This window comes from Streptomyces sp. NPDC008139 (genome assembly GCF_042957025.1).
GTDB lineage: Bacteria > Actinomycetota > Actinomycetes > Streptomycetales > Streptomycetaceae > Actinacidiphila.
In genome coordinates this window covers 180855-237302 of sequence record NZ_JBIBHM010000002.1, presented here as the reverse complement: position 1 = coordinate 237302, position 56448 = coordinate 180855, and the positions used below count along the sequence as shown (strand labels likewise).

The 56448-nt window shown below is 71.4% G+C and carries 50 protein-coding genes and 1 pseudogene (2 of these 51 running past the window's edge); 19 read left to right on the top strand and 32 right to left on the bottom strand.

From position 1 onward, the window contains the following. Nucleotides 1–458, bottom strand: partial view of a DapH/DapD/GlmU-related protein gene (locus ACFZBB_RS04920; RefSeq protein ID WP_391117886.1) — the 5' portion only. It extends 295 nt beyond the left edge of the window; the window shows 458 of its 753 coding nt (coding positions 1–458); its start codon is at nt 456–458; its stop codon lies off the left edge, out of view. 143 nt (nt 459–601) lie between these two features. On the opposite strand from ACFZBB_RS04920, the gene ACFZBB_RS04915 reads away from it, so the two are divergent. Beyond that, complete coding sequence (locus ACFZBB_RS04915) at nt 602–1114, top strand: gamma carbonic anhydrase family protein (RefSeq protein WP_391118473.1); 513 nt, start codon at nt 602–604, stop codon at nt 1112–1114. A gap of 129 nt (nt 1115–1243) precedes the next feature. Here the strand turns inward: ACFZBB_RS04915 and ACFZBB_RS04910 are convergent, their stop codons facing one another. Both ACFZBB_RS04910 and ACFZBB_RS04905 read right to left on the bottom strand, forming a co-directional pair. Next, a complete protein-coding gene (locus ACFZBB_RS04910) occupies nt 1244–1906 on the bottom strand; it encodes a VTT domain-containing protein (RefSeq protein ID WP_391117884.1) in 663 nt (220 codons plus the stop codon). A gap of 163 nt (nt 1907–2069) precedes the next feature. Next, the gene (locus ACFZBB_RS04905; RefSeq protein WP_391117882.1) at nt 2070–2522 is read right to left on the bottom strand and encodes a DUF4442 domain-containing protein; all 453 of its coding nucleotides are present in this window, start codon (nt 2520–2522) and stop codon (nt 2070–2072) included. A gap of 72 nt (nt 2523–2594) precedes the next feature. Here ACFZBB_RS04905 and ACFZBB_RS04900 point away from each other — a divergent pair, with 72 nt between their 5' ends. Together ACFZBB_RS04900 and ACFZBB_RS04895 are read left to right on the top strand one after the other, a co-directional pair. Beyond that, nucleotides 2595–3860 carry a hypothetical protein gene (locus tag ACFZBB_RS04900; RefSeq protein ID WP_391117880.1) on the top strand — a complete coding sequence of 422 codons (1266 nt, stop codon included), beginning with the start codon at nt 2595–2597 and terminating at the stop codon, nt 3858–3860. Nucleotides 3861–3971: 111 nt separating this feature from the next. Next, entirely contained in the window at nt 3972–5372 is a 1401-nt protein-coding gene (locus ACFZBB_RS04895) for an MFS transporter (RefSeq protein WP_391117878.1), read from the top strand. On the opposite strand, the gene ACFZBB_RS04890 is transcribed toward ACFZBB_RS04895, so the two are convergent. Both ACFZBB_RS04890 and tuf read right to left on the bottom strand, forming a co-directional pair. Next, a complete protein-coding gene (locus ACFZBB_RS04890; protein WP_391118471.1) occupies nt 5312–6112 on the bottom strand; it encodes a fused MFS/spermidine synthase in 801 nt (266 codons plus the stop codon). The two genes, ACFZBB_RS04895 and ACFZBB_RS04890, sit on opposite strands and share 61 nt — an antisense overlap. A 372-nt stretch (nt 6113–6484) precedes the next feature. Continuing rightward, complete coding sequence (gene tuf / locus ACFZBB_RS04885; protein WP_391117876.1) at nt 6485–7672, bottom strand: elongation factor Tu; 1188 nt, start codon at nt 7670–7672, stop codon at nt 6485–6487. A gap of 528 nt (nt 7673–8200) precedes the next feature. On the opposite strand from tuf, the gene ACFZBB_RS04880 reads away from it, so the two are divergent. Together ACFZBB_RS04880 and ACFZBB_RS04875 are read left to right on the top strand one after the other, a co-directional pair. Further along, the gene (locus ACFZBB_RS04880) at nt 8201–9436 is read left to right on the top strand and encodes an MFS transporter (protein ID WP_391117874.1); all 1236 of its coding nucleotides are present in this window, start codon (nt 8201–8203) and stop codon (nt 9434–9436) included. A gap of 167 nt (nt 9437–9603) precedes the next feature. Further along, nucleotides 9604–10407, top strand: a complete 804-nt coding sequence (locus ACFZBB_RS04875) for a VTT domain-containing protein (protein WP_391117872.1) — start codon at nt 9604–9606, stop codon at nt 10405–10407. On the opposite strand, the gene ACFZBB_RS04870 is transcribed toward ACFZBB_RS04875, so the two are convergent. The 3 genes from ACFZBB_RS04870 to ACFZBB_RS04860 all read right to left on the bottom strand — a co-directional run bounded on the left by ACFZBB_RS04870 (nt 10364) and on the right by ACFZBB_RS04860 (nt 12486). Beyond that, a complete protein-coding gene (locus ACFZBB_RS04870; RefSeq protein ID WP_391117870.1) occupies nt 10364–10975 on the bottom strand; it encodes a flavin reductase in 612 nt (203 codons plus the stop codon). The two genes, ACFZBB_RS04875 and ACFZBB_RS04870, sit on opposite strands and share 44 nt — an antisense overlap. A gap of 129 nt (nt 10976–11104) precedes the next feature. Next, nucleotides 11105–11494: a PPOX class F420-dependent oxidoreductase gene (locus ACFZBB_RS04865; protein WP_391117868.1), complete on the bottom strand. Its 390-nt coding sequence runs from the start codon at nt 11492–11494 to the stop codon at nt 11105–11107. Between the two features lie 266 nt (nt 11495–11760). Then, nucleotides 11761–12486, bottom strand: a complete 726-nt coding sequence (locus tag ACFZBB_RS04860) for a dienelactone hydrolase family protein (protein WP_391117866.1) — start codon at nt 12484–12486, stop codon at nt 11761–11763. Nucleotides 12487–13174: 688 nt separating this feature from the next. Between ACFZBB_RS04860 and ACFZBB_RS04855 the strand changes: the two genes are divergently transcribed. Both ACFZBB_RS04855 and ACFZBB_RS04850 read left to right on the top strand, forming a co-directional pair. Further along, nucleotides 13175–13477, top strand: coding sequence for a metalloregulator ArsR/SmtB family transcription factor (locus tag ACFZBB_RS04855; RefSeq protein WP_355345514.1), 303 nt, complete (start codon nt 13175–13177; stop codon nt 13475–13477). Further along, the gene (locus tag ACFZBB_RS04850; RefSeq protein WP_391117864.1) at nt 13474–13866 is read left to right on the top strand and encodes a VOC family protein; all 393 of its coding nucleotides are present in this window, start codon (nt 13474–13476) and stop codon (nt 13864–13866) included. Before ACFZBB_RS04855 ends, ACFZBB_RS04850 begins: the two co-directional genes overlap by 4 nt. A 17-nt stretch (nt 13867–13883) precedes the next feature. Here ACFZBB_RS04850 and ACFZBB_RS04845 read toward each other — a convergent pair whose 3' ends face one another. From ACFZBB_RS04845 to ACFZBB_RS04825, 5 genes are all read right to left on the bottom strand, one after another. Continuing rightward, complete coding sequence (locus ACFZBB_RS04845) at nt 13884–15812, bottom strand: hypothetical protein (protein ID WP_391117862.1); 1929 nt, start codon at nt 15810–15812, stop codon at nt 13884–13886. Continuing rightward, complete coding sequence (locus ACFZBB_RS04840; protein ID WP_391117860.1) at nt 15809–16756, bottom strand: protein phosphatase 2C domain-containing protein; 948 nt, start codon at nt 16754–16756, stop codon at nt 15809–15811. Before ACFZBB_RS04840 ends, ACFZBB_RS04845 begins: the two co-directional genes overlap by 4 nt. 2 nt (nt 16757–16758) lie before the next feature. After that, nucleotides 16759–17436, bottom strand: a complete 678-nt coding sequence (locus ACFZBB_RS04835) for a VWA domain-containing protein (protein WP_391117858.1) — start codon at nt 17434–17436, stop codon at nt 16759–16761. 102 nt (nt 17437–17538) lie between these two features. Further along, nucleotides 17539–19161 carry a DNA/RNA non-specific endonuclease gene (locus ACFZBB_RS04830; RefSeq protein ID WP_391117856.1) on the bottom strand — a complete coding sequence of 541 codons (1623 nt, stop codon included), beginning with the start codon at nt 19159–19161 and terminating at the stop codon, nt 17539–17541. Between the two features lie 65 nt (nt 19162–19226). Further along, nucleotides 19227–19862 carry a sensor domain-containing protein gene (locus ACFZBB_RS04825; protein ID WP_391117854.1) on the bottom strand — a complete coding sequence of 212 codons (636 nt, stop codon included), beginning with the start codon at nt 19860–19862 and terminating at the stop codon, nt 19227–19229. A 567-nt stretch (nt 19863–20429) separates the two neighbouring features. Between ACFZBB_RS04825 and ACFZBB_RS04820 the strand changes: the two genes are divergently transcribed. Then, complete coding sequence (locus ACFZBB_RS04820) at nt 20430–21200, top strand: serine/threonine protein kinase (protein WP_391117852.1); 771 nt, start codon at nt 20430–20432, stop codon at nt 21198–21200. A 184-nt stretch (nt 21201–21384) separates the two neighbouring features. Continuing rightward, nucleotides 21385–23037 (top strand): protein kinase, encoded by a 1653-nt coding sequence (locus ACFZBB_RS04815; protein WP_391117849.1) that lies wholly within the window; start codon nt 21385–21387, stop codon nt 23035–23037. A 34-nt stretch (nt 23038–23071) separates the two neighbouring features. Here ACFZBB_RS04815 and ACFZBB_RS04810 read toward each other — a convergent pair whose 3' ends face one another. From ACFZBB_RS04810 to ACFZBB_RS04785, 6 genes are all read right to left on the bottom strand, one after another. After that, on the bottom strand, nt 23072–23515 hold the full coding sequence (locus ACFZBB_RS04810; RefSeq protein WP_391117847.1) for a carboxypeptidase-like regulatory domain-containing protein: 444 nt from the start codon (nt 23513–23515) through the stop codon (nt 23072–23074). A 60-nt stretch (nt 23516–23575) separates the two neighbouring features. Beyond that, a complete protein-coding gene (locus ACFZBB_RS04805) occupies nt 23576–23875 on the bottom strand; it encodes a hypothetical protein (protein ID WP_391117845.1) in 300 nt (99 codons plus the stop codon). A gap of 144 nt (nt 23876–24019) precedes the next feature. Next, complete coding sequence (locus tag ACFZBB_RS04800) at nt 24020–25093, bottom strand: HTTM domain-containing protein (protein ID WP_391117843.1); 1074 nt, start codon at nt 25091–25093, stop codon at nt 24020–24022. Next, nucleotides 25083–25769, bottom strand: coding sequence for a DUF5819 family protein (locus ACFZBB_RS04795; RefSeq protein ID WP_391117841.1), 687 nt, complete (start codon nt 25767–25769; stop codon nt 25083–25085). The genes ACFZBB_RS04800 and ACFZBB_RS04795 overlap by 11 nt, the downstream gene beginning before the upstream one ends. 149 nt (nt 25770–25918) lie before the next feature. Further along, a complete protein-coding gene (locus tag ACFZBB_RS04790; RefSeq protein WP_391117839.1) occupies nt 25919–27199 on the bottom strand; it encodes an ice-binding family protein in 1281 nt (426 codons plus the stop codon). Between the two features lie 341 nt (nt 27200–27540). After that, nucleotides 27541–28896, bottom strand: a complete 1356-nt coding sequence (locus tag ACFZBB_RS04785) for a peptide ligase PGM1-related protein (protein ID WP_391117837.1) — start codon at nt 28894–28896, stop codon at nt 27541–27543. 173 nt (nt 28897–29069) lie between these two features. On the opposite strand from ACFZBB_RS04785, the gene ACFZBB_RS04780 reads away from it, so the two are divergent. The 3 genes from ACFZBB_RS04780 to ACFZBB_RS04770 are packed head-to-tail and all read left to right on the top strand — an operon-like array spanning nt 29070 to nt 31040. Next, nucleotides 29070–29711, top strand: a complete 642-nt coding sequence (locus tag ACFZBB_RS04780; protein ID WP_391117835.1) for a HemK2/MTQ2 family protein methyltransferase — start codon at nt 29070–29072, stop codon at nt 29709–29711. Next, nucleotides 29695–29964, top strand: a complete 270-nt coding sequence (locus ACFZBB_RS04775) for a CDGSH iron-sulfur domain-containing protein (RefSeq protein ID WP_391117833.1) — start codon at nt 29695–29697, stop codon at nt 29962–29964. Before ACFZBB_RS04780 ends, ACFZBB_RS04775 begins: the two co-directional genes overlap by 17 nt. Further along, the gene (locus ACFZBB_RS04770; protein ID WP_391117831.1) at nt 29964–31040 is read left to right on the top strand and encodes an iron-containing redox enzyme family protein; all 1077 of its coding nucleotides are present in this window, start codon (nt 29964–29966) and stop codon (nt 31038–31040) included. Before ACFZBB_RS04775 ends, ACFZBB_RS04770 begins: the two co-directional genes overlap by 1 nt. A gap of 118 nt (nt 31041–31158) precedes the next feature. On the opposite strand, the gene ACFZBB_RS04765 is transcribed toward ACFZBB_RS04770, so the two are convergent. Then, nucleotides 31159–31614 (bottom strand): hypothetical protein, encoded by a 456-nt coding sequence (locus tag ACFZBB_RS04765; RefSeq protein ID WP_391117829.1) that lies wholly within the window; start codon nt 31612–31614, stop codon nt 31159–31161. A 284-nt stretch (nt 31615–31898) separates the two neighbouring features. Between ACFZBB_RS04765 and ACFZBB_RS04760 the strand changes: the two genes are divergently transcribed. Both ACFZBB_RS04760 and ACFZBB_RS04755 read left to right on the top strand, forming a co-directional pair. Continuing rightward, nucleotides 31899–32639, top strand: coding sequence for an alpha/beta hydrolase (locus ACFZBB_RS04760; RefSeq protein WP_391117827.1), 741 nt, complete (start codon nt 31899–31901; stop codon nt 32637–32639). A gap of 288 nt (nt 32640–32927) precedes the next feature. Then, nucleotides 32928–33827, top strand: a complete 900-nt coding sequence (locus ACFZBB_RS04755; RefSeq protein WP_391117825.1) for a GNAT family N-acetyltransferase — start codon at nt 32928–32930, stop codon at nt 33825–33827. Between the two features lie 36 nt (nt 33828–33863). On the opposite strand, the gene ACFZBB_RS04750 is transcribed toward ACFZBB_RS04755, so the two are convergent. Continuing rightward, nucleotides 33864–34250, bottom strand: a complete 387-nt coding sequence (locus ACFZBB_RS04750) for a DoxX family protein (RefSeq protein ID WP_355345577.1) — start codon at nt 34248–34250, stop codon at nt 33864–33866. Between the two features lie 519 nt (nt 34251–34769). On the opposite strand from ACFZBB_RS04750, the gene ACFZBB_RS04745 reads away from it, so the two are divergent. Next, nucleotides 34770–35192: a hypothetical protein gene (locus tag ACFZBB_RS04745; RefSeq protein ID WP_391117823.1), complete on the top strand. Its 423-nt coding sequence runs from the start codon at nt 34770–34772 to the stop codon at nt 35190–35192. 242 nt (nt 35193–35434) lie between these two features. Here the strand turns inward: ACFZBB_RS04745 and ACFZBB_RS04740 are convergent. Next, a pseudogene (locus tag ACFZBB_RS04740) lies at nt 35435–35612 on the bottom strand (LysR family transcriptional regulator); the annotation flags it as partial. Between ACFZBB_RS04740 and ACFZBB_RS04735 the strand changes: the two are divergent. Beyond that, nucleotides 35530–35757, top strand: coding sequence for a hypothetical protein (locus ACFZBB_RS04735; protein ID WP_391118511.1), 228 nt, complete (start codon nt 35530–35532; stop codon nt 35755–35757). The pseudogene ACFZBB_RS04740 and the gene ACFZBB_RS04735 overlap by 83 nt on opposite strands. A gap of 24 nt (nt 35758–35781) precedes the next feature. Here the strand turns inward: ACFZBB_RS04735 and ACFZBB_RS04730 are convergent, their stop codons facing one another. The 6 genes from ACFZBB_RS04730 to ACFZBB_RS04705 form a co-directional block, all read right to left on the bottom strand. Further along, the gene (locus ACFZBB_RS04730; RefSeq protein WP_391117821.1) at nt 35782–36174 is read right to left on the bottom strand and encodes a hypothetical protein; all 393 of its coding nucleotides are present in this window, start codon (nt 36172–36174) and stop codon (nt 35782–35784) included. Nucleotides 36175–36177: 3 nt separating this feature from the next. Further along, nucleotides 36178–42621 carry an RHS repeat-associated core domain-containing protein gene (locus tag ACFZBB_RS04725; protein ID WP_391117819.1) on the bottom strand — a complete coding sequence of 2148 codons (6444 nt, stop codon included), beginning with the start codon at nt 42619–42621 and terminating at the stop codon, nt 36178–36180. Between the two features lie 172 nt (nt 42622–42793). Continuing rightward, nucleotides 42794–47206 carry a LamG-like jellyroll fold domain-containing protein gene (locus ACFZBB_RS04720; RefSeq protein WP_391117817.1) on the bottom strand — a complete coding sequence of 1471 codons (4413 nt, stop codon included), beginning with the start codon at nt 47204–47206 and terminating at the stop codon, nt 42794–42796. 421 nt (nt 47207–47627) lie between these two features. Next, nucleotides 47628–48671, bottom strand: coding sequence for a substrate-binding domain-containing protein (locus ACFZBB_RS04715; RefSeq protein WP_391117815.1), 1044 nt, complete (start codon nt 48669–48671; stop codon nt 47628–47630). Continuing rightward, a complete protein-coding gene (locus ACFZBB_RS04710) occupies nt 48668–48937 on the bottom strand; it encodes a hypothetical protein (RefSeq protein ID WP_391117813.1) in 270 nt (89 codons plus the stop codon). Before ACFZBB_RS04710 ends, ACFZBB_RS04715 begins: the two co-directional genes overlap by 4 nt. 396 nt (nt 48938–49333) lie before the next feature. Next, nucleotides 49334–50311 (bottom strand): acetylxylan esterase, encoded by a 978-nt coding sequence (locus ACFZBB_RS04705; RefSeq protein ID WP_391117811.1) that lies wholly within the window; start codon nt 50309–50311, stop codon nt 49334–49336. Nucleotides 50312–50666: 355 nt separating this feature from the next. Between ACFZBB_RS04705 and ACFZBB_RS04700 the strand changes: the two genes are divergently transcribed. Next, nucleotides 50667–50945: a YciI family protein gene (locus ACFZBB_RS04700; RefSeq protein WP_391117809.1), complete on the top strand. Its 279-nt coding sequence runs from the start codon at nt 50667–50669 to the stop codon at nt 50943–50945. Between the two features lie 234 nt (nt 50946–51179). Here ACFZBB_RS04700 and gap read toward each other — a convergent pair whose 3' ends face one another. The 4 genes from gap to ACFZBB_RS04680 form a co-directional block, all read right to left on the bottom strand. Continuing rightward, a complete protein-coding gene (gap, locus tag ACFZBB_RS04695) occupies nt 51180–52178 on the bottom strand; it encodes a type I glyceraldehyde-3-phosphate dehydrogenase (protein WP_391117807.1) in 999 nt (332 codons plus the stop codon). A gap of 219 nt (nt 52179–52397) precedes the next feature. Continuing rightward, the gene (locus tag ACFZBB_RS04690; protein ID WP_391117804.1) at nt 52398–53345 is read right to left on the bottom strand and encodes a DJ-1/PfpI family protein; all 948 of its coding nucleotides are present in this window, start codon (nt 53343–53345) and stop codon (nt 52398–52400) included. A 297-nt stretch (nt 53346–53642) separates the two neighbouring features. Next, nucleotides 53643–54602: a nitronate monooxygenase gene (locus ACFZBB_RS04685; protein WP_391117802.1), complete on the bottom strand. Its 960-nt coding sequence runs from the start codon at nt 54600–54602 to the stop codon at nt 53643–53645. 45 nt (nt 54603–54647) lie between these two features. Continuing rightward, nucleotides 54648–54860, bottom strand: coding sequence for a hypothetical protein (locus tag ACFZBB_RS04680; protein ID WP_391117800.1), 213 nt, complete (start codon nt 54858–54860; stop codon nt 54648–54650). A 225-nt stretch (nt 54861–55085) separates the two neighbouring features. Between ACFZBB_RS04680 and ACFZBB_RS04675 the strand changes: the two genes are divergently transcribed. Next, a complete protein-coding gene (locus ACFZBB_RS04675) occupies nt 55086–55721 on the top strand; it encodes a TetR family transcriptional regulator (protein WP_391117798.1) in 636 nt (211 codons plus the stop codon). Nucleotides 55722–55888: 167 nt separating this feature from the next. Further along, nucleotides 55889–56448: the 5' portion of an FAD-dependent monooxygenase gene (locus ACFZBB_RS04670; protein ID WP_391118469.1), read on the top strand. Its footprint extends 1102 nt past the window's final position; 560 of the gene's 1662 nt are visible here — the first part of the coding sequence; the start codon lies at nt 55889–55891; its stop codon lies off the right edge, out of view.

The following is a 56448-nucleotide window of genomic DNA, read 5'->3' as shown; positions in this document are numbered from 1 at the left end:
TGCTTGCCGACGGGCTGGGTCGTGTCGTCGTACGAGTGGTTGTCGCTGGTGACGTAGACGTACGGGCCGCAGTAGACGTCGTTGCCGAAAACCACCGGTGCGGAGGCGACGACGTGGCTGCCGCGGCCGAGGACGACGCCGTTGCCGAGGCGCAGGACGGGGTCGGGCCCGAGGTCGAGGCCCGGCATCATCCCGGCGGTGAGGGTGACCTGCTCGCCGATGACGCAGTGGTCGCCGAGGTGGATCCACGGCTCGCCGAAGACGGTGCCCAGCGGGAAGGCGAGCCGGGTGCCCTCGCCGATCCGGCCGAAGCGCAGCGGTCCCGGGCGCGCGGCGGTGACCGCGCCCGCGTTCTGCACCCAGCGCCAGCCACGGTGCACCATCCGCGATCCGACGCGGCGACGCCAGGCCGTGGCGGCGGCGGTCGCGGAGGAGAACACGTTCTCGTTCTTCGGCACGGGCCCACCGTATACGGTGCCGGGTGGAGACCACAGGACCGACGACGAGAGCGGTGGGCATGACGGACCCGGCGGTTACGCGGAGCGCGGGCGCGGCAGGCGCGGAGGGCGGGGGCACGGCGGGCGGCGGCGTCCCCGTACCGCTGATCGCGGACATTCTGGGCCGCGCACCGGAGATCGACGCGACCGCGTTCACCGCTCCCGGCTCGGTGGTGCTCGGGGACGTCACGCTGGGCGCGGGCGCGAGCGTCTGGTACCACGCGGTGCTGCGCGGCGACTGCGAGTCGATCACGGTCGGCGCGGGCTCCAACATCCAGGACAACTGCACGGTGCACGCCGACCCCGGCTTCCCCGCCGTCGTGGGCGAGGGCGTCACGGTCGGGCACAACGCCGTCCTGCACGGCTGTGTGATCGAGGACGACGTCCTGGTCGGGATGGGCGCCACGGTGCTCAACGGCGCGCACATCGGCACCGGTTCGCTGATCGCGGCTGCGGCGCTGGTCCCGCAGGGAATGCGGGTGCCGCCGGGATCACTGGTGGCGGGCGTGCCCGCGAAGGTGCGCAGGGAGCTGACCGAAGAGGAGAAGGCGACGGTACGGCTGAACGCCGAGCATTACGTGGCGCTGGCCGACGTGCACCGCGAGTCGCTGGGCTGACGGGAACGCGCACCGCGAGTCCCTGACCTGCCGGCCGACACGCGGACGGCGAGTCCCTGACCCGACGGCCGACGCGCCGACGGCGGGCCCGGAGGTCCGGGGGCCGCCGTCCGCGCAGTGTCGTGTCGCCTACTCGCCCTGCGCCACCGCGACCTCGGGTGCCGCCGGTGCCTCCTGCTGCTCGAACTCCGCCTGCGCCTTGGCGGCGCGCCGCTTCACGAAGAGGAACGAGGCGATGCCGAAGAGCACGGCCGCGGCGAGTCCGAAGTAGCCGAACCTCTTCAGCCAGGGTTCGGCGACCACGCCCACGTAATAGATGACGGCGGTGGTGCCGCCCGCCCAGACGATGCCGCCGAGCAGGTTCGCGATCAGGAACTTCCAGTACGGCATCTTGAGGACACCGGCCAGCGGCCCGGCGAAGATCCGCAGCAGGGCCACGAAGCGGCCGAAGAAGACCGCCCACATGCCCCAGCGCTGGAACGAGCGCTCCGCGGTGGCCACATGGCCGGGTGAGAAGTGTTTGGGGAATCTGCGGCCGAGCCGGTCGAGCAGCGGTTGGCCGCCGCGGTGCCCGATCGAGTAGCCGATGGAGTCGCCGCCGACCGCGCCGATGATGGCGGCGGTGCCGACCAGCCAGGGGTTGACGTGCCCTTGCGAGGACAGCAGCGCGGCGCTCATCAGGACGATCTCGCCGGGCAGCGGGATGCCCAGGCTCTCGACGCCGACGACCAGACCGACCATCAGATAGACGAGGACCGGCGGGATGCCGTCGAGCCACTCCTGGACGTGCACAGCGGGGTTCCTCCCCTGGACAACGGTGGGTTGCGCGCACGCGGCGCACACCGCCGAAGCCTAACGGACCGATCGCGGCGAAAGTCCGGTCAAGAGCGAGTCAAACAAGCCGATCAGCGGGCCGCCCGAGGTACCGCCCCGCGACCCGCGTGAAGTGCCCGGTTCAGCGGTTCGGCCGGAGCGTCCACACCACCGTCATGTGCGCGGTCTCGGCGCCGTCCTCCCTGCTGATGGAGATCTCGACGGGGAACTCGGGGCGCTCCCCCGCGTCCAGCTCGGCGACCACGTCGGCGGCGGGCCGACCCAGTTCCGCGGTGGCCGTCACCGGGCCCATCGCCAGCTTGCTGTACGCGATCTCGGCGCGGACGGCGAGCGGCACGGCCCGACCGAGCTGGTCGCCGAAGGCGGCGAGCACGATCGCGCCGCTCGCGGACTCGGCGAGGGTGAACATCGCGCCCGCGTGCGGACCGCCGACGTGGTTGTGGAAGTCGGGCTGGTCGGGCAGCAGCACGACCGCGCGCTCCGCCGTGGTCTCGATGAACTCGAGGTTGAGGGTGCGGGCCATCGGCACGGTGGCCGCCATCATTTCGCCAATGGAAGGCAAGGTCTCGGACATGGCGTGATGTTACCAGCCAGTAGCGGTATCCGGCGTGGAACCGTCGGGCCCACTCCCCTAGTGTTTCCAGCCATGTGGCCAGGAGAACAGCACAACGGGGGAGAGCAGAACCCGCAGGGCGCCCCCCCGCCGAATCCGCCGGGGCCGTACGGCCGGCCGACGCCTTACGACACGCCCTCGCCGTACGCTCAGCCGGGCTACCAGCAGCAACCGAACCAGCCCGCCCAGTCCGGTCCGCCGAACTTCCAGAAGCCGCCGGAGCATCCGCCGACCCCGCCCTACGGCCGGCCGCCCGCGGGACCGGGCCAGGCCGCGCCGCCGAACCAGTCCGCGGCGCCCACCCAGCCGTACGCGCAGCCCGGTTACGGCACCCCGTCCCCGTACAGCCAGCCCGGCTACGGGCAACAGCCGCCCGGCGGCTACCCGACTCCGCAGAACTGGGGCCCGCCCGTGCCCGGCGGCCCCGGCGGTCCCGGTGGCCCTGGTGGCCAGCCGCCGCAGCGCGACCGCAAGGGGCTGACGGTCGGCATCGCGATCACCGCCGCGGTCGCGGTGATCGCCGCGGTCGTCGTCGGCGCGGTCTACCTCACCGGTGACGACAAGAAGAAGACGGACGCGAAGGACGAGAGTCCGACCACGTCGGCGCCGCAGTCGCCCACGGGCACGCCGTCCACCACCGCGCCCACCTCCACCGCCACGGGCGGCACCGCCGACACGGGCGACTCGCCGCGCGGCGATCCGGCGGCGCTCGACGTCAAGCCGGTCATTCCGGGCTGGAAGGTCGTCATCCGCAGCGAGCGCAATGTCGCCTTCGACGTACCGCCGGACTGGTCGGTCGACAGCGAGGGCATGACGATCGGCTTCGAGGACAAGAACGGCGCCCCGGCCGTCGCGATGAGCGCGCCCGCGTATTACAAGAAGGACTGGTGCAAGAACGGCAACAGCAGCGCCGACCGCGCCGCCGTGGGCACCAAGGGCGCCAACGGCGCGAAGAGCGTGCGCAACGCCGCCGAGGTACAGGCCGTGTCGTGGGCGTACTGGGCCTACCAGGACAACGGCAAGGGCACCTTCTCCAAGGTGCAGAACAGCAAGGCGTTCCACAACGCGCACGGCATCTCGGGCTGGCAGGCGTCGGCCACCGCCGCCAACATCCCGAAGAGCAGCAAATGCTCGGCGGACGGCGCCGCGTACACCGTCGCCTGGAGCGACCCGACGCAGACGGACGCCGCCAAGAAGCTCGTGGTGTGGGTGCTCTACGCCGACCGCGGGGTGCCCGACCAGCTCTCGGATTCGGTGATCGACAAGATCAAGAGCACGATCCGGCCGCTGAAGAAGTAGCGAGGAGCGGCGGGGAGCGAGCGGGGAGCGGCCGGCGGTGGGTGCCCGCCGCTCCCGGACCGGCCGGAATCCGTTTGCGAGAGGAAACGGACTGCGGGCATAGTCCCCCGGGTGACCTCGAACGACACGGCCCGCAGCGGCGGCCCCTGCGACGCCCGCCCGCCCGGTCCGCGCCGTCGGGACCCCAGGAGCCGCCTCCCGTCCTGGGCCGGACGGAATTTCCAACTGCTGGTCACCGCCTCGTTCATCACCAACCTCGGCAACTCCGGCGCGCTCATCGCCGCCGCCTACGCCGTCATCGAGTCCGGCGGCAGCGCCACCGGCGTCGGCCTAGTGGCCGCCGCCAGGACCCTGGCCATGGTGGTCTTCCTGCTGATCGGCGGCGCGGTCGCGGACCGTATCCCGCGCCAGCGGGTGATGGTGACGGCCAATCTCGTCAACGCGCTCTCGCAGGCCGCCTTCGCGGTGCTCGTCCTGGCCGGGCACGCCGCGCTGTGGCAGATGGCGGTGCTGACCGCGGTCGGCGGCGGCGCGCACGCCTTCTTCTCCCCCGCTTCCGAGGGCATGGTGCTCTCCACGGTCGAGTCCGCGCACGCGGGCAAGGCCTTCGCCGTCTTCCGGATGTCGATGAACGGCGCGACCATCGGCGGCGCGGCCGTCGGCGGCGCGCTCGTCGCCGCGTTCGGGCCCGGCTGGGTGCTGGCGATCGACGCGCTGGGCTTCGCCGCCGCTGCCGCCATGCGCTCCCGGCTGCACGTCGCCGCGGGCGACCGCCCGGCGCGGGCGTCCGGCATCGTCAGCGATCTGCGCGAGGGCTGGCGGGAGTTCGTCTCCCGTTCCTGGCTGTGGGGCATCGTCGTGCAGTTCGCCGTGGTCAACGCGGTGGTCGGCGCCGCCGAGGCGGTGTACGGGCCGCTGGTCGCCCGCGACCATCTCGGCGGCGCGGGACCCTGGGGCCTGGCCATGGCCGCCTTCGGTGTCGGCACGGTCGGCGGCGGCCTGCTGATGATGCGCTGGAAACCGCGCCGCATGCTGCTCGCGGGCACCCTCGGCGTCTTCCCCCTGGCCCTGCCGAGCGCCACGCTCGCCCTCGCCTCCCCGCTGTGGATCCTGGCCCTCGCCATGTTCATCACGGGCGTGGCCATCGAGGTCTTCGCGGTCGGCTGGATGCTCGCGCTGCACCAGGAGATCGCCGAGGACAAGATGTCGCGCGTGTCGGCGTACGACTGGTTCGGCTCGGTGGCGGTGACACCGATCGCCCTCGCCCTGGCCGGTCCCGCCGCCAGCCTCTTCGGCCGTACGCAGGCACTGTGGGGCTGCTCCGCGGTGGTCGTCCTGCTGACGGGCGCCGTGCTGACGCTGCCGGACGTACGACGGCTGGAACGGCGTACGGGCGGCGGGCACGGGGTGGTGGCGGGCAGCACCGTGGCGCACGCGGACGCCGCTCCCGCTCAGCCGACGGTGAAGGCGCCGTCCGGCGGGGTCGGCGACGGCGCGGCCGACGTGTCGTAGACCGGGCGGGCGCGGCCGGTGAAACGGTCGAGCGCGGCGCCGTGCACCACGCGGGCGGGGAAGGCGTCGGCGGCGCACAGCCGGGCGAGCGCGTCCACCGGGAGCGGCGCCGCGCTGGCCACGAGCACCGCGTTGCCGAAGCGACGGCCGCGCAGCACGCCCGGCTCGGCGAGCAGGCAGATCTCGGCGGGGGCGGGGAACACGGCACGGACCGTGGCCAGTTGGGACCGCAGAAAGGCGAAGGGGGCCGCGTCGGCGACGTTCGCGACGTAGACGCCGCCGGGGCGCAGGACGCGGCGCGCGGCGCGTACGAACTCCACCGACGTCAGGTGCGCGGGCACGCGCGCGCCGTTGAAGACATCCGCCACGACCGCGTCCGCACTCGCCTCGGCAGCCGTGGCCAGCCACGCGCGCGCGTCCGCCGTGTGCACCGTCACCGACGCGGGGTCGGCCAGCGGCAGATGCTCGGCGACCAGCGCGGCCAGCCGCCGGTCGGCCTCGACGACGTCCTGCCGCGACCCCGGCCGCGCCCACGCCAGCCACCGCGGCACCGTCATCCCGCCGCCCCCGAGATGCACGGCCGCCACCGGCTCCCCCGGCGCGCTCCCGGCCTCCAGCGCGTACGCGATCCGCCGCACGTACTCGAACTCCAGGCACTCCGGATCGTCCAGGTCCACATACGACTGCGGTGCCCCGTCCACCGTCAACAGCCAGCCCCGGGGCCGGTCCACGTCCGGCATCAGCCGGGCTTCCCCGAAGTCCACGGGGCGGATCACGGGGACCGCCTCGGGGGCGGGGGCCTCTTCTGGGGCGGTTGCCGGGTCGTCCGGGGTGTGGCTCACGGGGGCATTGTCCCAGGCGGGCGGTTTCCGTACGGGGGTGCGGGTGTCCGTACGGGCCGGGGGCCGCTGTCGTGGGATCGGGGCTATCGAGGGGGCGGGGGTGACGCGTTATCCGTACCGGCGCGTGCGTGGGGCCCCGCGCACGGCCCGGCCCCGCCGTCCCCCGGTTGTTCGGGGGGCGACGGGGCCGGGTTCTGTTGTGGCCGGGCCACGATGGGCCGAGCCCTCTTGCGGCCGGGCCTTGGTGGGCGGGGTCGCCGGGTGGGCGGCTCAGCCCACGGCGGTGACGGTGCCCGCGCCGACCGTGCGCCCGCCCTCGCGGATCGCGAAGCCGAGACCCGGCTCCAGCGGGAGCGGGCGGCCCAGCTCGACGCTGATGTCGGCGGTGTCGCCGGGCAGCGCCATGCCGCCCGGCCCCCCGAAGTCGACGTCGCCGACCACGTCCGCGGTGCGGATGTAGAACTGCGGCCGGTAGCCGGTGGAGACCGGCGTGTGCCGGCCGCCCTCGGCTGCGGGCACCATGAAGACCGTCGCCGTGAACCGCGCATGGGTGGCCACGCTGTCCGGCGCCGCGACGATGTCGCCGCGCCGCACCTGGGCGCGCTGCACACCGCGCAGCAGCAGCGCCACGTTGTCACCCGCCTGCGCGGACTCCATCGGCTTACCGAAGGTCTCCAGACCGGTCACCACACTCACCAGCGGCCCGTCGCCGTGCCCCTCGCCGTACACCTCGACGCGGTCGCCCGGCCGCACGGTCCCTCGCTCGACCGCGCCCGTCACGACGGTGCCGCGCCCGGTGATGGTGAGCACGTTCTCCACCGACAGCAGGAACGGCGCCTCGGTGTAGCGCACCGGGACCGGCACGTGCGTGTCGACCGCGTCGAGCAGCGCCTCGATCGCGGCGGTCCACCGCGGGTCGCCGTCGAGCGCGCGCAGCCCGGAGACGCGCACGACGGGCAGCGTGTCGCCCGGGTACCCGTGAGCGGTGAGCAGTTCGCGCACCTCCAGCTCGACCAGGTCGGCCAGCTCCGGGTCCCCCGCGTCCGCCTTGTTCAGCGCGACGACGATGTGCCGGACACCGACCTGCTTGGCGAGCAGGACGTGCTCCGCGGTCTGCGGCATCACGCCGTCGAGCGCGGAGACGACCAGGATCGCGCCGTCGAGCTGCGCGGCGCCGGTGATCATGTTCTTCACGTAGTCGGCGTGCCCCGGCATGTCCACGTGCGCGTAGTGCCGGGTGTCGGTCTCGTACTCGACGTGCGCGATGGTGATGGTGATCCCGCGGGCCGCCTCCTCCGGGGCCCGGTCGATCCGGTCGAACGGCACGAAGGTGCCGGTCCCGCGGTCGGCCAGGACCTTGGTGATGGCGGCGGTGAGGGTGGTCTTGCCGTGGTCGACGTGACCCATGGTGCCGATGTTGAGGTGTGGCTTGGTGCGCACGTAATTCTGCTTGGACATGACGGACGTCGTCTCTTCTCTTCCTCTGACGGAGTTGTCTGACGCGGCCGGACCCCATGAGCCGGACCGACCCTCCCCCTGTGGGGTCCGCCGGATGACTGTCCGGGGAGGGTCAGCGTCGTGCGCCGTCGAAGAAGGTGTCCCGTGCGCTCCGGGCAGCCTTCGTCGGCGCGACCGCTGCTGCGGTGGCGTCTGCGAGGAAGGTGAGCCGGAACATGCGGTGATCATCCCTGCCGGGTCGGTGGTACGTCCAAAGGTTTTCCGTCGTCTCCCGGCGAGGCGTGGCGTGATGGTCGACACGACTTCACCCGGTGGTGACGTATGCGAAGCAACCGCGTGCGAGAATTTGTTCCGCGAAGGAACTTAGAAGGTGGCGGGCACCGCCGCGAGTCCGAGCGCGGCGGTACGCACCCGGCACTCACGATTGCTGCCCGCACGAACCCGGCGTGCACGAACCCTCCCCGTACGAACCCGGCGCCCGCGGGCCCCGAACCCCGAACCCCGAACACTTCAGAAGGATGCTGCTCCATGCCCCTGGCCATACTCGCTCTGGCGATGAGCGCCTTCGGCATCGGCACGACCGAATTCGTGATGATGGGCCTGTTGCCCAACGTCGCTGACGACCTGGGCACATCGGTGCCCACCGCGGGCTATCTCGTCTCCGCCTACGCCCTCGGCGTCGTGCTCGGCGCGCCCCTGCTCACCGCGCTCGGCTCCCGCGTCCCACGCAAGCGGATGCTCCTGCTGCTGATGGCGCTCTTCACGCTCGGCAACGCGGCCTCCGCCGTGGCCCCCGGCTACAGCACCCTGCTCGTGGGCCGCTTCCTGGCGGGCCTGCCGCACGGCGCCTTCTTCGGTGTCGGCGCCGTCGTCGCGGCCCGGATGGTGAGCGAGGACCGCAGGGCGCGGGCGGTGGCCGCGATGTTCCTCGGCCTGACGATCGCCAACATCGTCGGCGTACCGGCCGCGACCGCGCTCGGCCAGAGTCTCGGCTGGCGCGCGACCTTCCTCGTGGTGTCCGTGATCGGCCTGATCGCGCTGGGCTCGCTCGCGCTGCTGATCCCGCGTCTGCCCACCGACGAACACGTGGGCGTGGCCCAGGAGTTCCGCGCCCTGCGCGAGCCGCAGGTGCTGCTCGGCCTGCTCACCGCCGTGTTCGGCTTCGCCGGGATCTTCGCCGTCTACAGCTATCTCGCGTCGATGATGACCGAGGTCACCGGCTTCGCCGACTCCTCCGTCACGTGGCTGCTCGCCCTCTTCGGCGTCGGCATGACGCTGGGCACGCTCGCCGCAGGCCCCCTCACCGACCGGGCCCTGCGGCCGACGCTGTATTTCTCGCTCGGCGCCCTGGCCGTCGTCCTCTTCGGCTTCCACTACGCGGCCGAGTCCAAGGTCGCCGCCCCGATCGCGGTGGTCGTGCTCGGCGCTGTCGGCTTCCTCACCACCACGCCGATCCAGATGCTGGTCATGAACAAGGCCCGCCAGGCCCCGACCCTGGCCTCCGCCTCCAACCACTCCGCCTTCAACCTCGCCAACGCCGGCGGCGCCTGGCTCGGCGGCGTCGCCATCTCCGTCGGCTGGGGCTGGACCTCCCCCGCCCTGGTCGGCGCGGTCCTCGCCGCCGCCGGACTCGGCATCGCCGTGACCGCCGGCGTCCTCGACCGCCGCTCGCCCCACGCCGCCTCCCCTGTCGTCACCGGCAGCGGCCCGCAGCTTCAGAAGGCGGAGGGCGACGGGGAGTTGACGGTGGCGGACACGGTGTGACGCGGGGGCCGCGCGGTCCGACGGTCTTCCGCCGGACTCCGCCCTCGGCCCGTACGGCGTGCGCCACGCACCCGTCCCCGGCCGTAGGACGTGTCGCCGCGCCCCGCCCCCGCCGTGGGGCATCCCGACAGGCGCCATCTGCCGCCCGTCTCGATTACGCTGCCTGAATGCTCGACCGCTTCCCGCGAGTCCCGGTCTCCGCTCCGTACGGGGCGGCCGTCCGTTTTTCGCGCGTGCTGCTCTCCCCGTGGGCGCGATTCGCGCTGCTGATCCTGCTGTTGGCGGGCGCGGGGGCCGCCGTACTGGCGTGGCAGCCGCAGCATCTGCTGACGCACGGCCTGCCGCGTACGTCGGGCACGACGGCGGTCGTCCTCTTCGCGCTCGCGTACGGCGTGTGCACCGTCGCGTTTGTCCCGCGACCGCTGCTCAACGCCGCCGCCGGGGCGCTCTACGGCATCCACGCCGGGCTGCCCGCCGCCATAGCCGGGACGGTGCTGGGCGCGGGTCTCGCGTTTCTGCTCGGGCGGCTGCTCGGCCGTGACGCCGTCCGGCCCTTCCTGCGCGGGCGGGTCGTGCTCTCGCTCGACCGGCAGCTCAGCAAGCACGGCTTCCGCAGCACACTGGCGCTGCGGCTCTTCCCCGGTGTGCCCTTCGCCGCCGCCAACTACGCGGCGGCCGTCTCCCGTATCCGGCTGCTGCCCTTCCTCACCGCCACGGCGGCGGGCAGCGCGGCGAACACCGCCGCCTACGTGGTCGCGGGCAGTCGCGCCGCCTCCCCGACCTCGCCGGTCTTCCTGCTGGCCCTCGGGTTCCTGGGCGTCACGGGTGTGGCGGCGGCCATGGTGGCCCGCCGCACCCGCTCGGCGCGTGCGGCCGACCCGGATTCCGCCGAGCCCCTGGACTCCTCCCAGACGGTCGCCGAAGCGGTCACATCCCCGGGCCGGACCAGTCCGCCAGCGGAATCCGCTTGATCTCCAGGATCTCGCCGAGCGTCCCCCACTCGTCCTTGCCCAGCCGTGACAGCGGGCGCAGTTTCCGTACGTCCGGGTGCCCGTCGTCCAGCACGGCCTCCGACACAGCCGCGTGCACGACCCGCCCGAACACCACCGTCGAGTCCCCCAGCCGGACCGTGCTGTGCAGCTCGCACTCCAGCGCCACCGGCGAGGCCGCCACCCGCGGCGGCTTCACCCTCAGGCTCGGCTCCCGCGCGATCCCCACCGCGTCGAACTCACTCGTCCCCCGCGGGAAATCCGTCGCCGTCGCGTTGATCTGCTCGAACAGATGCTCCGGCGCCAGGCTCACCACGAACTGCCCGGTCTCCTCGATGTTCCGCACCGAGTCCTTCCGCCCCACCGACGTGAACTGCACCACCGGCGGACTCACGCACGCCACCGTGAAGAAGCTGTGCGGTGCCAGATTGTCCGTTCCCGCCGCCGACGTCGTCGACACCCAGGCGATCGGCCGGGGTACAACGACCGAGGTCAGAAGCTTGTAGAAGACGTTCCGTTCAACCTGGCCGGGATCAATGTCGATGCGCATGGTCCTCAGTATCCATGCGCCCCCCACCGATCCCCACGCCGGACCGCGACACCACCCAACCCCAACTCCTCCGCCGACCGCCTCGGCGACGTCGGGATTGCGTTGGTGGGCGGCGACGCCGCCGCACGGTCAGGCGAGGGTGATCCGGATGCCGACGGTGCCGTCCAGGCCCCGGCGCAGGCGGCTGCCCAGGAGGGTGAGTCTTCCGGTCAACCCGTACTTGCGGGCCAGGAGACGGCGGTAGTGCTGGGTCTGCTCGCCGGTGAGGATCTCCGCCCGTCCTGGGACGGGCTCGCCCGAGGGGTTGCCGCGAATGTCGCAGGCGGACACCAGGACGTCGGCGCGGTTGCGGATCCTCTTGACCTTGCCGGAATCGGCGACCGTCCAGATACCGAGGGCATCACCGTCCTGGATCACCCACACCGGGGTCGGAACCTCTGTGCCGTCCCGACGGAAGGTGGTGACCCGGACGTACTTGCCCGATGTCAGCCGCTCAAGGTCCGTTTGACCATCTGTCATGGCGGAAGGGTACGTCACGGCTTGATGGAGCCTCCCTCTGCGTGCCCGGCATGGGCTTGAGCAGAAGGCCAGGTCGTTGGTGCGAGACCGGAGTTGGGTGATCGTCGGCCGTGCGGTGGTGACGTGCTGCCTCCGTCCAACGGCGGAGTGCATCTGTGGAGTTGGTGTCTTCGTAGCGAATCCGAGCGCGGTGATGTCCTGCAAACCGGAGCTGGTGGCGATCTACCGGCCTGGTTCGCGGCCCGGAAGCGCGGTTGCTGATCAGATCATTCCGTTACGGGCAGGCACTCGGTGAGCAGGTCGATGACGTCGCGCCAGGCGCGCTGTGCGTGCTGTGGGTGGTGCCCGACGCCGGGGACCATGGGGTGGTCCACCGGCGGGTGGTGGAAGGCGTGGAGGGCGCCGCCGTAGACCACGAGGCGCCAGTCGACGCCCGCGGCTTGCATCTCGGCGGTGAACGCGTTCCGTTGCGCGGGCGGCATGATCGGGTCTTCCGACCCGACTCCGGCCCACACCGGGCAGCGGATGCGCGCTGCCTCGCCCGGCCGGCCGGTGGTCGTCGCGTTGACGGTGCCGATGGCGCGCAGGTTGGCGCCGTCGCGCCCGAGTTCCAGCCCGATGGCGCCGCCGGTGCCATAGCCGATGGCGGCGATCCGATCGGGGTCGGTGCGCGGTTCGGCGCGCAGCACGTCCAGCGCCGCGTGGCCGATCTCCCGCATCCGGTCCGGGTCGGCGAGCAGCGGCAGGCAACGGGCTAGCATCTCCTCGGGGTCCCCCAGATAGCGCCCGCCGTGCAGGTCGAAGGCCAGCGCCACATATCCCAGCTCGGCGAGAGCATCCGCCCGGCGGCGCTCGACATCGCTGAGCCCCATGCCCTCAGGACCGAGCAGCACCGCGGGCCGGCGGTCGGCACCGGCCGGGAGCGCGAGGTGCCCGACCATCGTCAAACCGTCAGCCGGATACTCGACCGTACGCGTCGTAACCGTCGTCATACGACTGGACCGTAACGGCCGTCGAGCCCGGTCGGGCCGCTGTTCTCCGGCGGCAGAACAGAAACATCCGCGGACACCTCACGCCCGCCAGGCCCGAGTTCCCGAGTCATCGGCAGACCTGGCAGGTCCTGGTAGATGACGAACAAGCCGAGCTTGTCGTTTAGCGGCGCCCGGTGCGGGCGCATCGTTTGTCGCCGACGTCCTCGCCGCCGCGACCGCGGTCCTGCCGGGCACCGCCGCAGCCGCCCAGAACCCCGTCTACACCTGTCAGAACACCCTGGTCGATGACGCCAACCGCGTGACGGGCGACGGCTGCACCGGCGGCCCTGCCGGATACGAGGGCCCCGGCACCGTCAAGGACGCCGACGGCGACATCGTCCGGAAAAGCGCCCTCCTCGGCTCCGCCGCCGACACCGGACAGCCCGGCAAGCTGATCGTCGTCGGGTCGTTCGCCCGCGAAGAGCCCGACGCCCCTACGGTGCCTGACCGGACCGCCGGGGACGGCGGACGAAACGCCCTCCGCAGCCGGACCGCCCGGCAGGTTACCGGCGATTGCCGGAACAGCTCCGAGCGGACGTTTTGGCGAGGTTCACGCCGCAGTCGGGTCCGTGATCACCGCCTGGTCATCGACGGTTCTGCGGTGCGCCTCGGCTTGATAGGCAAGTGGGAACTTGCCTATCATGGGGGCGTGGCCGATGACCTGTTCAAAGCCCTGGCCGACCCCACCCGCCGCACGATCCTCGACGAGCTCGCGGAGAAGTCAGGACAGACGCTGTTCGAGATCTGCTCGCGGCTGGCGATGAAGCATCGGCTCGGGCTCTCGCGTCAGGGGGTCTCGCAGCACCTCGCCGTGCTGGAGGCGGCCGGGCTCGTCGAGACCCGGCGGGAGGGCCGCTACAAGTTCCACGACCTGAACACCGACCCGCTGCGGCAGATCACCGAGCGCTGGCCTGTTCGCGGCACGTCCGGACCGACGGAGAGCACCCCATGAAGATCCATCTGACCAGTGTGTTCGTCGACGACCAGGCCAAGGCCCTGGCCTTCTACACGGACGTCCTCGGCTTCGTGAAGAAGTACGACGTGCCGGTGGGCGAGAAGGACCGGTGGCTGACCGTCGTCTCGCCCGACGAGCCCGGCGGGACCGAACTCCTCCTGGAGCCCGCCGGCCACCCGGCCGTCACGCCCTACCGCGACGCGCTCTTCGAGGACGGCATCCCGCTCGCCCAGTTCGCCGTCAGCGACGTGAAGGCGGAGTACGAGCGCCTGTCCGGCCTCGGCGTCCGTTTCACTCAGGAGCCGCTGGAAATGGGCCCCGTGACCACCGCCGTCTTCGACGACACCTGCGGCAACCTCATCCAGATCGCGACCCAGCCCCAGTAACCGCTCGCCCCGCGAACCTACTTCGGTCTCCAGCACACGGTGTAGGCGAGGGCCGGGTAGTCCGGGGGTTCCCAGGTGGTCCAGCCGTCGTGGCCGCAGAAGGCGCCGGCGTTGTAGCGGCTGGTGCGGCCGGTGACCACGACGTTGGAGGAGGCGCAGGAGCCGACGTTGGTGAAGGTCGCGTGGCCGTCCGCACCGGATTTCAGGAGGCATTCGCGCTGCGTCGCGTATCCGGCGTCGTCGGGGTAGTTCATGGACAGGCAGAGCAGTACGTCGAGTCCTGAGTTGCCCGCGACGCCGAAGCGCTTCCATTCGTTGTAGTGCTGCCAGGAGTCGCACTTCGAGTCGTTGGTGGTGCCTCGGTAGGTGGCCAGGACCTTGAAGTTGCCGGTCTGGCAGGTCTGGGTGCTCCAGGAGCCGCCGGAGTTGGCGCCGTAGACGCAGTCGCCCTGCCGCGCGTGGAAGGCGGTGCCGCCGGGGCTCTGATAACTCAGGCACAGCACACGGTTGTTGACCGCCGAGGACACGCTTTCGTCGTTGTCGGTGACGTCGTCGCAGCGGGACAGGTCGGTGGTGCCGTCGTAGATGCTCACGACCTTGAACGCCCCGTCGCCGCAGTCGGTCGCGACCAGGTCGGCCCGTTTGGTGGTCCCGTGGTCGTAGAAGCAGGACCCGACCTCGGCTGCGGCGATGTCGTCGGGCGGCGGGGACGCCGATGTGGTCACGGGATCGGAGTCCGTGAGGCCGGAATCCGTGGGGCCGGGATCGCTGTCCGTGGTGTCCGTGGGGTCGGGGACGGTGAACGTCGGGTCGGTGAAGGTGGGGTAGGGCGCGGTCGCGGAGGTCGACCCGACCGGGGCGGCCGTATCGGAGTCGGCGTGATGGGAGTGTGTGACGCCGAGACCGATCAGTCCGACGAGTACGACGGCGGCCACGCTCGCGGCGACGAGCGCTCCTGTTCTGGTTGTGGTGGTGGTGGTCGGTGCCCCGCCGGGAGCGGCCCCCGCAGGCAGCGGACGGCCCGACTGGCGCGGGGTCGGCCGACCGGGCGCGGAAGCCGGGGCCGTCGACGCCGTCGTGACGGCGGCCGCGAGGTTCTCCGCCCACAGAGCGGGAGTCGGACGACGCCTCGGGTCGGGATCGAGGCTGCTCCGGGCGAGGTCGGCGAGTGCCGGGCTGACGGGGGTCAGCACGGCGGGGTCCTTGGCGGTCTGGTCGCGGGCGATGAGGCGTACGGCGAGCAGGGCGAGTTTGTAGACGTCGCCGGCCGCCGTCGCCTTCTCCTCCCCGTCGGGGACCTGCCAGTCGGGGGTCTCGGCCTGCGGGAGGACGCTGGTGCCGCGAAGGCGCATGGCGTCGGCGTCGATCAGGAAGCACTCGGGGTGCGGTGCCTTGGTGAACAGCAGGTTCTTCGGTGACAGGTCTCCTACGGTGATGCCGAGGCGGTGCAGTCGGCTGAGGGTCGTGGCGAGGTCGCCCAGGAGGGCGAGACGGTCCCTGTCGCTGATGGTCAGGCCGATACCGGACACGTAGGCGTCGTCGTTGAGGAGGTACTCCACGGTGGCGAGCCGTCGCGTACCGGCCGCCCCGTTGAGGCTCCGGAACGCGAACCGGAAGCGGTCGGGAACGGCGCGCATGAGGAACCCGCAGGTGTGCCCGTGGCGTTGGACCACGGCCGCGGGCCAGGCCGTCCTCTCGCACAGCCACTTCCCGTCCGCCGCGCTCAACTCGCCGATCAGGTCGGCTCTCGCGGCGAGCGCGTCGGCGCGCAGGGCGGGCAGTACGGCGAGGCCGTACTCCTTGTAGACCACGTCCCAGCCGCCGCCCGCCGCCTCGTTGATCCTCCGGTTGGTGACCTCGTGGACCGTGCCCTGGCCGCCCTGGCCCAACTGGGCGCCCAGAGAGAGCCTGTTGTGATCGACCGCGGGGGTGCGCGGGGCGTTCACCCCTGTCCCCCGGGCGCCGTGGGCCAGACCGTCAGCAGGGTCCGGTCGTCGTCGAAGGTCTCCCGGGAGAAGTCCAGCAGGTGCGCGAGCCACAAGGGCGACGGCGGGTTCGTCAGGTGCCGGGCGAAGAGGGAGCCGACCTGGCCGTCACCGTCGCCGAGCGGGTCGGCGAAACCGTCGGTCGCGATCACCAGCGCCTCACTCGGCGACAGGCGTCTGCTGGTCCGTTCCAGCGGGTCGGGCACATGGGGCAGGGGCGACACCGTGCCGGACACCAGGAGGGTGTCCGTTCCCGTCTTGGTGGGGAAGAGCGGCAGGTACTGTCCGCGCGAGCGGTCCAGGGCCCACGCTCCGGAGTCCCCGATGCGGCACAGCTCGACCAGCGGGCCTTCGGGGCGGGGGCGGACCACCCCGGCCACGAGCGTCGTCGCGTACAGATCGGCCACCTCGCTGAACTCCGGGTTCCGTCCGCCGAGCCGCCAACGGGCCAGTTCACAGAGCCGGTCGGCCGCGTGGCAGGCCACGTCCCGCAGGTCGACGGGGCCTGCCGCGCCGTCGAGCAGATGGAGCGTGCGCTCAACTGCGGCCCGGCAGGCCGCGATCGCTCCTTGCTCGGAGTCGGACGCGCTGGAGACGCCGTCGGCGACCGCGAAGACGACGCTGCCGGTGGCGGCGTGCACGGCCGCGCGTGCGGCGTCCTGACGCGGCTGCCGGTAGTAGCGGTGCTTGGCGCCCCGAACCGAGGCGTACCGCATGGCCAGTTCGCCCGTCGACCAGCCGTCGCATTCGGTGTCGGGGAAGTCGAAGTCGTACTGGCCGGGAGGCAATGCCTCGAATTCCGGCCCCGGCGTGCCGACCGTGATCCGCTGCCAGGGCGGCGTCGACCGCGCCGGAGCCGATACGTCCGGTGTCCCGGCGGACAAGAGTCCGTCGTTGGGGTTCACGGTCACACCTCGTCGATCGCCATGGTGAACTGATCGGGACGGTCCACGACGAGCTGCGGATTCGCCGAGTTCAGCGCGTACCCGGAGGCGACCAGGCTGGCGGTCAGCGAGCGGAAGAACTCGGAGATGGCCTGGCCGAGGTCGGTCCCGGCCTTCGCGACGAAGGCGAACTCGGGACGGGTCGCCACTTCGAGCATGGTGTCGGCCCGGGCATCACCGATGCCGCAGGCGATGATGTTCGGCGCCGCGGGGGTCCGGGCCTTGTCGGTCAGCTCGGCGTGCGGGCCGCGCCAGGACCTGCCGTCGGTGGGCTGCCCGTCGCTCAGCAGGAACACCACGGGGCGGTGCACCTTGTATCCCTCACCGCGCAGCCACTGCACATCGGCGGGAATCCGGTCCAGCAGATCCTCGAACACGGCCTTGTAACTGGTGAGTCCACGAATCTGCACCTTCGGCAGGGTGCTCTCGGTGCGCATGTCGGCCACGGCCAGCCGCACTTGCACGTCGTCGGAGAACCCCAGTACCGCCAGCCGCAACTTGGCCGCGACCATCGGCTCCGCGCGAAGTCCCTCGCACAACGACACCAGCCCGTTGGAGAGTTCCTCCAGGTACGGACTCATCGAACCCGACTCGTCCGCCAGCACATACGCCGGCAGCAGCACGCCCCTCGTCTCGGACATCTTCGTTCCTCTCCCTGCGTGACGGTGTTTCCCGCGTGATAGGTGGCTCTTGCGGAGCCCGGTGTTCTCTGCCGGTCGCATGCGACGGTCGGTTCCGTAGGGTCACGATCCGTTGTGGCAGCGGCTTCCGGCGCCCGTGGGGTTGTTCTCGATGACGCATTCCTCTTCGACGTCGCCCTGGGTGTGATAGCTGATTGACGTCGGCACGGCGGAATTCGGGTCGCCGTATTCCGGATACGCCTCCACGTACACATGGCCGCCCGCCTTGATGGCCTTCACGACCGGCTGTTCCGCGTACGTGTACATCCATTGGTTGGCTTCTTGGAACAGCGGAACGAAATTGCGGGTGTCGGTGTTCGACCCGCCCATGGCGAATCCGATGAGGTGTCCCCGGGCCCGGTTGCTCGCGGGCAGGGTGCGGAGACCCGGCAGCGCGAATCCAAGCTTGATCTGTCGGTCGCCGGTGTAGTTCTTCACGTCGAGTTGCCCGTAGGCCCCGGTGGCCACGCATTCTCCGGCCTGCTTGTGGCGGGGCAGATAGACGATGCTGCTCCCGGTGAATCCCGCACCTGTACTGCAAGGGTCGTTGACGCGGTCGTCCGCGGGGACGGTAATGGTCCTGTCGATGACGACCGGGCCGCCGTCGACCGTCGCGGTGGCCTGTCCCCCGTGTGCGAGGACGTTGTCGAAGGCGCTCCGTGCCCGGTCGGCGTCCGTGTCGGGGGCGGCGTCACCGTGCCGGATACCGACGGCCGCGTAGTGTCCGTCCGCTTCGGGCACGACGGCGTCGTAGGTGACCGAGGGCGCCAACCGCGCCGCGTCCGCCGCCGATACGTTCGAGAGCGCGGTCGGTGAGAGCCGTACCACGACGGGCTGGAACCTCACGGGCATGTGCGTCACCACCGCGTAGCGACCGAGCGACGCGACCTCGTCGGCACGTGAGGCGGAATCGCCGCCGGGCGCCCGGATCGCCTGGCCGGTGAGGTCCAGGGGCTCGGTCGCGTCCGCGCCCTGAGCCATGGTCGCGGCCTGCGGCGGCGGGGCGTCGAGCAGGGCCTGGAGCGCGGTCACCATTTGCAGGAGCAGTTGCCGATGCTCCGTCTCCAACTGACTCCGGTCGGACCTCCAGGTCCGGGTCCGCGCGTTGTGCTGAGTCATATCCGCGGCCAACCGGGTCTTCTCGGCGCCGAGTTGGGCCATCTCGGTGTCGAGCTGCCGCTGCTCGGTCTTGATCGACGCCGTCTCCTGGCTCAACGCGACGCCCTCGGCGTCGAGTTGCTCCTTCTGAGCCTCGGCGGCGGCGTACGCGGACTGCTGTTCGGGGAGGACGAAGTCGTGCGGGGTGGCGTTGTAGGCCGCTACGCGTGCGTTGTACGCGTCCATCTTGCTGTTGTGGGCCGCCGTCTTGGCCGCGCAGGCGGCGTCCTTGGAGTTGTAGGCGGCGCCCCGCGAGTTGTACGAGGCCGTGGCCCTGGCCAGGGTCCGCTTCTCGGCGGTCAGCTTCGTCTCGCGCTGCTGGAGCGCCGTGACCTCGTTGTTGTAGATGACGGTCTTGAGGGTGAGGCCGGCGGAGATTCCGCCGGGGGCGGGGAGCGGCGCGGGGACCTCGGTGCTGACCGCGGCGGGCGCTGTACGGGGGACCGTCGCGGTGGCGGCGGCTGCGGGGCCCGCACCGAGGACCGGGATGGCGACGGGGACGAGCAGTGCGGTCAGGGCCGGCACCACGGCACGCCGTCCGCCGTTCCGGCGGGACCGGGACGGAAAGCCGGGCCTCCCACCCTTGGCGTTCATCACTCCGCCACCCCGGCAGCGATCCGCTCGGTGAGCGCCTGGACGGTCGGCCGCCCGTCGCCCGCCTCACAGATCCCCACCTGTACGAGCGACTTGCCCTTGAGCTGGGCCCGGCGATAGCACGCCCAGCCGTTGCCGCCGTCCTGGACTGCGGTCCAGGCGACGCCGTTCACGGCGGTGCCATCGACCCGGTAGGTCCATGGGGAGGTACGGCCGTCCTGGTCGGTGCGGACGGCCGACGGGCAGGAACCGATCCCTGCGGTCAGCGTCCGAAGGACGGCGCGTGCCTTCTCGCTGTCGGGATAGACGCCGACGGCCTGGGTCACCGTGTAGTCGCCGAGTCCTCCGGCGTCCTGGTAGGTGGCGGACAGGAAGGCGGTCCAGTCCTTGCCGAAGACCGCCTCGGTGGTCGGCCCGACCGCGACGCGGCAGCTCGACGGATCGGCGGCCAGGGCGGGAGCCGGCTCGCCCGCCCGCGGACCGGAGGTGAGGGTCATCCCCGTCAGGCGGCTCGCCTCGTCGGGAGTGAGGAGCGCGGCGTGCACCGTTCCCGCGACCAAGCGCAGCGGCACGGGGGCGGGTTGGCTGGGCCAGAACCACCAGCCGACGGCTGCCAGCACGAGGCAGGGCAACATGGCGAGGAGTACCGGCCGCCAGCGACGTAACGTCAATCTGTTGGGCCTGGTGGCGGCCGGAGCTTGGGCAGTGGCAGTGGCCGTGCCTTGTGTCGAGGTCGAGGTCGAGGTCGAGGTCGAGGTGGCAGAAGTACCGGCGGACGGGGGCGGCGTAATCGGGCGGCCGGGTCGCGACGGCGCCCTGGGAGCGGGCGTCCTGGCAGGCGCGGGCCGCCCCATCGGAGGCGGTGTGGCCCGAGGAGTCTGCTGCCAGGTGGGGAGTCCCGCCCCACCCGAACCACCACGCGCCCCGGCGGCGGGGTTCGTTCGCGCTTGCCACGTGCTCTTGTCGGTCGACGCGGTCGGACCGGGTGCGTCTTGCTCGGGCACAGTCACTCCCTCCATGCGGTTGCCGGATGCACCGACTCTGCTGCCGCACGGGGCCGTACGTAACCTGAGGGCTCTCAGGGTCCTCACAACTTCCCCACCGGCCTCGCCCGTCCCGTGGACGCGGGCCGTTGCTAGACTCCTGGCCCTGCGGGGGCGGGCAGCGGGCTGATGACGCGGATGACATGAGGCGCACACGGCATGGAAACGGTCATCGTTCAACTCCCGGACGCACCAGGGCAGGAACCCGAGCGGGCCGGCCGGCCCCGGCAACTCGCCCTCGGCCCTGGGCAGGTGGCCACGTTCGGACGCGGCACCGAGGAACAGCCCGTCGACATCCCCCTCCGCGGCGAGGGTGTCTCCCGCTACGCGGGCGAACTCACCGCGAGCGACGACCACTGGCGGCTGACGAACTTCAGCGCCCGTACGACGTACGTCGTGGAGAATCTGGAAGGCGGCGGCGAGTACCTGAAGGTCGCCCCGCGCCGGCTGGGCGCGCCCATCCCGTTCGAACTCTCGCGCGTGGTGCTGCCGTTGACCGATGGCTTCACCCGGTTCACCGTCTTCGCCCCGCGTCACGCCTTCCTCGACCCCGGGCCGGAGGCCCCCACCGGCCACGCGGCCGGGCTCACCCTCATGCCCTTCGCGCTCGACCCCACGGCCAAGTACTTCCTGGTGCTGCTCGCCCTGTGCGAGCCCCGGCTGCGCGACCCGTCCAGCCTTGCCATCCCCACGGTCGGCGAGGTCGTCAACCGACTGCGTCCTCTCCCCGACTGCGGTGACCTGACCGCGTCCGCCGTCAATTTCCACATCGACTACCTGGCGGGCTCCAAGCTCAAGGTGCGCGAGCGCACCGGCACGCAGGACAGCCCACGCCTGGGCTGGAAGCGCGAGGCCCTCGTCTCGCTCGCCCTCCGCTTCGACCTGATCCAGGAGAAGGACCTCCAGATCTTCTGGAATCCGCGCGCATGAGCGCGGATCGCTGTGCGCGTGCCGCCGGGCCCCCGCTGTCGGCCGCACGCCTTCCGCGGCGAGCTGATGCGGTGTCACAGCGCTTGGGCGCCAGGGGCTTTCCCTTCATTCACTCCTGCCGCATCTGGCAGACTGTGCGCTCCGGCTGACAGCCGGTGACCGGGGGGAATTCTGGAGGACGAGCGTGTGGGATCGGGGCACCCTGCTCGGCGGGCGCTACACGTTGGCGGAGCGGATCGGCGGCGGCGCCATGGGCGACGTCTGGCGGGCCGACGACGGAGTCCTCGAACGTCGGGTCGCGGTAAAGGTCCTGCGCCCGGAGCTGTTCGGCGACGCCAGGTTCGCCAAGCGGTTCCGCCGCGAGGCCCTGATCCTCGCCGCGCTGGACCACTCGGGCATCGTCGACGTCCACGACTACGGTGAGAACGCCTTCGGCGACGGTACGCGGGTGGCCTACATCGTCATGGAACTCGTCCAGGGCCGACCGCTCGACGAGCTTCTCAACGAGGGCGGGCCCCTGCCGCCGGAGCAGGCGCTCACCACCGCCGCCGAAGCGCTCGACGCGCTGCACGCCGCACACCGGCAGCAGATCGTGCACCGCGACATCAAGCCGTCCAACCTGCTGATCTGCAACGACGGCCGGGTGAAGGTCACCGACTTCGGCATCGCCAGCGACCTCGCCACCTCCAAGATCACACCCGATCACGCCATCGTCGGCACCGCCCTCTACATCGCGCCCGAGCAGGTCGAGGGCCACGACGCCAGCGCGGCCTGCGACCTCTACTCGATGGGCGTCGTCTGCTACAAGATGCTCACCGGGAAACTGCCCTTCGACGGCGACCGGCCCATCGAGATCATGCTCAAACACGTGCAGCAGCCGGCCCCGGCCCTGCCCGCCGACTTCCCTCCCGCCGTGCGCGACTTCGTCGCCACCGCCCTCGCCAAGAAGCCCGAGGAGCGCTTTCCCGACGCCGCGGCGATGGCAGAGGCGGCCCGGGCCGCGGCCTCCGCGAGCGCGAACCGCGCGGTGACCGGCGAAGCCGTCGTCTCCCTCGCGTCCGGAGGGCCGGCCGTGGCCGTGGTCGCCCCCCGGCAGGAGCGGCCGGCGCGTGGGCGTCGCCGGGTCCTCGTACCCGCGCTCGTCTTCTGCCTCGTCGCGGTGGTCGCCGGAAGTCTCCTGCTCCTGCGCCCTTCGCTGTTCCGTGCCGACACGGGCACTTCCGGTCGAGGCGCTCCCGCGTCCACGTCCGGCTCGGCCTCCGCATCAGCCTCCCCGTCAGCGTCAGGTGCCGCGCCCGGTTCGCACGGTCCCGGCGCGTCGCCTTCGGGTTCCGCGTCGTCGCGTACGGCCTCGCCGTCAACTTCTGCCGCGGCGAGCGGCAGCGCGGGCGCGGCGGGCCTGCCGCCCTCGTCCCCGTCCGCGCCGTCGGCGGCGGGAAGCCCTTCCGCCACCCGCCAAAGCGACACGTCCGCCACCACCGAGCCGGGCACGTACCCGATCGACGGCGTGAGCATGAGCGACGACCCCGCCGCGATCAAGGGCTCCGGCGCCTCCGCCGGTCCCGCCGGTGGCTGCACCGCCTGGCTCGACGACGCGGGCTCCGGCAAGCTCTACGGAATGCTGAACACCAGCTACTTCGAGACCTGCCACGCCGAGTTGATCCGCGACGACGGGCTGACCGTCGGCCTCGCCGCCTCCACCGGCGCCGAACGCACCGGCGCCGTCTCGGACATCAACCACAGCGCCCGCATCTGCGTCTGGCAACAGGGCGCAAGCGCCGACAAACAGTGCTCCGCCACGATCACCATCCACAACGGCGCCCCCACGGTCCGCTGACCAGCCGTCCAGCTCAGCGAACAGCCTCAGCTGGTCACGAGACGGGCGGAAGGTGGTGTGAAGCCTGGCGATGCAACGGTGGACGGACCGTGACATCCACATGCACCACCTGCCCCGCTTCGACCGTGACCTCCTGTGATTCGCCCGTCCACTCGCGCCTCGCCTCCGCAATGCCGTGGGTACGGATTGCGTAAATGCCAGGCAGAAGACTCAAGGAGTAGCGTCCGAGATGATTCGTGATCATCGCGATGCTCCGCACCTCGACCGACGAAATCGCTTTCGGCTCCATGACAAAATCTGGGAGCGCCGAACCATCGGCCAGGCGAACGACCCCCTTCACCAGCCCCCGAACCGGCTTTACCGCGCCTTGCGAAAAGGTGGCCACTTCTTCCCCCGCTCGACCGAATCCACAACAGCGATCGTGACTCAGACGACCGCCGGCATGCGGAATGCGGGCGGCGGGCGATCTGGTCGTCATGTTCCGGGATCGTCGTGGCGACGTCGCGCTCGCGCAGCCACGCCCGGTTCAGCCTAATGGTCAGACGGGATCCGTGAACGAGATCGGTTTGCCGGTGGCTTGGGCGTATGCGATCTCCCTGGTCGCGGACTCGCCGACGTAGCCGCCGGGGTTGACGACCAGAACGCGGTCGGCCAGGCCGATCTTGCGCAGGTGGAGGGCGTCCAGTGCGGTCTTCTGCTCGGGGGTGATCGGCTCGTCCGCTTCGCCCGGCGCGACGACGATGGCACCGGCGAAGGTCAGCTCACGGTTCGCCGCACGCATCTCGGCCACGAACCGGGTGGAGCCGCAGATGCAGACAATCTCGGGCCGGTCGGCCACGGCTGAGTCCTTCGGGTCGAACGGGAAACCGTCGGAGCCGACAGTTTACGCGGCGAGATGGACCTCACGCGGCCGGCGGGAGGCGTGCCCGACGTCGAGAGGTCCGGGGGCGCCCGGCTCACCGGCTTCCGCTGGCGACCCGGCCTAGAGCGCGGGTTGGGCGGGGATCGGGGGCGCGCCGGTTGGGTCCGGTGACGCGGGGGCGGGGCGGCGGAATCGGCGGAGCTGGGTGGAGAGGGAGAGGTAGAGGCGGTCGGGGAGGAATGCGGTGTCGGCGATGATCATCGCCCCGGAGAAGAGCGGCAGGCCGAGGAAGAGGGCGATGCCGGTGTGCATGCCGATCAGGACGACGAGGACGGGGTATTTGAGGCGGCCGAACAGGACGAAGGGGAAGGCGACTTGGACGAGGACGGTCACGTAACCGGCGATGACGAGCGCCGTCGGAAAGCTGTCGGCGAGATGGGACAGCGCGGGCCAGGGCTGGAAGAGGGGGAGGTTGAGTACGTCGTGCAGGGCGGTGCCGTTGCCCCAGGAGGCGCCCTGGACCTTGTAGAGGCCGGCGGATCCGTAGAGGAAGCAGACCTGGGCCGCGATGACGAACATGCCACAGTTGTGCAGCACCGTGGTCAACGTGCGGCGAACGTAACGGAGTTGCGCGAGTACGCGCGCGGCCGGGCGGGCGGGGCGAAGCCGAGTGCGGCGTGCGTCCAGGGACCAGCGGCGTCCGCAGGCGGTGAACATCAGGTAGACGGACATCAGCAGGGTGAGGTTGTCGCCGCCGTCCGTCATGAAGAGCGCCCTGGCGTGGAATGAGGCGACGACGACGGCGAAGAGCACGGAGACCGCCCGGGTCCGCCAACCCAGCGCGAAGAGCGCGCAGATGATCACGGCGAAGGCGTAACAGATCTCGAAATAGACCTTGTTGTCGGACAGCGTGAGGACGCTGGCCCAGCCGCTCTGGGCGAAGAGCTGCCGGGCGAGGTCGGGAGTCCACGGCGAGCCGGGTCCCCAGATCTCGTCGCGATGCGAGAACTCCCGCAGCAGGAAGACGAGGTAGAGCAGTCCGTATCCGATCCGCAGCACGGCCGCCGCGTACAGGGACACCGGTCGCTCCGTCAGCAGGGCGTACGCCCTGCCGGTCCAATTCGGGGTGGGCCGCGGCAGGCCGGGCGCGGGCCGCACCGCGTCGTCGGTGGACGTCACCTGGTCAGTGGTCATTCGAGGGCACCTTCCACCAGGGCAGCAAACGGGTGTCGGCGGCCGTGGCCGCGGTGACGACCGGACGCGCGTGCTGAACGGCGACGGGCAGGGTGACCACCCGGAGTTGGACGGACTGGACAGGACCGTCGCCGACGGGTCGGCGGGCCCCCACGCGCTGCACCGCGATGTTGCGCAGGTACCGCTGTGTCATGACCGCGCGGTCCGAGTGGGGCTCGTCGTCGCTCCCGTGCGTGTCCACGTAGGAGGACCAGGCCCGGCGCAGCATGTTCTGGTGGGTGTGGCTGGGGAACGGGTCGTGCTCGACCGCCGCCGTGTCCGCGGCGGTCAGGTCGACCCACGCGGTGACGTGCATCGTCCCGTCGGGGCCGGTGCTCGCGACACGGGCGTAGACCGTCCGGTCCACCGACTCGGGATCCGGCGCGAACAACTGCCAGTTCTGCTCGAAGACCGGGTAGATCCAGGCGTTGATCTGGCGGCCGAACCGCTGTGAGATCGGATTGGCCGGTGCCACGTGCAGGAACACCATGGCCACATGGGTCAATGCCGTGGCCACGATCAGCGCGATTCCGATCCCCAGGCCCGCTCTCAGCGGGACGGGCAGCCGGTGTTGTCCGGAGAACTCCGGTGATTCGTCCGGCAATTCCCGTACGTGCGTGTCGGAATCGACTCGCACCGCTGTCCCTGCTGCCCGCATCTGCGCCTGCCCTCTTCTTTCCGCTGCTGCCTTTTGTGCGGCCCGGTGCCGCGGCGCGCGGCGGATTCGGTGACAATTCCGCCGCGCACCGCTTGTCGCTCACCGAGCGGGGTCGTGCTCCGGGCGCGTCAGCGCTGGTGACCCGCCTGGGAAGCGGGTTGTGCGCCGTAGCCCTGATTGTCGGACCAACCGCCGGGCTTGCCCGGCTTCTTCTTCGGCGGGCAGTGCTTCACGGGCTTCTTGGGCGGGCAGTGCTTCACCGGCTTCTTCGGCTTGCAGTGCTTGCCCGGGTAGTGACCCGTGCCGCCGGTCGAACCGCCGGTGGTGGCCCCGCCGGTCGTCGTACCACCCGTCGTGGTGCCGCCGGTCGTACCGCCAGTGGTCGTCCCACCCGTCGTGGTGCCGCCGGTGGTCGTGCCACCCGTCGTCGTACCACCCGTGGTCGTCCCACCGGTCGTGGTGCCGCCAGTCGTCGTACCACCCGTGGTCGTCCCGGCCGTCGTTCCGCCCGTGGTCGTCCCACCCGTGGTGGTTCCCGCCGTCGTACCGCCAGTGGTCGTCCCGCCGGTGGTCGTGCCACCCGTCGTCGTGCCACCGGTCGTGGTCCCGCCGGTGGTCGTGCCACCGGTCGTCGTACCGCCCGTGGTGGTGCCACCGGTCGTCGTGCCGGTGCCGCACGCCGGCCGCGTGATGCGGTTGGTGTCCAGCGTCACCGAGCCGTTACGGGCCAGGGCGCGGCCGTCGATGCTCGCGCCCGTGGTCACGTTGATCGAGGTCAGGGCGAGGATGTTGCCCACGAAGGTGGAGTTGGTGCCGAGCGTGGCCGAACTGCCGATCTCCCAGAACACGTTGCACGGGGAGGCGCCGTTGACCAGGAGAACGCGGCTCGCGGACGCGGTGGTCAGGCCGGAACCCACCTGGAACACCCACACGGCGTTGGGATCGCCCTGGGCGTCGAGGGTCAGCGTGCCGGTCAGACCGAGCGTGGACGAGGCGGTGTAGACGCCGGGGACCAGGGACAAACCCCCGGCGTCCGGGGGCAGCGCCGAGTCCGTGGCCTGTCCTGCGGCGTCGTTGAACGCTGTGACCAGGTCGGACTTCGCCTGGAGGGCGACCGCGTCCGCCGAGTGCTGGGCCCCGTTGACCAGGCCGGGCGGGAAACCGGTGATGGCGGTGCCGGGGCTCACTCCGAGGTCTCCGGTGATCACCGAAGGACCCGTGTTGGTGACCGTCTGACCGGCCAGTACGGCGAAACTGTCCGCCGTTCCCAGCGGGACGGCCGTGGCGGTGGCATCCGCCTGGGTCGACACCGCGGCGACGAGAGATGCGGCGATCAGCGGCGCGACCACCGCCGCGACCCACGTGGGAATGGTGCGACCTTTCGGCGCGGGCAGGATCTGTGACGTCATAGAGGCGTGACTCCTGACAGGAACGGCAGCGAAGCCCGAAAGGCGGGTTCTGAGGACGGCCGACTCCGTGCCAGGCACACTAAAGAAAGAGATGCGGAAGCGATGCACGCATACGAGTGATGGATTGATTTATCAACCGGCATGGTCGAATATCGCAGAAACGCGAGGCCGGAAAAACGTTCCCCCTATTGCACGTCACGCTGGAATGCGCCGCGAGGAACTCATCGCCATGAGCGGCCGATGAAGAGCGCGGGTGCCCGCCACTCGCGCTCAGGCGGACCGATCCGGCCCATCTCCGGTCGCCGAAACGGAGTTCGCCACGCGCGGACGCGCTCCGGGGTTCAGTCCTGGAGCGCGGACGGCAAGGACGCCGCCAACTCGTCCAGCCTCCGCGCGGAGCCCGCCAGGATCGCGTACCGCCAACTCACCCCGTCCGCAGGGGCGTCGGCGTAGAGGACAACCCCGTCGCCGCGCTCGGGGTCGTAGTCCAGCGCGCGGTCACGGAGGCGGTCGAGAGCGGCGGTGAAGGAGTACGGACCGGACGCGCGGACCGTGCCCGTCGTCCACGTGACGGGGGTGCCGCGGGCGAGGCGGACGACCAGGTCGTACGGGGTGGTCGTCGCGGTGCGCCGGACGTTGGACTCGGTGGCGTACAGGGTGCCGTCGGTGGCCACGAGGGCGTCGATGTCGTACGGACCGCGGTAGCCGTGCGCGATCAGGTGACGGCCGAGGGCCACGCCCCAGTCGCGCAGTTCGTCGCACACCTGCGGGTGCACGATGCCGCGCAGCGGAGCGCGGTAGCCGGTGAAGGAGCCGTCCTCGGTGCGCATGGCACCGTCGAAGAGCGGTCGCGGTCCACCCGCCGCGGCGACGAACTGGGCGCTGATCGAAACGGTGTGGGGGACGTACTCCTCCACGGTCCACCGGCTGTCCGGCCCGAAACCGTCGACACCCCATCCGTCGACGCCCAAGCCATCCGAGCCGAAACGGTCCACACCGAAGCCGTCCACGCCCGAGCCGTCCGCCGCGACCGAGGGATCCTCGGCACCGACGAACCGCAGCCCGTGCCCGCCCGCCGACCGGTCGGGTTTCACGACACCGCGCCCGGAACCGGCCGCGCGGAGCACCGCGCGTACGGTCGCGCGCAAGTCGGGCCCCGAGCAGGTGCGTCCGTACGGCAGGCGCATCCCGGTCCGCTCGGCCACGGCGCGGAAACCGGCCTTGGTGTTGCACAGCTCCGTGACCGCCAGCGCTTCGGCGCCGACCGCCGGCCCGCCGCGACCGCAGGGCGACACCGGCACTCCCAGCGCGGCGGCGAGCGCGAACGTCGAGGCGTCCAGGGCGATGGGCAGCAGCCGGGTGCCGGGGCGGGCCGCCGCGAGGGCGCGCAGTTCGTCGGTCAGGCCGGGCGTGTCGGCCACGGAGTCGGCCATCGCGGCACCGGGTCGGTCACGGACGGTGACGATCCGTACGGAGTCCCTCGGAACGCCGGTCAGGGCGCACGCGTACCGCGCGAACGGCTCGGACAACGGGACCGGGGTCAGCAGCACGTCGCCGGGCCGGGTCAGCCAGATCTTCCGCGGGGCCTGCTCGGCCCACCGGGCGACCACGGCGTGTTCCCGCAGGTCGACAGCGAGTGCGGAGGCGAAGTTGGCAAGAACGATCAATGATGGAGTGCCACTGTCCTTCGGTGCCATAGGGGGTGTGTGCCCGCGATCGCGGCGGGAAACCCGGTTCCGGAATCTGCCGAATCCCTCTCGGGGCGCCGTCCGTCGATTGGTACCCCGCATCCGGGGCAGTCGGCCCTGGACCACACAAATAGGTGACTCAAAGTCATCGCATCATGCGTCGGAGGTGGACCGTGCTGTGTATGCCAGGTGTCTATCAACCCCAACAGGACACCCACCTCCTGATGCGGGCCATGTGCCGCGAGGCCGTGGCACCCGGGATGCACGTGCTGGATCTGTGCACCGGCAGCGGCGCGCTGGCCATCTGCGCCGCGCGGCTGGGCGCCCGGGTGACCGCCGTGGACATCGCGTGGCAGGCCGTGCTCTCGGCCCGCGCGAACGCTCTGAGGGCCGGACGACGGGTACGGGTGCTGCACGGCGACCTCGCGGGGCAGCGGGGACGGCACGACCGCCCGTACGACCTGGTGGTCAGCAATCCGCCCTACGTCCCTTCCCCAGCGGCCGAGCCGCCGGTACGGGGCGCGGCCCGCTCCTGGGACGCGGGGCACGACGGGCGGGCGGTCGTGGACCGGATCTGCGCGACCGCGCCACGCGTCCTGGCACCCCACGGCGTACTCCTGATGGTGCACTCGGCGCTGTGCGGGGTCGAGGCGACGCTGGCTTCCCTGGCGGAGGCCGGGCTGCGCGCGGCGGTGACCGACCGGGAGCTGATCCCCTTCGGGCCGGTACTGCGCGAACGAACGGCGTGGCTGCGGCAGGCGGGACTGATCGACGGGGAGCAGGACAAGGAGGAGCTGGTGGTGATCCGTGCCGAACACGCCTGAGCGACCGCGCCGCGTCCTGGTCGAACGGGACGGGCCCGTCCTGGTCGAGGGGCCGGTGACCGTCGTCGGCGACGACGGTGTCGCCGTGACCTCGCACCGCTTCATGGTCGCGGTGTGCACCTGCCGCCGCAGCCGGACGCACCCGTGGTGCGACACCAGCCACCGCCGCCGGTCCAAGGGCGGCGGGGACGGAGAGCCGCCGGCGTGCGGCGGGCAGCGGACGGCTCCGGCCGGGCCGGAGGGAGAGTCCTGATGACGACCGCGTACCCGAGCGCGTACCCGACCTCTTACCGCGAGTCGCGTGCCACCGCTCCCCCGCTTCCGACGCCTCGCGGGCCGCTGTCGGCCGCCGTGGTGGCGTCGCTGCGCGACGGCGCGGGAGAGCTGCCCGGCGCCGGTCCCGTGGCCGCCGCCGATCCGTACGGCGACGACCTGCAACTCGCCCTCTATTCGCTGTACGAATTGCACTACCAGGGCTTCGCGGGTGTGGCCGACGACCGTGAGTGGGACGTGGAGCTGCTGCGGACGCGCGGCTTCCTGGAGGAGCGCTTCCTGCGCCAGGTGCGCGCGGACGCGCCGGTCCGCCCGCACGCGGCGGACTCCGTCGCCGCGCTGCTGGTCGAACCGGTGGGAGACGACGGCACCGGTGTCAGTCATTACCTCCGGCCCGAGGGCCATCTTGAGCACTTGCGGGAGTACGCGGCCCTGCGGTCCCTGTACCACCTCAAGGAGGCCGATCCCCACGCCTGGGTGATCCCGCGCCTCCACGGCCGGGCGAAGGCGGCGATGGTCGCCGTCGAATTCGACGAGTTCGGCGGCGGGCACGCGGAGGACATCCACGCGCGGCTCTTCGCCGACCTGATGACGGACCTCGGCCTGGACACCGCGTACGGGCACTATCTGGACGCGGCGCCCGCCGAGGCGCTGGCGGTGGTCAACCTGATGTCGCTCTTCGGCCTGCACCGCGCGCTCCGCGGCGCGCTTGTCGGGCACTTCGCCGCCGTCGAGATCACCTCGTCGCCGGGTTCCCGGCGGCTGGCGCAGGCGATGCGCGCCAACGGCGCGGGCCCTGCCGCGGAGCGCTTCTACGACGAACACGTCGAAGCGGACGCCGTCCACGAACAGGTCGTACGCCACGAGGTGATCGCTCCTCTGCTGGCCGCGGAGCCGCAGTTGGACGCCGACGTTGTCCTCGGCATCGAGGCGACGGGACTGCTGGAGGACCGGCTCGGCGCGGCGCTGCTCGACGCCTGGCGGAACGGCCGCAGCGCGTTGCGCACGCCGTTGGAACCGCTACGGGACCGGCCGTCGCCGCGCACCGGAGGCTGACGGTTCCCCTGCCCGACGCCGGTCCGAGGAATCGACCCACCGGCCCGGTCCGGTGGCGGCCCCAGAGCTTTGGGGGGCGCGCCGCCGGGCCGGTGGTCTCTTCCGGGCGGGATACGGGTCAGGCCGGATGCGGCGGCCGGGCCGTGTGGTCGGGGTGGCCGTGCGTGCGGCGCGCCTCCTTCATCTCGGCCTCGTGGATGTGACGCGCGCCGCCCGCCAGGTCGGTGCGGATCTGCTCCTCCATGCGCCGGAAGGGTTCGACGTACGTGTCGTCGTACGCCTCGACCATCTGGAAGGTCCAGTAGCCCGGCAGGACGTTGCGGCCGACGATCTCGCGTTCGAGCCGCTCCGCGTGTTCCGCGTGGCCCGCGGCCCTGAGGTGCTCGACCGCCTCGCCGAGGCGCAGGTCGGCTCCCCCGGTGAGCTGGTGGAAGTCGTACAGCCGCCCGCGCGCCCGCTCCACCGTCTCGAGGGCTTCGGAGAGGATGCCGAGCGCTTCCACCGAGGCGTCGCTCAGCCCGGCGGGACGTCGGGCCGGTGCCGCGGGGCCGCGCTCTTGTTCATGGTTGGTCATGTGCAAGGCCTTCCCCGGCCGGCCGTGTCCATCACGGCGATCGGAGCGGCCGGCGCAAGGGGCCCGCGGGGGACGCGCAGGGACGGCCAGCGGCCGCGGCGTCGCGGAGAAAACCCGTTGGCGAAGCGTGCCCAGCCCTTGCTACCCTCCCGGAGGCCGTGCGAGAGACCGAGGAGGTGGTACCCGTGAACGCAGTATCGACATGGGTGCTCCCCTCTGGGGCCACGGTCGGGCGATAGGTCGTCCGGGAGCGCCGTCAACGAGCACTCCCGAAAGGCACGACCATGCGATTCACTTCTGAGCAGCGCCTCGACGAAGGCGTCCTCGAACGCGAATTCACCCTCGGCGAGATCCCCGGCATCCTGTGGACACCTGATGCGGCGTCCGCGGCGGCACCGGCGCCGCTGATCCTGCTCGGCCACCCTCCCCTCGGGCTGCGCAAGATGTACCCCCGGCTGCTGGGCCGGGCCCTGGGCTGCGCGGCGGAGGGTTTCGCCGCGGCCACCATCGAGCTTCCCGGAAGCGGCGACCGGCCTCGCCTGCCCGCCCTCGATGAGGCCCGCGCCGACCTGCGCCGGGCGATGGAGACCGGCGAGCCGGTCGGGGACGAGATCGTCCACGCCCTCGTCCTCCCCCTGGTCGAGGCGGCCGTCCCGGAATGGCGGACCGCCCTGGACGCCCTTCTCGCACTGCCCGAGGTCGACGGCCCGGTCGGGTACTCGGGAGGGGTGATCTCCGTCGGCGTCCGGCTGGCGGTGGTCGAGCCTCGCGTCTCGGCCGCCGTTCTGTTCGCCGGGAGCCTCGTGCCCCGCGCCATCTTCGAGGAGGCCGAGCAGGTCACCATTCCCCTGCACGTCCTCCTTCAGTGGGACGACGAAGGCAACGACCGGCAGGCATCGCTGGATCTCTTCGACACCTTCGCCTCCAAGGAGAAGTCCCTCCACGCCCACCTCGGCGGACACTCCGGAGTCCCGCAGTCCGCGGGCGCTGCCGCGGCCCAGTTCTTCACCCGCCACCTGAAGTAGCACCGAGCCGTCAACCCGGTCCCGGACGGTAGCCCGCCCCGACCGGGACCGTCACGGAGGAGCGTCACCACCGGCTTGGTGGCACTCCTCCACACGCTCCTGCGACGACGGCCGCGGCGGGCGTGCCCGGCCGTTGAACTCCCGCACGTCGGCGGGTTCGCATGCGTTCAGCGAACCCACGCGGTCGTCGTGCGCCGTCGCCTCCCCTGTGTGCGACCGGAGGCGCCGGGGAGCGACGTGGATCGGTCGCCTCTGGCCCGACGGGTGTTCTCTGACTAGAGTCAGAGAATGGACGCACTACAGATCGCCCAGGTGCGGCGGTTCAACCGCACCGTCACCGAGCACGTGGGCGTGCTCCACGACCGCTATCTGGGCCGGGACCGGCCGATCGGTGAGGCCCGGCTCCTGTGGGAGATCGGCGAACAGGGCCAGGACGTACGGCGGTTGCGCGAACGGCTCGGCCTCGACTCGGGATACGTCAGCCGTCTGCTGCGCTCCCTGGAGGCGGACGGGCTGGTGACGGTGGAGCCGCTGCCCCGCGACAGACGGGTGCGCACCGTCCGGCTCACCGACGCCGGTCGCGCCGAGCGCGCGGTGCTCGACGGCCGCAGCGACGAACTGGCGGGTTCCCTGCTGGAGCCGCTCAACGCCGTCCAGCGCTCCCGGCTGGTCGCCGCCATGGCCGAGGTCGACCGGCTGCTGACCGCCGCGACGGTCACGCTGGACGTCGTCGACCCGGACCACCCCGACGCCGAGCACTGCATGCGGTCCTACTTCGCCGAGTTGCGCGAACGCTTCGACGCCGGTTTCGATCCCGCGCGGAGTCTGCTGCCCGACGCCGGCGAACTCCGGTCGCCGCACGGCCTCTTCCTGGTCGCCCGGCTGCACGGTGAGCCCGTCGGCTGCGCCGGTCTGAAGCTGCCGCCGGGCGCTCCTGCCGAGATCAAGCGCATGTGGGTCGCGCCGCAGGCCCGCAGGCTCGGCCTCGGCCGCCGCTTCCTGGCCGAACTGGAACTGCGGGCCGCCCGCAACGGCCGCGACCTGCTGCGCCTTGACACCAACAAGGCGCTGAACGCCGCGATCAGCCTGTACCACTCCTGCGGTTTCGAGGAGGTCGCGGCCTTCAACGACGAGCCGTACGCCCACCATTGGTTCGAGAAGCGGATCATCACACCGCCGTCGGGATGAGCCCCCACCTCTACGAGGGCCGCGACCACTGCGGCCTCAGCCGGTGAAGGGGTGGGGGCCGAGGCGGCCCCAGGTGATGAACAGGGCCAGGCACAGATAGAAGAGGTTGAGGAGGACGAAGGGGGCTTCGGCCGGGCGGCGGGCGTGGGTGGTCATCGCGCCGACCATGAGGAGGCACCAGCAGATCGCGGTGACGGGGACGAAGAAGGGGGCGACGTCGAGAGCGGCGGGAAGGATGAGGCCGAAAGCGGCGAGGAGTTCGAGGACGCCGAGGGATTTGACGAAGGTGACACTGGCGTCGCCGGTCCAGCCGCCGCCGTGAGTGGCGGTCAGTTTGTCCTTGGGAATGAAGGCCTTGGAAACACCGCCGGTCAGTGCCACCGCGGCCAGCAGCCCGGTGACGATCCACAGCGCGAGGTTCATCGTCCGCTCCTTGATCGGGAATTGCCTGTGCCCCGTAGGACGAGACAGCCGCCGCGGCCTGTGACACGCCAGCGGAAACGGCGCGGGACGAGGGCAGGAACGGGTACGGGACGACGGCAGGAACGGGCGCGGGACCGGGCGCAGCCAAATACGTCGAATTTGCGCATGCTTGAACCTTGCGCGGGCCGCTTTCACCCCTTTTAGCCTTCCCATGGAACCCCTGGGACCGAGAAGTCAACTCCCGCCACTGGCGTCCCCACGCGTAACAGAGCGACCAATTGAACCCATGTGATGCAGGTCGGTCCAACCTGCTTACGGGGTGGGGCGACGTACCGCTATTCTCAGCCCCCGAGTGTTCGTAGAACGACGTCAGCAGGGAGACAAGTCACCATGTCGCACGATGTACCGCCGCCGGGCCCACCGACTCAGCCGCCGAGCGCGAGCGGCCCGTCCGGGGGTTCTTTCGACCCGGCTTCGGTCAACCGACTCGACTGGGCAATTCTCGGTATCGGGTTCATTGTGTTGATCTTCTCGTTCTTCGACTACTACTCCTGGGATTTCGGGAGCGGTTACGGCATCAACCTCGGCAGCGTGAGTTGGAGTGCCTGGCACTTCAGCCATGGGCTGTTCATAGCCTGGTTCGCGATGGTCATCACGGTGCTCAGCGCCGCGGTGCTCGCGGTCAGCCTCTTCGTGCCCACCGTCACGCTGCCCGCGCCCGACCGCATGCTGACCTTCGTCGGCTTCGCGGTGGGCTTCGTCCTGTACCTGATCGCGATCTTCGCGCACTCCGACTTCGGCCCGGCCGGTGGCCACGGCTTCAGCTTCTGGGTGAGCCTGATCCTCGCCGGTGTCGGCGCGGTCATCGCTCTCATGCGGGCCCAGCAGACGAACACCGCACTGCCCGGCAAGCTCAACAGCCTCCCGCGCGTCGGCCGGTAGTCAGGCAGTCCGCAGCGCTACACGCACCACACGCGGCACCGGCCGGACCGCCGCCCCACCCTCAGTACGGTGGAGGCGGCGGTCGGGCTCGCGGCTCCTGCGCACCGACGCGTGCGCGCCGCGCACCACACGCGCTACGCGCCTACGCCTGCCCGCCGCTGCCACCGCCGCCCGTACGAACGAGCCGACAAGCGCCCGGTCGTCGCGCCGCGACCACGCCACGACCAGCCGGCTCGTGGGAACAGCGTCTCGGACGCGAGCCCGGTCAGGTCGTCGAACGGCGCGTACAGCAGCGCCACATCGGCCCCTGCCGTCCCGCAGATGGTCGGCCCGGTCGGTGGCGCCGCCGAACAGCACGTCCACCCGGCGCGCGTCCGGCCGTTCCGCGTACGCGGCGAGGATCCCGGACAGCAGATCCGCCACCGCGATCGTCCACATCGGCGTCGCCGACCTCGACGCGCTCAACGCGGCCTTCGCCATTCCCGGCATCGAAGAACTCATCAGCCGCCGGCAGGCCCGCTACCCGTACCAGGTCGTCTGGGCCAACCACGATCCGCCGGCCTGACCGACCGGGCGGCCGGCCGCGTGCTCAGTGCGCGCGCTTCCGCCGCACCCACGCCACGACGAAGCCGACGGCGGGCAAGGGCAGGGCCAGGATCGCGAAGAGCGCGGCCAGCACGAGGACGATCGCCGCCTTGCCCGCCGGGCTCCCGTCACTGGCGCCGACGATCCGGACCGCACAGGAAGCCGCCGCCCCGGCCACCGCGAGCGCGGCCACGGCGACGGCTCCCCGTCGGACGCCCAGGCGTCCGAGCAGGACGCCCAGCGGGATGCCCAGGACGCCGACGGCGGCAAAGGCGGCCAGCAGGGTGATCACCGTGGGGTCGACGGGCGAGGCCGCCCTCGGCACCCACGGAGTCGCCACCGCGGCGGCGATCCATGGGGCCGAGGCCAGCCAGGCCCTACGCGTCGTGCGTGTCATCCGTTATTTGTTCTCCATGGCGTTCCGCAGATTGCGGGCCTGCTGCTGCCACTGCTGCTTGGCGGCGCCCATCTTGACCCCGGCCCACGCGAACCAGTTCGAGCCCGTCGTGTACGCCTTCTGCGTCAGGTACACGCCGTCCTTCCGGGACGAGATCGAGAACTTGATCTGCGAACCGGGGTCGTCGAAGTATCCCTTGTTGGTCACCGTGAAGGTGAAGGAGGTCTTGTCCTTGAAGGACACCTTCACCTTGCCGGGTCCGCCCGCGATCCTGCCGAGGCCGTGCGCGATGGAGTCACCCGGGTGCAGCGTGCACATCGCGCCCTGGGTGAAGGCGTCGCAACCGGTCACCTTGAACGGGAAGATGTCCTTCGGGTGCGCCTTGAAGTAGGCCATGATCTCCTCGGGTGTGCCGAGGCTGTTGGGCCCGATCAGCTCCGACGTCGTGTACTTGTAGCTCGGGTGCGGCGAGAAGGCGACGGACTTCTCCTGCGCGTGCGCGGCCGCGTACGTGTCCCGCTCGGGCTCCGGCGCGTTGCCGCCGTACAGGTCCTTGATCAGGTCCTGCCACCGGTGTTCCCTCGGCGAGGAGATGCCGAGGGTGCCGCACAGGTCGTCGCAGTGGCGTCGCGCGTAGGAGACCTTGCGCTGCGTCTTGAGGCTGACGTACGGGTTCTGGTTGACCTTGCTGCTGCTGCACTCGGTGTGCACGCAGTCACCGGTCTGGGTCGCCCACGCGCTGCAGTCCTTGCCGCAGGCGTTGCCGTGCTCGTCACAGCCCTCGTGACCGTTGCGGCAGGTGTACAGGCCCGTCGGGTCGCTCTGGGAGACGGGGTCGTTGCCCGCGTACGCGTAGCCGTTGAGCGACTGCGGGTCGCTGGTGTCCAGATCGGCGTCGACCGAGGTGAAGCGGCCGGTCGACGGGTCGTAGTCGCGGGCGCCGAGGTGGGTCAGGCCGGTGCCCGGGTCGTTGACGCCGCCGACGAAGCCCTTGTCCCCCGACCAGGCGGTCGGCGCCGTGCCGCGCGGTTCCCCGAAGGGGGTGGTACGGCGCTGCTGCATGGTCAGGCCGGTGCCGTTGATCTGGAGTTGGCTGGTGCCCTGGCTGTCGGCGATCAGGAACGACACCTTGTTGTCGTCGGTGCGCATCGCCTGGTTGCCGTCGCCGAGGTCGTAGTAGCGGGTGGCGCGCGGTGTGGTCGACCCCTTGGCGAGGGCGACCTCGGTGCCGCCGAGGTAGAGCGTGCTGCCGCTGTCGGTACGGACCACCAGCCGGTTGCCGTCGGCGTCGTAGACGTACGAGGTGGTCTTCGTACCGCCGTTGCCGTCGACTGCGGTCACCTGGGTCAGGCGGCCCTCGGTGTCCCACACCTGGGTCTGCTTGGCGGCGCCGACCGTGCTGGTCCGGGTGTCGCCGATCGCGTCGTACGTGTAGGACTTCAGCGTGCTGCCGCCGGGGCCCGTGGTCCGCATCTGGCTGAGCGTGTGCGGCTGGGGGCTGGTCGGGGCGGGGTAGGAGTAGTCGCGGACGGTGTCCTGTGCGGGGGTGCCGGTGGCGGAGTGGTCCGTCTCCTTGGTGCGGTCACCCGCCTTGTCGTAGCCGAAGGACTGCCAGTACGCGGCCGGGCCGCCGAGTGCCGCGGCGCTCGGGGTGGCCGCGCAGCCCGCCGAGCCCTGCGCCCACGCCTCGGTCAGCCGGCCCAGGTAGTCGTACTGGAAGCACTGGGCGTCGGTGCCGTCGCGGGAGACGTCGGTGAGCGAGGTGATGTCACCGGCCGGGTCGTAGCCGTACGTGGCGGACTTGTCGGTGCCCGGCACGTCCTGCCGGTCGACACGGGAGTTGGACAGCCGCTGGGTGCCCCACTGGTAGGTGTTGGTGACCTGGGTCATCTTCTGCCCGGCCGCCTGGAAGGTGTACTGGAGCGCCTGGCCGGTGTAGCTGTACGTGGTGTTGGTCGTGTACGTGGCGCCGCCGGAGCCGGACACCGTGCTGGGCCGCAGCACCTCGTCGTAGGTCGGGGTGACCGCTTCCGCGGGCAGGCTGCCCGCCGCGGGGTAGCCGACGGACTGCGTGGTGCCGTCCGCGTTGTACTGCACATTGCCCTGGTAGGAACCGGCGAGCGCGCCTTCGGCCGCCGGGATCGTGGTCGTCGTGCGGTGCGCGCGGTAGAGGTTGTCGTACAGCGAGTAGGCGACGGTGTACGCGGAGCCCGTGGCGCCGCCGACGTAGCGGGCGGCCGAGGCGATCTGGCCCTTGAAACCGGCCGGGTCCCACACGTGCTTGGTCAGCAGCGGGCCGGTCGCGTCGCCGTCGTGGGTCTCGGTCTCCCGGCCGAGCCCGTCGTAGAGGTGGGTGACGCTCTTGCCGCGCTGGTCGGTGCTGGAGACCAGTTGGCCGCGGTCGTCGTAGCCGGAGTCGGTCGTGCCCTTGTCGGGGTCGATCGCCTTGGTCTGGTTGCCGCGCTGGTCGTAGCGGTACTCCCAGACGGTGCCGGACGCGTCGGTGACCTTGGAGAGCTTGCCCGCCGGGGTGTAGTCGTAGAGCGTCTTGTCGTACGGGCCCGTGGGGGTCGCGGCCTGGAACTGGTCCAGCTCACGGACGTTGCCGCCCGCGTCCACCACCGTGGTGGTCGGTGTGCCGCCCTTCGGCGGGGTGACCGTGGTGCGGTCGCCGCCGTAGGCCGTGGTGGTGGTCGCGAGGACCTGGCCGCCGTCGCCGTTGCCCGCGATCTGCTGGCTGCGCACGACCCGGCCGAGACCGTCGTAGCTGTTCCATGTCTGCGTCTCGACCGACAGCGCGTCGTCCACCTTGTACAGCACGGTGGAGGGCGCCTTCGCCGCGTAGTACGAGGCGAAGGTCTTCGCGGGCAGGCCGCGTTCGTCGTAGAAGGTGTCGGAGACCAGCATGCCGCCCTTGGGCCCTGGCGTCTGGGCCTGACGGACCCTCAGGAAGCCGTCGTACAGCGCGTACGCGGTCTGCGTGCCGGTGCCCGCCAGGCTCGTGGTGGCCACCACCGGGGGCTTGCCGTCGGCCAGTGTGTACGTGAAGGCGGAGTTGGGCGTCTGGCTGTTGGCCTTGGAGCGGTCGGGCAGCCAGATCCTCAGCTTGCGGCCCAGCGCGTCGTATGTGGTGTCGGTGCGCTTGCCGTTGGTGTCGACGACCGTGACGGGCAGCCCGCGTACGGGGTCCAGGGTCGTGGTGGTGGTCTGCGCGGTGCTCGCGTCTCCCGCGGTGGCCGGTGGTGTGGTGACCGTCGTCGTGGTCGGGAAGCCGGTCGCCGGGGCGTAGGCGGTGGTGGTGACGCGGCCGTCGGTGCGGTCGGTGCGCTGAGGCGCGCCGGTCACGGTGGCGGTGACGTTGCCGCTCAGGTCGGTGGCCGAGACGGCACGGCCGTAGGAGTCGTAGGCCGCGGCGGACTCCAGGTAGGTGGCGGTGGTGCCGTTGTGGGACTTCAGGCTCGCCACGTGCGTGGCGTCACCCGCGGTCGGCGCGGCTCCGTAGGCGTGGCCGTCGTAGGCGGTGCGGATGTCGGACAGGACGTCCTTGGTGTAGTCGGGGGTCGCGGAGCAGGGCACCGCGACCGTGAGGATCCGCGAGGGGTTGTCCAGGATCCAGTCGGTGGTGTTGTCGACGTAGGTGGTGGTGGCGCACCGGTCGTCGGCGGCGGTGGAGATGTCGCCGTGGTCGTCGGTGGTCAGGACCCGGCCCGCGGTGTTGTCGAAGGTGCGGGTGACGTCGGTGATCCGCCACGACGAACCGGCGCCGTTGTCCAGCGAGGTCCAGGCGCGGGTCTCCACGGTGCCGGTCAGATTCGCGGCGATGGTGCCCCAACTGCGGGTGACCGAGGCCGTTTCGTGGTGCCAGGGGGTGCTGACGGTCTTGTCCAGCACCTTGCCGTCCGGCCCGGAGTAGTGCTCCGTCTTGTACTCGACGCCCGCCAGCGAGTCGTGGTCGGTGATGGTGCCGCCGTTGTCGTCGGAGACGGTCACGGTGCGCTTGCCGCCGGTCGTCTTGTCGGCGTCCATGCCGCGCAGGTAGTAGTGGTCGGTCCGCGAGCTCATGCCGACCGGGTCCTGGCCGCCGGTCTCGACCTGGACGTGGGCGTAACCGCGCCAGGTGGACCAGGACTTGTACTTCTCCTTGGTGATGCCGTCGTCGGAGTCGTAGTGCCAGGCGGCCCCGCCGAGGTAGTCGTACCTGGTGACCTCGTCGGGCGAGGAGGTGGTGCGGTCGGACTGGATGACCTGCTTCACCACGTACTTGTTGAACCACTGGCGCGACGGGTCCTCGTCGCCCTCCTTGGTGAAGGACTGCGGGAAGCAGAGCGTGGTGTTGGTGTCGGGGGTGGGCAGGTGCGCGGCGTCGCAGGCCGCGGTGGAGTAGGTGATGTCGGTCTGTCCGCCGGTCTCGTCGTCGATGGTCGAGACGCGTTCCTTGATGAACGGCGAGGTGTTGTCACCGGGGATGTCCAGCCGGTTGGTGCGCTGGTCGTACCCGAAGGTGATCTTGGGCATGGTCAGGTCGGGCGCGCCCTCGGGGGTGTCGGCGTTGCCCGTGTGCTCGATCGACGCAAGCTCCAACTGGTAGTCGATGTCGGCCATGCCCCACTGGTGGCCCAGCTTCCACGTGTCGACCGGGGTGTACTTCCCGGCCGAGGTGAGCACCTGCGAGGTGACCGCGGTCAGGCGCTCGCGGGTCCAGAAGGAGGGGCCGAAGGAGTGGCAGTCGCCGGTCGACTTGCAGTTGAGGTCCCACGGCGTGTCGTACCAGGGGGAGGCGGCGTTGTCGATCTTCGAGGCGTCGCAGGCGCCCGCCGTGGCGGACAGGCACCTTTCCCCGCTGGTGAAGGCGACCTGCGCGAGGGCCTTGGCCGAGTACATCGCGGTGGACTTCAGGCCGTAGTCGATGTGGTCCAGGTAGCCGCCGCGGACGTAGGTCGTCGGGCTGGCGGCGGTCCTGGCACGGCCGTAGTAGTTGGTCTCCTTGGTGTAGTAGTACGCGATGGCGTTGCCGTGCGGGTCGACGGAGTAGTCGAGATTCCACCGCCAGCCCTGCTGGCACCAGGAGGTGGCGAAGGTGGAGGCGTGGCACGGCTCGTCGGCGTTGTTGCCGAAGACCGGCACGGTCCACGTGGAGTCGGTGGTCGCCTTGCCGCTCGCCCAGCCGGGCAGCCGGTTGTAGCCGAAGTAGTACTGGCTGCCGTCGGTGAGCGTCAGCCGCCAGTACTCGTCGTTGCGGGCGCCGTTGGAGCGCACGTCGGTGGAGGTGCCGTAGACCCGGTCGACCTTCGTGCCGTCGTCGCCCTTGATCCGGAAGGAGTTGGTGCCGGTGGCGACCAACTGGCCGGAGTGGCCGTCGAAGGAGATCGTCGCGTTGTCGTACGCCCAGCACAGGTCCTCGTACTTCTTGCCCGAGGAGTCCTTGGCGCCTTCGTCGCCGCAGGACTTGTAGCTGCGCTCGATGTAGCCGGGCGACAGGTCGAAGCCGTCACCGGCCCAGGACGCCTGGTTGTTGCTGCTGCTGGTGCGGCCGTCGACGCTGCCGGAGTCGTAGGACAGGCCGACCTTCGGGGTGAAGCTGCCCGGCACGTCGGGGGCGGGCATGTCGTAGGACCAGGTGAAGGAGCCGGTGTTGGGCCCGACGTTCCAGTTCGAGGACGGGGACAGCGAGGTGGCGGCGTAGTCGCCGTGGTCGCTCGACGTGCCGGCGGTGGCCGCCAGGACCGTCGCGGTACCGGGCGCGCCCGAGGACGCCAGGGTCAGCGCGTCGGCGGTCAGCGTGTGCGTGGCCGCGTCGTTCGTGGCGCGGACCGGGGTCCGCGTGGTGCAAACGGCCTTGTCGGGGGTGGTCAGCGCGCACGCGGGCAGTGTGACCAGGCGCAGCCGGGCCGCGTAGGCACCGCCGTACGCCTGGGCGTACGCGCTGTCGTCCACGCGGACGCCGACGGTTGCGCCCTCGGCGTCCGCCCGCGGTGCGACGGTGAACAGGAGGCCGTCCACGCCCGCGGCCCGCGTGGTCTTCCGGTCCAGCACGCGTACGGTCGCGGCGCCGGTCAACGGCGCGGCCGTCGCCTTGGCCGCGCCGCGGGCCGTGGCGGGTGTCGCCGCTGCCGGCACGGTGAGGGTCACCGGGAGCTTTCCGGCGCGCACCGCCGTGGGCTTGGCGTGCGCGGCGGGCAGCGTCACCGTGGCGGTTCCGGGCGCGGCCCAGGACTTCTCCGCGGCCCGGTCGTCGGCCCGGTGCGGCAGGCCGTCCTCGGCGCGGGGCGCCGTCGTGGTGCTGGAGTGTCCGGCCACGGGCACGCCCGGGGACGGTGTTCTCGGCATGTCGTCGGCCTGGGCCGCCGGTAGCGCGGCCACTTGCAGCAGGCCCGCCACCAGTGCTCCGCAGGCGAGCAGCGCGGCCTTGCCGCGCGCGCCGCCCGTTGATGTCCGTCTGTCGCTCACGCTTGTCCCGTCCCCATCCCTCACCGTGTGCGCCCCCGTCTTCCGACGCCGGCAGCACGAACCGCCGCCGGGCTCCGCCCGTGCGCACGTGTCTGATCTGTCATTTCGTCGAATGCCACGCGTCCGGGGCGGCGCGCGATGACCCGCGCGCCGCCCCGGTGGTGCTACCGGGTCAGGGCCCGGCGGTGGTGTCGAGATCCACTCCGCTGGCGAGCGCCGCGATCTGGGTGTCGGTCGCGACTCCGCCGAAGACCCACACATCGTCGATCACGCCGGGCCAGTACTCGCCCCAGGTGGACGCGCCGGTCTTGAGGCGGCCCAGTTGCAGGCCCTTGGTCGCGTCGAACGGCAGCACCGAGGAGTTCCACGACACCGACTCCTTGCACGCCGGGTCGTCGGGGTTGCCGTCGTCGTCATCATCGGAGCAGAGCGACTGCTGCATCTGGCCGTTGATGTACAACCGCATCTGACCGGCCATCAGGTCGTAGACCACGGCGATGTGATCCCACGCCCCGTTGTCCTGGAAGCTGGTGTCGGAGGCGGTCGAGACGACGGCGCCGGTGCCGTCCGCGTTGGACGTCTGCAACTGCCAGGCGCCCGCGTGGGCCGGGTCGGCGGAGTCGGGTACGTAACGCACCGCGAAACCATTGGTGTTCGTACCGGCCATGCTCAGCACCGTCACCGGTTTCGTCGGCCGCGCCGCGGTGGACACCCACGCGCCCACCGTGAAGCTGCTGTTGGTGTGGATCGGTGACGTGGTGGTCGACGCGTAGCCGGTGGCCGTTCCGTTGAGCACCAACGACCCGGTGCCGACCATGCTGTTGGCGCCCGTGGCGTCGATCTGCGCGCCGCCGCCGAGGGTCAGCGGATGCTGGTCGGCCGCGGTGGTCAGCGAGTCGGGCGAGACCTGGGGAGTGCCGGACGCGCTGTCCAGCTTCCAACGCCCCTCGACCACGAGCTGGTTGTGGTACATCGACTCGGCTTCCGGCGCCGACAGCGCCCGGTCGTAGAACCGCACGTCGTCGATCTGACCGGGGAAGAAGCCGCTCGGTGCGCCGTCGTACGACCCGGCGCCGATCTGGACGGGTCCCTTGCCGTAGAAGGGCGCGGCGAATTTCGTCGTGGCCACCCAAAGGCCGTTGACGTACAGCCGCATGTCGTCGGTGTTCGCGTCGTACGAGCCGAGGAGATGGGTCCAGACACCGGCCGGTGAATGGGTGGTGTCACCCTGGGCGGCCCGCACGATCGTGGCGCTGTCGGAGTCCGCGGTGTAGGCGTCGAAGGACCACCCGTAGGTCGCGGAGTAGTACAGCTCGAAGCCCGGCCGGTAGGTGCCGGTCTGGGTGGCGATGATCGCCGCGTGGTCGGGTTTGGCGGACAGTTTCGCCCAGCCGACCACGGAGAAGCTGCGCTGGTTGTTGACCTGCGGGGAGCGGGTGGACGCGTAGCCGCTGGTGCCGTTGAGGGTCAGCGACGTGTCCTGCGCGCCCGCGCTTCCCGCGGTGACCCCGCCGTGGAAGACCGCGGGGTCCACGTCGGCCTGGCCGTGCACCACCGTGGTGGGGTTGCCGTCGTCCTGCGCGGCCGGTTCGTCCAGCGGGAAGACCGCGCTGGCCGGTCGGCCGACCCCCGACTGCTCCCCCTTGTACAGGTGCGCCACGTCGGCGGCCACCAGGGGCTTGTCGTAGATCCGGACGTCGTCGACCGTGCCGGGGAAGAAGCTCCCCGGGGAGCCGGAGTAACTCCCAGCGCCGATCTGGAGACCGCGCCGCGCGTCCCACGCGGTGGTGTAGCTCGTGGTGCCCATCAGGGTCCCGTTGACGTACAGCGACAGCGTGTGGGCCGTCCCGTCGTACGTGCCGAGCAGGTGGTACCACTGTCCGGCCGTGACGCCGCCCGCCGTGGCGGACATCGCGCGGACCGGGGTGGCGGTGGCCGAGTCGGAGCTGTACTGGTTGAACACCCACCGGTCGTAGCCCTGGGAGTAGTACAGCTCGAAGCCCGGTGCGTTGTTGCCCGGCTGCGCGGCGACGACCGCCGCGGCGGTCGGCATCCGGTCGAGCTTCACCCAGGCGGCGACCGTCATGCCCTGGTCGGTGTGGACGGCCGGGATGTCGGACTGGAGGTAGGAGTCGGTGCCGTTGAAGTCGACGGCCGTGCCGGCCTTGCCGGGCGCGCCCAGGGTCGGCGAGCCGACCACGTTCAGGGTGCGGTCGCCGGCGGAACCGGCCGCCTGCGCGGCGCCCGCGTCGTCGTCGAGTTGCCACTGGGCGCGGGCGGGCTGACCCTCCTTGACCCGGAACTCGTACACCTCCGGCTCACTGCCGTTGCCCGCGCTGTCGAATGCCTGCACGTTCAGGAAGTTGGTGCCCGCGCGGGTCGGCCGGAAGGTCACCGACTTCGCCGCGCCGCCCGAGGTGGCCACGGTGTGGGCCGTGTCGCACACCGCGTCGGCGTTGACGCCGTAGCAGTACTTCACGACGTCGGTGGAGGCCGAGCGGAAGGTGAAGTCGCCGTCGCGGCCGACACCGTCGTACGTCGGGTCGTTCGGGTTGTTGTCGTCGACCGCCGGGTAGTCGCCCGAGGTGATCACGGGTCCCGCCGGCACGGTGGTGTCGTACACCCAGTAGCAGTTGGTCGCGGAACCCGCGGACGACCACGGGGAGTAGCTGTAGTACTTGCCCTGGTCGTAGTCGACCGCGCGGGCCTGCCAGGCGATCGTCTTGTTCTTCGGGACGGTCTTGCCGCCGAGCGTCGCGGTGAGCTTCGTGGAAAAGGTCGAGCCGGACTTCTTCGGGCCGATCTTCGCCGAAGTCCACTGCGTGACCAGGCCCTTGCCGTCACCGGCGTCCCACGCGACGGAGAACTGCACGCTCACCTGGTCGCCGTCGGGGTCGGTGACATCGCTCGCGCTGATCGTCGGCAGGGTGCGGATCCGCACCGACGTGGACGGGCTGTGGCAGGAGGCGCCGGGGCTCATCGACAGGTGGGACATGGGGATCTGCTTGGGCGGCTGGTTGTAGTGGACCCGCAGATACGCCTTGTTGGTGAAGCGCTTCCAGCCGTACGGGTCGGACTCGTTGGCCTTCAGGCCGAAGGTGGTGGTCCCGGAATTGTGGGCCGCCGCGTACTTCACGCCGGTGGTGGCGTTGAACTCGACGTCGGAGGCCGCGCAGCCGGAGCTGCCGTGCGCCTCGGTCCGGGTGTCGATGTGGTCGAGCCAGTGGTCGGCGGAGGAGTTCCAGGTCGTGCCCTTGGTGAAGCCGCTCGTGCGCCACAGCTCGATCGGCTTGGCGGTACACGACGCCGACCACGTCTCGTGCGCGATGAAGGTGGCGTCCAGGATCGTCTTGCCCGCGAACTTCGACGTCGGGAAGGAGTAGAAGAGCCGCTTGACGTCCCGGGGCGCGCAGTAGGTCCAGTCGCAGTCGCCCACACCGGCGTCGTCGTCGCCGTTGAAGCGGTACTGCGGGCTGGAGGCCCAGTAGCGCGAGACCATCGTCCAGTCCCCCGCCTTGGGGGTGTACGTCTGCGGGTCGATGTACAGCGGGAACGAGGTGTCCGCGCCGGTCAGCAGCGCGTGGTCGGGCGTCAGCGTCAGCGAGCCGGACGCGTCGGAGGTGTCGACGGCGACGGCGATCGGCGCCATCTGGGACGTACCGGTCGGGCCCTGCGCCGGGTCCTCCGGGCTGCCGTCCTCGGCGGTCGCTGCCTTCGCGCCCTTGGCGGTCCTGGTGGTCTTGGCGCTCTTGGTTCCGGCCGCCGGGGTGTTCGTCCCCTGCGTGCCGGAGTCCCACATGATCGGCTGCGGCGCCGCGAAGACCTCGCCGCCGGTCGAGGTGTCGGTGGCGGTCAGACCGCCGTCGGCGGTGCGCGCCACGTCGAGGCCGTCGGTCACCACCCCGAAGGTGAGCTGCGTGAGCGCCGGATTCCGCGCCGCCACGGCGGTGTTGACCACCAGCAGCTCGTGGAAACCGTCGGTGTCCGCGCGCACCCGGAGGTCGACGTCCGGCAGGACGTTCTTGTACGTGGCGGTGTCGCCGTCGAGCGTCGGCGCGGGCAGCGCCGACGGCCAGGTGTACGACAGTTTCCGCCCGGCCCTGTCCAGGGTCACCAGCGGCGCGGAGCCGCCGCCCGACAGCTCCATGCCGACCGACGCGACCGCGGGTGCGACGCCGCCGTCGGGCTGCCGCACCAGAGTGTTGTCGATCGTCTTCCACTCGCCGCCGACGCGGGCCCGGACCGGACGCAGATGCTGGTCCGTCTCCAGGCTGCCGTCCGGCAGCGCGTACGTCTCGTTGGACTCCGTCCGCAGCGACGTGATCTCCACGCTCTGCCCGGCCTCGGCCGCCTCGGCGACCGCCGCGTCCTGCGTGAGCGCCGTGCGGTGCGAGGCACCGGTGTCGGCCTTCACCGGCTTCGAGGACTGTGTCGCCTTCGAGGACTGTGCCGCCTTCGACATCGATGTCGACGTCGGCTCGGCGCCCGGAGTCGGTGCCGCGGCGACCGCAATCGCCGCCGCGGGACCCACCGCGACGACCAGAGCGGACGCGAGCGTCACTATCAGCCCACGAGACGCACGCACACGTCTGACCCCACCCAAATCCATAATCCCCCCATGAGACGCGCCGCCTTGTAGGCGTCTGTTAACAGTGCGCGAACAATCGAGAACCGTAGATCAACATCTTCACGACAGCAACACACTTCTCTCGAATATTCGCCCGCCCCCAGCGTTTCGTGACGTTCCGTCAATGTCCGTCGAATATTTCGCGTAGGCGCAGGTAGCGGACGGATGCCCGCGTCTGTGTGAATTCCGCTTAGCCGCTGGTGAGAGCCGCTGCCCGGCTTTGTCCGGCCCTGCTCGTACAACGGCTCTATGCGCCGTCTCGGCGTTATCGGCACCGTCGGTGAGCGCCGCGACGCGGCCCGGACAGACGGCGGGCGGCGGACGTGCGGGCGGTCGGACGTTCCGACAGTCGGCCGTTCGGACGGGCGGTCGGTGACGGTCAGTGACGGGGAGGAGCGAGGGTGGTGCCGGCGGCGATCGAGCAGGGGACGAGGAGGCTGTCGGCGCGGCGGCCGGGGTCGTCGAGCATCGCGATGAGCTGGTCCACGGCGGTACGGCCGATCTCGACGCGCGGGATCTCCAGCGACACCCACCGGCCCTCCGGCTGCTCGGGCGCGCCTTCGAGCACGGCGACGGACAGGTCGTCCGGCACCCGCAGGCCGCGCTCGGCCAGCTTCGTCCGCAGCGTCTCGGCGAGCCGTACGCTCTCGGCGACGACGGCCGTCTCGGGTCCCGTGACCAGGTGGTCGAGCCACGCGTCGGACAGGCCGGTCTCGCCGCGGAAGCCGGGTGAGTCGTCGATGAGGCCGAATTCGCGGACGGCCCGCGCGTAGCCCTCCCGGCGGTCGGTGTACGGCTCCATCTCCAGGGCCTCGCGCAGATAGCCGATGCTGCGGTGCCCGAGCGCGGCGAGCTGCTCCACGATGCCCGCCGCCGCGGTCTCGTAGTCGGGGATGACGCACGGGATCTCGGCGCCGGGCACCTCGCGGCGGCCGATGTGGATGAACGGGTAGCCCTCGTACCAGAGCCTGGCCAGTTCGCCGCGGTCGGTGGACACGCCGAGGAGCACGCTGCCGTCGGCCAGGCCCAGCCGGTTGGTGCCCTCGCGGTAGATGTTGCGGCGGCCTCCGTCGCCGCTGCCGGTGGAGGTGAACAGCACCAGGTCGAAGCCGGTCTCCTCCGCCCGCTCCTCGACGCCCTGGAGGAATTCGAAGTAGAAGTCCTCGCGGGCGTGCGGGAAGACGGCCTCGAAGGTGTGCACCCCGAGCAGATTGGTGCGCTTGTTGCGCATCGCGCGGGCGGCCGGGTTGGCGACGTACCCGAGTTCCCTGACCGCGTCGAAGACCCGCTTGCGGGTCTCCTCGGGGATCCGGGCGCGGACGGCGTCGCCGCTGATCACGCGGGAGACCGCCGACTGGGACACCCCGGCGAGACGGGCCACGTCGGCCTGGTTGGGGGCGCGGTCGCGGCGGCGGGCGGTCACGGGGTGCTCTCCTGTCGCAGGGGGCTGTCCTTGTGCGTCACCGGCTCGCGCCGGGCCGGGCCGGTCTCCTGCCGGCGGTGCTCGGTTGCCGCGTGCGCTGTCCCGGCGGGTCCGCCCGCCCGGCCCGGTCCGGAGCCGGTTCGCGTGGGCGCGGCATGGCGTTCCAGGGGGCGACGGGGGCGGAAGGCGCGGCGGGCACGACGGGCGCTGCGGGCGCGGCACAGCGGCTTCAGCGAGCCGAGCGGGTCCGGGAAGATGAGCTGCACGTCAGCATGGTAGGCGTGGGCCGCCCGTCCGGTGCCGCGCATCGGCAGGATCCCGCCGCGGGCGGTCCGCCGGAAGCGGGCCCGTCGTCCTGCCGCTGCCGGGCTCGCCGACGACGGCTGGCCGCACCGACCGGGCGCGGCGCCGCGCTCGCGTCCTTCACGGCGTGCACAGCCCTCGGTGCGCCGGGCGCACTGGTATGGCGGCCCAACGACTCTCGCCTGCCGGTGAACCGCGGGCTCGACACGTCTACCTCGCCGCTCGGGTGTCCGTCGAGCGTCATGGCCCGGCGGCCATCCGATGTCCCGTCCGGTCCTCGTACGGAGGGCGCGTCAGCACCGCGCGCGGGACGTCTCCCCGACCACATGGTCCCTGGCCGTCCTGGCGACCGCCGGCCGTTATCGCGGGTCGGCCTCCGCCAGGAACTCCCGCTGTGCCGCCCGCAGTCGGGCGTCCTCCTCGGCGGCGGCCGGGTACTCGACGTGGCCCGCCGTCAGCACGAACAGTTCCTTCGGGCCGCCCAGGGCGTTGTGCACGGCGAATTGTCCGGGCGGCGGCACCGCGGGGTCGAACAGGGCCGCGCCGACGTGGACGGGGACGCGGATGCGGGTGGCGGCGACGGCCGCGTCGAAGTAGCCGAGCACTTCGGTGACTTCGGGGTGCCGGGCGTAGTGGGCGCGGACCGCCTCGCCGCTGCCCGTGCAGGGCAGGGTCAGCCGCAGCGGATGGTTGCCGAAGCTGGGCACGGTCAGCAGCCCGTGGTGGAACCGGTCGTCCCAGGGCAGCGCCAGGGCGCCGATCCCGCCGCCGAAACTGCCTCCCACCAGGGCGAGTTGGCGCGCCGCTCCCGGTACCAGGGCGAGCAGCGCGGAGGCCGCGCACCAGGTGTCGGCGACGCATCCGCCGTGCACATAGGTCTCGCGCGAGCCGATGCCGTGCACGACGTGTTCGGCCGCGGTCGCCGGAATCTCCGGGTCGAGGCTGCGCGTGGCCATTCCGCGGGCGCACGGCCAGATCGCGGCGGTGCCGGGCGGGGGCAGCGTCACATCGACGGCGTCCCTGCCGCCGTAGCCGTGCAGGACGACCATGCCGTGCGTGACGTGTCCGTCGGCGGGCAGCGTCAGCCAGCCGCCCACGCGGAAACCGCCGACCGAGGTGTACGACACCGCGTGGACGCGTACGCCGTCCCGCTCCTCCTCCAGCGCTCCCACCCGCGGGGCGGTGTCGACCGCCAGCGCCTTGGCGTACGCGCCCTGCCAGAAGTCGCCGAAGTCGGCCGGCGCCTCGGGGGTGCCGACCTGGAGCAGCCGGTCCAGGTCGTATCCGTACGTCGGGTCGAACGGGAAGTCGTGGGTCTCGATGGCCTCGGCCGTCACGGGTGCGGGTTCCTCTCGTCGGTCGTTCCGCCCGGTGCCGGAAGGCCCGGCGGGGGCGGCGAATGCGCTGTCGGCGGCTGGACGAGCCGGGGCTGCTTGTCGATCCTCTCGATCGCGTCGCGTCCGGGTCGAATCCGGCCGCAGCCGCCGTTCACCGTCCTGGCCCGCCGGTGAGGCCCGGTACGGTTCCCGACGGCCATGCTAGCGAGTGGCGTTGTCGCAGGTCACGGCCGGGGCCTGCGTTCCGGTGCGCGCGTGCCGCGCCCACTGCGCCGCCGGTTCCGGCACCGGCTCGCCACGCCCGCGGCATCACGTGATCCGGATCCGGCCACTCCCGAAACCTACCCTCGGAGGCATGCTCACTGTCGAACTCGCCTTCACCGCCACCTCCGAACGCCTCGCGGGCCGCCCCGCGCACCGCGCGATTCTCCAGCGCCTCCATGACGAGGGCCGCCTCATCGCCGCGGGCCCCTGGGCGGACGACACGGGCGCGCTTCTCGTCTTCACCGCCGACCGCGACGAACTGGACCGGATCATGGCCGCGGACGCGTACTACCGGACGCCCGGCGTCACCGTGACCGCCGTCCACGAGTGGGCTCCGGTGGTCGGCCGGGGCCGTCTGACCCACGGCTGATCCCGCGCCTCAGAGGTGGACCATGGCCGTCTCGGTCTCGGTGTGGGCGTCGGGAACACACCCCCATGTCGAACGAGTCGGCCCACGGCCGGTTCGTCGGCCGTGGGCCTCGATCACCTCGGCGACCTGAAGCGAGATCCCGCCGCGTGGCCACCGCGGGACTGACGAACAGTCAACTCACCGCTGAGGTAGGCGACTTACGCCGAGCGGCGGCGGCCTGCGGCTGAGTGGCGGTCAGGAACGGGCGAGGAGTTCGAGGGTGTCGATGACGCGGTTGGAGAAGCCCCATTCGTTGTCGTACCAGGCGACGACCTTGACGTGCTTGCCGTCGACGCGGGTGAGGGCGGAGTCGAAGATCGAGGAGGCGGGGCGGCCGGTGATGTCGCTGGAGACCAGGGGCTTGTCGGTGTATTCGAGGACGCCCTTGAGGGGGCCGTCTGCGGCGGCGCGGTAGGCGGCGAGCACTTCGTCGCGGGTGACCTCGCGCGCGACGGTGGTGTTCAGCTCCACGATCGAGCCGACCGGGACCGGGACGCGGATGGAGTCGCCGGACAGCTTCCCGTCGAGGTTGGGCAGTACGCGGCCGATGGCCTTGGCGGCGCCGGTCGTGGTGGGGACGATGTTGACCCCGGCGGCGCGAGCGCGGCGCAGGTCGCGGTGCGGGCCGTCCTGGAGGTTCTGCTCCTGGGTGTAGGCGTGCACGGTGGTCATGAAGCCGTGCTCGATGCCGGCCAGGTCGTCCAGGACGGCGGCGAGCGGGGCCAGCGCGTTGGTGGTGCACGAGGCGTTCGAGACGATCACGTGCGAGGCGGGGTCGTAGTCGTCGGTGTTGACGCCGTACGCGAGCGTCACGTCGGCGCCGTCCGAGGGGGCGCTGACCAGGACGCGCTTGGCACCGGCGCGGAGGTGGGCGCGGGCGGCGTCCGCCGAGGTGAAGCGGCCGGTGGACTCCAGCACGATCTCGACGCCCAGCTCGGCCCACGGCAGCTTCTCGGGCTCGCGCTCGGCGAGCACCTTGATGCGGCGGCCGTCGACCACCAGGTCGGTCCCGTCGACCTCGACGGAGGCGTCGAGGCGGCCGAGCGTGCTGTCGAACTCGAGCAGGTGGGCCAGTGCCTCGGGCGCGGTCAGGTCATTGACGGCGACCACTTCGAGGTCGGTGTCGCGGGCGAGCAGGGCGCGGAGGGTGTTGCGACCGATACGGCCGAATCCGTTGACGGCGATGCGGGTCATGAGAAGGGCTCCTTTCGTTACGTCTTCCATGGTCGGCAACCGCGCGCCGAGCCGACAGTGGCCCGAATGACAGCGCCCGCAAGGATCTCGCCAGCCCGGTCGTGACGCCGCGAGCGGCCCGCCATCGACCCGCCTCAGGTCCAGCGGCTCCGTACCGCTCCACCCCTCACAGCTCCAGCCCTCGAAGCTCCAGCCCGGAAAGGCTCAGGCCGAGACCCCTCAGGCCGAGAACGTGTGCCGGTACTCCGTCGGCGATGTGCCGAGAATCCGCTGGAAGTGCAGCCGCAGATTGGCGCCCGTGCCGAGCCCGACCCGGTCGGCGATCTGCTCCACGCCCAGGTCGGTGCGTTCCAGCAGTTCACGGGCCAGGTCCACGCGCGCCCGCAGCACCCACTGCATCGGCGTGTACCCGGTGTCCTGCACGAACCGCCGCGAGAAGGTCCGCGCCGAGACCCGCGCGTGGCGGGCCAACTCCTCCAGCGTCAGCGGCTCCGCGAGGTGCGCCAGCACCCACTCCCGCGTGCTCGCGAAGACGTCGCCGAGCGGTTCCGGCACGCTCCGGGGCACGTACTGCGCCTGTCCCCCGCTGCGGTACGGCGCCGCGACCAGCCGTCTCGCCACGTGGTTGGAGAGTCCCACTCCGTGGTCACGCCGCACCAGGTGCAGGCACATGTCGATACCGGAGGCCGCGCCCGCCGAGGTGAGCACGTCGCCCTCGTCCACGAACAGCACGTTCTCGTCCACCCGCACCAGCGGATGCCGGGTGGCCAGCGCCTTCGTGTAGTGCCAGTGCGTCGTCGCCCGCTTCCCGTCGAGCAGGCCGGTCGCCGCCAGCGCGAAGGCCCCCGTCGAGATCGCGGCGAGGCGCGTACCCCGCTCGTGGGCCGCCGTGAGCGCGCTGACGACCGCCGTCGGAGGCTCCGTGGTCGCGGGCTCGCGGTAGCCGGGGATGAAGATGGTGTCGGCGTGCTCGACCGCGTCGAGCCCCTCGGCCACGTGGTACGAGAGGCCGTCACCGCCGGTCACGAGTCCTGGCGCGGCCCCGCACACCCGCACCTCGTACGGCATGCTCGGCCGGTTCGAGAACACCTGCGCGGGGATGCCGACATCGAGCGGCTTCGCACCTTCCAGTACGAGCACGGCGACGTGGTGCCGCTTCCGGCTCATCAGCTCTCCTCCGGTCGCTCCGGTCACTGCGGTGACTGCGGTGACTCCGCGTGCCTCGCGGCCGGCCACGCGTACCCGCCGGGGCGTCGGTGGCCGCGATGGCACCTACCGCAAGCATCCTGCCACCCGGCGGTGTACGCCTGTCCTCGCCCGTTCCCCTACGGGCGGCGTGCACCTGTCCTCGCCCGTTCCCCTACGGGCGGTGTACGCCTGTCCTCGCCCGTTCCCCTACGGGCGGTGTACGCCTGTCCTCGCCCGCTCCCGTACGGGCGGACGCCGGCCCGCGCGACGGCGAGGTCAGCGCCGTACGGCCCGCGCCAGCGCCTCCTCCGCCTGGACGGCGAGTACGGCGACGAGGTCGGCGGCCTGCGGGACGTTGTGGACGAGGTCGACGGCCTCCCCCGCCCACACCGGGAGCGAGGGCACCGCGCCGCGCGCCACATCGGCCTGGTCCTCCTGCCGCACCTGCGGGTCGGCGGCCAGCTCCGCCTCCCTGCCGCGCCAGCGGTCCAGGTAGGGGTGGCCGAGCGTACGAGCGGTGTACGCCGTCGGCCACCGGGAGCCGCGGACGATGTCCAGCACGCTGTTGCGCTCGGTGTCCTCGCCGCTCCCGCCGACGATCGCCTCGACGGCCGAGGGCTCGGCCCCGGCCTCGGCCGTTGCCTGGAAGCGGGTGCCGATGAGCGCACCGGCCGCGCCCAGCGCCAGCACGGCGGCCACGCCGCGGCCGTCGCCGATCCCACCGGCCGCGAGCACCGGCACCGGAGCCGCGAGGTCGACCACGACCGGCACGAAGGGCAGCGTGGACCTGCCGTGGCGCGCGCCGTGTCCGCCGCTCTCGGTGCCCTGCGCCACGATGACGTCGGCCCCGACGTCCAGCGCCCGCCGGGCCTCCTCCAGGTCGGTGACCTGGACGATCAGCGGCACGCCCGCCGCACGGACGCGTGCGGCCAAAGGCGCCGGGTCCCCGAAGGACAGCATCACCGCGGCGGGACCGTACTCCAGCGCCTGCTCGACGGCGCCGGCCTCGGCCGCCCAGCTCAGGAACCCGACTCCCCACGGCCTGCCGCACTCGGCCACCACCGGCAGCTCGCGGGCCAGCCACTCCCGGTCGCCGCTGCCGCCGCCGAGCAGCCCGAGACCGCCGCCGCGCGACACGGCCGCCGCCAGCGCGCCACCGGCGGAACCGCCCATCGGTGCCAGCGCGATCGGATGCCGAACACCGAACATCTCCGTGAACGCCGTCGCCAAAGTCATGCGCCCCATCATGGCCCCGGACGGGTCAGGGACGCGTGATCCCCGTCAGCGCGGCAGGAGTTGGTCGTAGGTCCTGAACGTGTAGTACGCGCTCAGCCGCATCGCGTCGCCGGTGGCGGCGGGAAGTCCGAGGCGGTTGTCGACGAGGCGGTCGAGGGGGCCGGTACCCGTGACCGTGGCGGCCAGGGCGGCGGCGAGGGCCAGGCCCGTGGCTCCGCGGCGGACGGTAGCGCGGCGTGTGTCGGTGGTGGATCGCATGGCTGTCAGCCTGCCGTCGCGCACGGTGGCGCGGCCTTGGGGATGCCCCTTGCCGTACCCCGAAGGGTCCCTGACGTGGCGTCAGGCCCGTGACCCTCTGGTGCGCCCCCGAGGGCGGGAGGCACCGATGCGCGCCGCCCTCAGAACCGTCGCCGGCCACCTTCCAATAAACTTGCCACTCCGGCAATATTGCCATCACAGCAATATTTATCTACCGTCGTAGCCATGACACAGGACGAAGTCGCCGCCCGTCTCGGCCTGCGGGAGCGCAAGAAGCGGGAGACGCGTGTCGCATTGAGCCAGGCCACGATCCGGCTGTGCGTCCAGCGCGGCTGGGACGACGTCACCGTGGAGGACATCGCCGCCGCGGCGAACGTGTCCGTGCGCACCTTCCGCAACTACTTCTCCGGCAAGGCCGAGGCCATCGCCGCGAGCCACCTGGAGCGGATGCGACGCGTCGCCGACGAACTGCGCGCGCGACCGGCCGACGAGCCCCTGTGGGAGTCCGTCGCGCACGCTGTGGAGGGCCAGTTCACGCCGAAGGGCCGTCCGGAGCAGGGCTCGTCCGAGGACCGGCGGCGCTGGACGGAGGGCGTACGGCTGATGCTCGTGGAACCGGCCCTGCACGGCGAGATCGTCAAGGCGAACGCCGCCGCGCAGGAGGAGTTGGCCAAGGCCGTCGCCGAGCGCACCGGCACCGATGTCGCCCGCGATGTGTATCCCAAGCTGGTCGCCGCGGTGGTCGGCGCGGGCAGCGCCGTGGCCGTCGAGCACTCCCTGACCGCGGATCCGCCCGTGTCGCTCGCCGCGGTCCTGCGCGAGACGTTCGACGGGATCGTCGCGGGCCTTCCCGCTCCCTGATCCGCCCGCGCCGTAAGTGAGTTGACCCGGTCGGCCGCCGGGTCGCTCCGGCCTGCCCTCGTACGGCGCTCCCCGTTGCCTTTCTTCCGTTCACGCAACGAGTCACTGAGGAGGACCAGTTGGTCACCACGGATGTCGTCATTGTCGGAGGAGGCCCGAACGGGCTGATGCTGGCATGCGAGTTGGCCCTGGCCGGGGTGCGGCCGACCGTGCTGGAGAGCCTGTCGGCGCCGAGCGAGGAGCCCAAGGCGAACGGACTGGTCGGCCAGGTCGTACGACTGGTCGACCGGCGGGGGCTGTACGAGGACCTGAGCGGGACGCCGGGGCCGCCGCGCCCGAACTCCGCCTACTTCATGTTCGCCGCCCTGCCGCTGGACCTGAGCCTGCTGCCGGACAGCCCGGTGTACGGCATCGCGGCGCCGCAGCGGCACATCGTCGAGATCCTGGAGAAGCGGGCCGGCGAACTCGGCGTGGAGATCCGGCGCGGCCACCGGGTCACCGCCCTGGCCCAGGAATCACAGGACCAGCAGGACCCGCACGACCCGCACGACCCGCACGACCCGCACGAGGCGTCGGACCCTGACGCGGACACACCGGGCGACGCCGTCACCGTGGACGTCACGGGACCGGACGGCGCGTACCGGCTGCGCGCCCGTTACGTCGTCGGCGCGGACGGCGCGCACAGCGTCACCCGCAAGCTGTCGGGCATCGGCTTCCCCGGCGTGAG

Bases quoted from the DNA above. Each gene is read 5' to 3' on its own strand.
- ACFZBB_RS04905 (WP_391117882.1), bottom strand. From the start codon at position 2,522: ATGTCCGAGACCTTGCCTTCCATTGGCGAAATGATGGCGGCCACCGTG.
- ACFZBB_RS04900 (WP_391117880.1), top strand. From the start codon at position 2,595: ATGTGGCCAGGAGAACAGCACAACGGGGGAGAGCAGAACCCGCAGGGC.
- ACFZBB_RS04890 (WP_391118471.1), bottom strand. From the start codon at position 6,112: ATGCCGGACGTGGACCGGCCCCGGGGCTGGCTGTTGACGGTGGACGGG.
- tuf (WP_391117876.1), bottom strand. From the start codon at position 7,672: ATGTCCAAGCAGAATTACGTGCGCACCAAGCCACACCTCAACATCGGC.
- ACFZBB_RS04880 (WP_391117874.1), top strand. From the start codon at position 8,201: ATGCCCCTGGCCATACTCGCTCTGGCGATGAGCGCCTTCGGCATCGGC.
- ACFZBB_RS04875 (WP_391117872.1), top strand. From the start codon at position 9,604: ATGCTCGACCGCTTCCCGCGAGTCCCGGTCTCCGCTCCGTACGGGGCG.
- ACFZBB_RS04870 (WP_391117870.1), bottom strand. From the start codon at position 10,975: ATGCGCATCGACATTGATCCCGGCCAGGTTGAACGGAACGTCTTCTAC.
- ACFZBB_RS04865 (WP_391117868.1), bottom strand. From the start codon at position 11,494: ATGACAGATGGTCAAACGGACCTTGAGCGGCTGACATCGGGCAAGTAC.
- ACFZBB_RS04860 (WP_391117866.1), bottom strand. From the start codon at position 12,486: ATGACGACGGTTACGACGCGTACGGTCGAGTATCCGGCTGACGGTTTG.
- ACFZBB_RS04850 (WP_391117864.1), top strand. From the start codon at position 13,474: ATGAAGATCCATCTGACCAGTGTGTTCGTCGACGACCAGGCCAAGGCC.
- ACFZBB_RS04835 (WP_391117858.1), bottom strand. From the start codon at position 17,436: ATGTCCGAGACGAGGGGCGTGCTGCTGCCGGCGTATGTGCTGGCGGAC.
- ACFZBB_RS04825 (WP_391117854.1), bottom strand. From the start codon at position 19,862: ATGTTGCCCTGCCTCGTGCTGGCAGCCGTCGGCTGGTGGTTCTGGCCC.
- ACFZBB_RS04820 (WP_391117852.1), top strand. From the start codon at position 20,430: ATGGAAACGGTCATCGTTCAACTCCCGGACGCACCAGGGCAGGAACCC.
- ACFZBB_RS04810 (WP_391117847.1), bottom strand. From the start codon at position 23,515: ATGACGACCAGATCGCCCGCCGCCCGCATTCCGCATGCCGGCGGTCGT.
- ACFZBB_RS04800 (WP_391117843.1), bottom strand. From the start codon at position 25,093: ATGACCACTGACCAGGTGACGTCCACCGACGACGCGGTGCGGCCCGCG.
- ACFZBB_RS04790 (WP_391117839.1), bottom strand. From the start codon at position 27,199: ATGACGTCACAGATCCTGCCCGCGCCGAAAGGTCGCACCATTCCCACG.
- ACFZBB_RS04785 (WP_391117837.1), bottom strand. From the start codon at position 28,896: ATGGCACCGAAGGACAGTGGCACTCCATCATTGATCGTTCTTGCCAAC.
- ACFZBB_RS04780 (WP_391117835.1), top strand. From the start codon at position 29,070: ATGCCAGGTGTCTATCAACCCCAACAGGACACCCACCTCCTGATGCGG.
- ACFZBB_RS04770 (WP_391117831.1), top strand. From the start codon at position 29,964: ATGACGACCGCGTACCCGAGCGCGTACCCGACCTCTTACCGCGAGTCG.
- ACFZBB_RS04765 (WP_391117829.1), bottom strand. From the start codon at position 31,614: ATGACCAACCATGAACAAGAGCGCGGCCCCGCGGCACCGGCCCGACGT.
- ACFZBB_RS04760 (WP_391117827.1), top strand. From the start codon at position 31,899: ATGCGATTCACTTCTGAGCAGCGCCTCGACGAAGGCGTCCTCGAACGC.
- ACFZBB_RS04755 (WP_391117825.1), top strand. From the start codon at position 32,928: ATGGACGCACTACAGATCGCCCAGGTGCGGCGGTTCAACCGCACCGTC.
- ACFZBB_RS04750 (WP_355345577.1), bottom strand. From the start codon at position 34,250: ATGAACCTCGCGCTGTGGATCGTCACCGGGCTGCTGGCCGCGGTGGCA.
- ACFZBB_RS04730 (WP_391117821.1), bottom strand. From the start codon at position 36,174: ATGACACGCACGACGCGTAGGGCCTGGCTGGCCTCGGCCCCATGGATC.
- ACFZBB_RS04700 (WP_391117809.1), top strand. From the start codon at position 50,667: ATGCTCACTGTCGAACTCGCCTTCACCGCCACCTCCGAACGCCTCGCG.
- gap (WP_391117807.1), bottom strand. From the start codon at position 52,178: ATGACCCGCATCGCCGTCAACGGATTCGGCCGTATCGGTCGCAACACC.
- ACFZBB_RS04690 (WP_391117804.1), bottom strand. From the start codon at position 53,345: ATGAGCCGGAAGCGGCACCACGTCGCCGTGCTCGTACTGGAAGGTGCG.
- ACFZBB_RS04685 (WP_391117802.1), bottom strand. From the start codon at position 54,602: ATGACTTTGGCGACGGCGTTCACGGAGATGTTCGGTGTTCGGCATCCG.
- ACFZBB_RS04680 (WP_391117800.1), bottom strand. From the start codon at position 54,860: ATGCGATCCACCACCGACACACGCCGCGCTACCGTCCGCCGCGGAGCC.
- ACFZBB_RS04675 (WP_391117798.1), top strand. From the start codon at position 55,086: ATGACACAGGACGAAGTCGCCGCCCGTCTCGGCCTGCGGGAGCGCAAG.